Raw genomic sequence first — 57,671 nt, forward strand, 5'->3', positions numbered from 1 at the left:
CCATGTGGTACGACACCTGGATCGTTGACGGGCTCGTCAACTTGAGCGCCTACACCGTCCGTGCGCTCTCCTTCCCGGTGCGGTTCTTCCAGACCGGCTTCCTCCAGTCGTACGCGCTCGTCTTTATCGCCGGAGTCTTCGCCATGTTCGGATACTTCTGGTGGGTTCGCTAGCGGAGCTATTGAGATATGCAAGGACACCTACTTTCGGTCATCCTGTTCACGCCGCTGGCCGGACTCTTCCTTCTGCTGTTCATCCCCAAGTCGCAGAAGACATTCATCCGGCTTTGGGCCAACATCACCGCGGCCATCGGCTTTCTGGTCTCGCTGCCGCTGATTATTGGCTTCGACCGTTCCAATGGGGGTTATCAGTTCGTCGAACGTGCGGAGTGGATTCCGTCACTGGGCGTCCAGTATCTGATCGGCGTCGATGGCATCAGCGTGCTAATGGTGATGCTCACGACGATCATGGGCTTCCTGGCCATCTTCTCCTCATGGGATGCCATCAAGGATCGGGAGAAGGAATACTACTCCATGTTCCTGCTCCAGCAGACGGGCATGCTGGGTGTCTTCATCTCCATGGACTTCCTGCTGTTTTACGTTTTCTGGGAGATGGTCCTCGTCCCGATGTACTTCATCATCGGCGTGTGGGGCGGCCCCAGAAAGCTGTACGCAGCCATCAAGTTCTTCCTCTACACGCTGACCGGCGGCGTCCTGATGCTGCTGGGCATCCTGCTGCTCTACTTCAACTACTTTGCTCAGTTTGGCCGCTACACGTTTGAGATCGCGGAACTGATGAAGATCAACCTGCCGCTGGCCACCCAGCAGTGGGTCTTCTGGGCCTTCTTCGTGGGCTTTGCCATCAAGGTGCCGATGTTCCCGTTCCACACCTGGCTGCCGGACGCCCACACCGAGGCGCCGACCGCCGGATCGGTGATCCTGGCCGCGGTCCTCCTCAAGATGGGCACATACGGTTTTATCCGGTTTTCGCTCCCGCTACTGCCCAAAGCGAGCTCCGATCACACAATCGTCACGATTGTGGCGGTGCTGTCGATCATCGGTATCCTCTACGGAGCCCTGGTCAGCCTGATGCAGCAGGACTGGAAGAAACTAGTGGCCTACTCATCGGTCAGCCACCTGGGTTTCTGCACCCTCGGCATCTTCGCCCTGAACCAGAGCGGCATCACCGGATCGATCATTCAACAGATCAACCATGGGATTTCGACCGGCATGTTGTTCCTCGTGGTGGGGGTGATTTACGAGCGCCGTCACACACGTGAGATCAAGGAGTACGGCGGTCTGGCGCACATCATGCCCAATTACGCCATCGTCTTCGCGATCGCCATGCTGAGCAGTGCCGGCCTGCCACTCTTGAATGGCTTCGTTGGTGAGTTCACCATCCTGCAGGGAGCATTCGACGCCAACCAGGTCTGGGCCGCTTTTGCGGTGCTGGGCGTGATCTTCGGCGCCGCATATCTGTTGTGGCTCTACCAGCGCACCATGCTGGGTGAGGTCACCAACGAGAAGAACAAAGGGTTGCCGGACCTGAAGTGGCGTGAATGGGCGGTTTTCATTCCACTAATCATCTGGGCCATTTCGATCGGCGTCTATCCTAAGCCGTACTTCGACATCCTGGAAAAGCCGGTAGCGCAGATTGTGCACCGCGTACATGACACGGCCAACGCCGCGGTTGCGCCTACCACCCACACTCCGGAGGTTGCCTCCCGATGAGCGTGTATTACACGTCGCTCGACAACTTTGTGCTGCTGCCGGTCCTGCTGCTGGCGCTGTTTGGTTGTGCCACCCTGCTGTTCGACTTCTGGGTCTTCCCGGAAGCGCATCAGCGCAAATACCTGCTGATCTTCGTCGGTCTCGGCGAAGCGTTTGCAGGACGCGCTTTTTGGATGCAGGGCAAGAGCCTGGCCAGTTACGGCGGCGAGATCTCGGCCTTTCACGGCGCTGTCGTCATCGACCATTTCTCCCTGTTCTTCCACTGGATCTTCCTCATCACCACCCTGATCGTAGGGCTGATCTCCTACCGCTACCTGGAAGTACGGGATGAGCATCACGGCGAATACTACGGCATCCTGATGCTGGCGCAGTGCGGCATGTTCTTCCTGGCCAGCGGCAATGAACTGGTCACCATCTTTGTCGGCCTGGAAACGATGGCCGTCTCGTTCTATGTGCTGGTTGGCTTCCTGCGCGCCGAACAGCGCTCCAACGAAGCGGCGCTGAAGTACCTGCTGCTGGGTGGGCTCTCCTCGGGCTTCCTGGCCTACGGCTTCTCGATTCTCTACGGAATCGCCGGATCCACTCAACTCAACGATATTGCCAAGGCTGTTGCCACCCGCGGGCATTCCGACACCATCCTGTTCCTGGCCATCGCCACTACGACCGTCGGGCTGTTGTTCAAGATCGGCGGCGCTCCGTTCCATATGTGGGTGCCGGACGTTTATGAAGGTGCGCCGACGACAATTACCGCGTTCCTGGCCGTTGGTTCCAAAGCCGCCTCGTTCGCCCTGTTGATGCGGTTGTTCGCGAGTACGCTCGGCTCGGCCCGCGCCACCTGGGAGCCTCTGCTCATCGCCGCGGCCGTGCTTTCGATGACCATCGGCAACCTGGCGGCGATCACCCAGACTAATACGAAGCGCCTGCTGGCCTACAGTTCAGTAAATCATGCCGGTTACATCCTGCTGGGCGTGATCGCTGGCAACAACACCGGCTACAAAGGCGTCCTGATTTACCTGCTGGTCTATACCTTCATGAACCTGGGCGCGTTCCTGGTGCTCACCTCGCTCACCCGCAGGGGCCTGGCCGGGGAAGACATCAACGACCTCCGCGGCCTCATGAAGAAGTCGCCCGGGCACGCTCTGTGGATGCTGATTTTCCTGCTGTCGCTGGCCGGCATTCCACCCACGGCCGGATTCTTCGGTAAGTACTTTATCTTCCTTTCGCTGATCGAGACCGGCCACTATGTGCTGGCGGTCCTCGGCTGTCTGTATGCTGCTGTCGCCATCTACTACTACATGCGGATGGTGAAGGCGATGTTCATCGAGACGGAGGAAGAGGAGACGCCCGCGTTGAGCACCAGCTTCGGCATGCAGGTCGCCCTGGTGGTGACCGGTGTGATGACCCTGGTGATCGGCGTCTATCCGGAACCGTTCGTCCGCCTGGCGCAGCAGAGTTTCCAACGATGAGAGGCCCTATTCGATGAGCACCGTTTTCACACAACCCTGGTTCATCCCGCTGGTTACAGGGATCATCATCATTGCGTTGGCTCCGTTGGCCGTGGCGTTCACTGTTCTGTTGGAGCGCAAGGTGCTGGCCGACATGCAGGCGCGGCTGGGTCCGATGCGCGTGGGTCCGAATGGCGTTCTCCAAACCCTGGCCGATGCCGTCAAACTGCTGCTGAAGGAAGACATCGTCCCCAAGGACGCCAACCAATGGATCTTCCGATTCGCGCCGGCCATCAGTTTTTTCACCGGCGCCACCTGCCTCACGGTGGTCCCCTTCTCGGACACGATCAAAGTGGCTGACGTGAATGTCGGGCTGCTGGTGATTTCCGCCATGTCCGCCGTTGGCATCCTCGGCCTGATTCTGGGCGGGTGGTCGTCAAACTCGCACTATTCGCTGCTCGGCGGACTCCGTTCGGCCGCACAGTTGGTGAGCTATGAAGTGGCCCTCGGCCTCGCGCTGATGAGCGGAGTCATGTGCGCGGGTACGCTCTCGCTGACGGGCATCGTTCGGGCACAGCAGGCGCAGGGCATCTGGTTCGCCTTTGATAATTTCGGCCTGATGCTGGTGCCGATGGTGATCTATTTCATTAGTTCGGTGGCCGAAACGAACCGCGCGCCATTCGACCTGCCGGAAGCCGAATCAGAACTCGTGGCCGGCTATCACACCGAGTACAGCGGCTTCCGCTGGGGCATCTACATGCTCTCGGAATACATCAACATGTTCGCCGTGGGCAGCGTCCTGGTGACCCTGTTCTGGGGCGGCTGGCTGCGGCCCTTCCCCAGCGTGTCCTGGCTGGCCGTTCCAATGAACTATGGCACGCCGCTGTTGGTCTTTGGCGGCACCGGGCTCGGCTGCCTATATCTCTCCCGCCGCCAGCCGATTCCGGGCTATACCATTGGTATGGCAGGGCTTGGTATCGCCTTTCTGGGTGTGGCGGCGCTCTTCATGGTTCCTGCCGTGAATGGTCCCTCAGCTCCGGTCTTCTGGTGGGCTCTGAAGCTGTTCATCGTGCTCTACCTGTTCATCTGGATGCGTGGCACTTTCCCTCGCTATCGCTACGACCAGCTGATGAATATCGGCTGGAAGATCATGATTCCAACGGCGATAGGCTCAATCTTCGTGAACGCCGTCGTGGGCATGGCCCGGCAGACTTTGGGCAAGTGACCTGAGTCACAGCCTTTCCTGTGGCGAAAGTCCACAATGAGGCCATGAGTGCAGCGCCAGCAGTTGCCCAACCGCCCGCCGCTTCCGGCCGGAAGCCGAAAAAGCCGTTTGTCCGGCGTATCGGAGCCGACCGCTCGCAGATGCTGCGGCGTGCCGTCCAGTTCTCTTTCCTGGGCTTGAATCTCTGGATCGGCTTCCAGTTCTACCTGTTCGTCCGGCAGTTCGAGGGCGCGGGGTTGTCCGGGTACACCCGTCCGCCGGGGGTCGAGGGATGGCTGCCCATCGCGGGCATGATGAATACCCGCTACTTCGTCCTCACCGGGCAGGTACCGCTCGTACATCCCGCGGCGATGGTGCTCTTCGTGGCATTTCTGGCGGCGTCGATATTCTTCCGCAAGGCATTCTGCGGCTGGTTGTGCCCGGTGGGCACGCTGTCTGAGTACCTCTGGAAGCTGGGCCGCGATACCTTCAAACGCAACTTCTACCTGCCCCGATGGCTCGACATCGGCCTGCGCAGCCTCAAGTACATCCTCTTCGGCCTGTTCTTCTATGCCGTCTTCTCCATGCCGCCGATCGCCCTGAAGGAGTTCCTGGAGTCACCGTACGGCTTGGTCGCCGACGTCAAAATGCTGAACTTCTTCCGGAACATGGGAATGGCGGCGGCGATCACGGTAGGAGTCCTGATGCTGGCCTCCGTCTTCGTCCAAAACTTCTGGTGCCGCTACCTGTGTCCCTATGGCGCACTGATGGGGCTGGTATCGATGCTGAGCCCGATGAAGATCCAGCGCAAAGCCGAATCATGCATCGACTGCGGCAAGTGCGCCAAGGCCTGCCCCTCCCGTCTCCCCGTAGATAAACTGATCCAGATCCAGTCGGCGGAATGCCTGGGCTGCCTGGAGTGTGTGGCGGTCTGTCCGGTTGAGGACACCCTCCACATGGCGCTGATGGTGCCCTCCAGGAAACCCGTGCCGGCGTGGGTGATGGCGGCCGGCGTGGCTATGCTGTTCTTCGGATTGGTGGGGGCGGCCAAGCTCACAGGCCACTGGCACACCCCGCTCTCCAACGAAACGTATCAGGAACTGATCCCGAACGTGAACGACTACTCGCACCCAGGCCGGTAGTTCCGCTAGATCCAGCCGGATTCCAGGGGAGCGCGCTTCTGCTTCATCGACAAGAGCGGTTCGTTCAGGAAGCTGATCATGGGGGCCATCGCTTTGAATCGTGAGCAGATCTCGCCCAGCAATTCCGGGCTGGTGGCTAGTTCCGCGGGCAGTTCACGCCAGTAGAAGAACTGCTTCCGCTTCAGCCATTCGATGGCGGGATGGTCGGCAGGGAACCCTTTGGGCGGCCGGCTGAGCGCATCGCCCTTCATCGCCTCCATATCGGCCAGTTTCTTATCCGCCAGCAGCTTCTGGAAGCGTTTGAAGTTGTCCATTATGTGGACGCGAATCAGTCGCAGATTCTCGGCTTCCGGCATGTACACCCCACCGGCGAACCCGACATACTTGTGCGAGATCTCGAAGTAGAACCCGCCGGCGATGTGTTTGCCCAGGTCGTTGCGGTAGAACGATGCGGCGAGGTGGGTCTTATACGGCGTCTTGTCTGAGCTGAATCTGGTGTCGCGGTAGATGCGGTAGATCGCTTTACCCGGTGCTGTTGCCGCCTCCGGAGCAAACTTCGTCATCTCCGCGCCCACGGCCGTCACCAGCGCCTCCAGCGGCGTTTTCACCTTTTCCAGATAGGTGGCCCTGTTCGCTTCAAACCAGTCGCGATTGTTGTTCTTCTCCAGATCCCTCAGGAACTTGATGGATTCCTTGGGCATTCCGGCAAAGCTGGCACGCATTCGGCTGCCTCCCCTACAATTGGGACAATGCTGTCTGTGCAAGAGGCGCACGAGCGCCTCGAATTGGTCCCGTCTCTCCAGATTAGCCGCAACGAACCACTGGCGCGTCACACTCGCTTTGCCTTGGGCGGTCCGGCTACGCTGTTTGTCGATAGCGAGGATGAAGCGGCGTTCCTGCAAGCCCTCCGCATCGCGAAGGAGAGCGGACTGCCGCACCTGGTCATCGGCCTCGGTACGAATCTTGTTGTGGCCGATGTAGGGTACGACGGGATCGTGCTGCGCTATCGCGGCGGCGCGATCGAATCGGATGGCACTCTCGTGCGGGTCCAGGCCGGAGCGGCCCTACAGGAGCTGGTCGACTACACCACCGCGCACGGATTGCAGGGAATCGAGTCGATGACCGGTATACCCGGCAATGTGGGGGCGGCGATCTATGGGAACGCCGGAGCCTACGGCGCGTCGATCTCCGATGTCGTCGAACGTGTCCGCTATTTCGATGGAAAGGCCGTTCGCGAGACCGGCAAGTCTGGCTGCGAGTTCCGCTACCGCGGCAGCATCTTCAAACGCAACCGTCTGCAGGGCGAGCCTTGGCTGATCCTGTCGGCGGAACTGCGCCTGCGCCCCGGTGACGCCGTCGAACTGCAAAAGACATCGTCGGAGATCCTGGCAGTCCGCAACCGCAAGTTCCCACCCGAGATGAAGTGCGCCGGCAGCATCTTCAAGAACCTGATTCTGGCGGACCTGCCTGCCGCCGCCCGCGCTGAAGTTCCGGCCGAGGTCGTCAAGGGCGGCAAGGTGCCATCGGCCTGGTTCCTGGACCAGGTGGGTGCGCGTGGCCTGTCCGACGGAGGGATTCGCGTCGCCGAATACCACGCCAACACGGTTTTCAACGCTGGAGACGGCACAGCGGCCGAAGTCCGCCGCCTGGTGGCCGAACTCAAGCGGCGCGTCCGCGAACGGTATGGCATCGACCTCGAGGAAGAGGTGCAGTACATTGGTTTCGACTCAACGTCGCAGCCATGAAGCTCTACCTCGCCTCACTCATCGCCCTTGCCGCCCTGGCGCAGTCGCCCCGAAAGCAGGCCAGTCCGCTGGACAACCTGCCGAAGAACATCGAAGTGCTGACGCATTTCGGGGAGCGGGCCGACTTCTCGCCCTCCAATTCATCCGTGGCTTTCATGGCCAAGAGTTTCGGCGATGCGTTCACCATTGACCTGAAGACACGCCAGGTCCGATGCCTTACCTGCAATATCCCTGGAGCCGCGTTCCTGCGCGTGATGCATCTCTCCTCAGGCGATTACATCCTGATTGGCGCCGAGCACTTCACCGACATCCACACCAGTCGCGGCCGCGACAACGAGCTCTGGTTCCTGTCGAAGACACCGGGTTCGAAACCCGTGCGGCTGGGACAGAAGATGAGCGAGGGCGCGGCGTTATCCAAGCAGTCCATGCTGATTTCGTTTTCCGAAACCAGCGGACAGAACCCCGCCCTGCCGCGCGGCGCATCGAACCTCATGGTGGCTGAAGTGGATCTGACCGGGCCGCAACCCCAGTTGAAGAACAAGCACGTCGTCCATTCCAGTCCCGACAACTCCTGCACCCTGGAGGCCCAGGACTTCTTCGACAACGATCGCAAAATGACCTTCACCTGCTACGAGCCCAAGGGCCTTGGATCTGTCTGGACGATCGATCTCGCCACCAAGCAGGTGGTGAACCATACCCGGTCGATCGGCAGCTACAACGAGGTGGAAGGCATTTTCCCCGGCGGCACGCACACTTGTGTGGAATCCGACCGGCAAGGCGTTCTGATGGGCTCCACCAAGTTGTTCCGCGACGTGGATATCTGGAAGCTGAAACTCGACGGCACGGGTAGCAGCTTTGAGAGGTTGACGTACTTCAACGACTACGAGGGCTGGAAGTCGTCCAATCCAGTGGTCTCCACCGATGGACGGATGATGGCTTTCCAGGTGGCCAAAAGCTCCGATGAAGCGGGTGTCGGCTATGGCATCCTGCTGATGCACTTCAAAAAGTAATTAACGGTCCAGATTCTGCTTGACCACCTTTCCCATTTTCTCTAGTATGTAGAAAATGTCGAAGGGCGACTACCTGGGCGAATTCGAGCAATTGGTTCTCCTGGCCCTGCTGCGCCTGGGCGACGAGGCTTACGGCATGCGGGTGAGGCAGGAGATTGATGAGCGGACCGGCCGTCAGGTGGCGATCGGGGCCGTCTATGCCACCCTCGACCGCATGGCTGAGAAAGGCCTGGTGACTTCGACCCTGGGCGAACCGACGGCCGAGCGCGGCGGACGCGCCAAGCGCACCTTCCGTGCCACAGCGGAAGGCATGCAGGCGCTGGAACGCTCGCAGCAGGCACTTCGGAGCATGCTCGACGGCCTGAACCTGGCAGGAGGCCAGTCCTGATGGCTGCACCGCCCCGGGCCGCCCAGGCGTTGCTGTGGCTCTGTCTGCCTGAACAGGAATGGCAGACGATTCCCGGCGACCTGGAGGAAGAGTACTTGACCACCGTCCTGCCGCGGCTGGGCGAACGCGGAGCCCGTTGGTGGTACCTCCGGCAGGCGGTCCACTCGGCTGGGCCTCTGCTGGCCATGCGTTGCCGCCAGGGCGCACTCTCCCGTTTACTCGTGTTCCCGCTTCTCGTCTGTGTCCTGCCTATTGCCGGATTTGAATCAGCCTGGTCGCTGCTACTCACCCAGATCCCGCTGAAGGCGGACTCGCTGCGCGGGGCGGACTATGCTCTGATCAGCCTCGCACTAGGCCTGCTCGGCGGTTTCTGCGGTGGTTTCACAATGAGGGCGCAACGCGAGGCCGCCTCTCGTGACTGCGCGCAACTCGCACTGCTCTCTCTGCTGTTCACACCCTGTGTCGTGCTGCCGTTTGCCGACCGCAGCCCGATCTGGTTCCCCGTCTGCCACGTCGTGTTGGTGCCGGCCGGCATCCTGCTGGGCGGCGCACTTGCCGGATGGAGATCGAAACTGCAGAGGAGCGAATAAATGAAATGGGTTCTCTATATCGGGGGCGGACTGCTGGGCGTCCTCCTCCTGGCTGTCGTCATTTTGATGGGCCTCGGCCTGCGTTCGGATGCGGGGCGCATGCAGGCCAGTGTAGTGGTGCGGCGGTCTCCGGTTGATGTCTGGCCATGGCTCACCGAGTCCGGGAAGCTCAAGGCCTGGGTCGGCTGGTTGATTGAGGTGCGCGAGGAATCGCCTGGCGCGCACGGCATAGGCAGCCGCAGCGTTTGGGTGATGGAAGATCGCAATAACAACAATCAGAAGTTGGAGATCGTCAACGAAGTGTGCGAGTGGGTGCCGGCTCGCCGTCTGGCCACCCATGCGGGCTTTCAGAACATGTTTTCTACCGACGCAGCGTATGTCCTGACCGATCTTGGCGACGGCGGCACGCGCATCGAGAGCGACACTCGCGTCCACTATGGCCATCCTTTGGCCAAGGTGTTCGAGCCCCTCATCACCTGGCAGGCCGGCAAGAAGACGGTAGAGGACCTGGGCCGGTGGAAATCCCTCGCCGAACGATAGGACTGACCAGATCATCCTGTAGAACGCTGTTTTGTTTTTGGCACGGCGGCCCGCACCGCGCTATCGTTCTACAAGGCCCATGCAACTCCCCGCGCAGTTTGGCAAATATCAGCTAGACCAGTTTCTCGGCGGCGGCATGTCGCACGTCTTCAAGGCTCGCGACACTGTGCTGAACCGCGTGGTCTGCGTGAAGATCCTTACCCCCGAAGGTGCGGCGGACGTGGAAACCCGCGCCCGCTTCCTGGCCGAGGCCAAGATGTCGGCCTCGCTGATGCACGATAATGTCATCCGCATCTTCGATTACGGCGAGGAACAGGGCAAGCCCTACATCGTGATGGAGTTCCTCACCGGAGCCGACCTGCGCACCGCCATCAAGGACGGTTCCTCCGGCGATGTGCGGACTCAAATCGGGATCGCGCTCCAGGGCGCCAAAGCGCTGGAGTATGTCCACCAGCAGAAACTGATCCACCGCGACATCAAGCCCGACAACCTCCACATCGACCCGCAGGGGCGCGTCCGGTTGATGGACTTCGGCATCGCCAAGTCGCAGGATCTGCACCTCACCAAAACCGGCTTCCAGGTGGGGACGCCCTACTATATGTCGCCAGAGCAGATCATGGGCGACCCTGCCACCGAGCGCGTCGATATCTATGCGTATGGCGTGCTGATGTACGAGCTGTTCACCGGCGTCCGCCCCGTCAGCGGAGATACCATCGAACGGCTGTTCTATCAGATCCTGAACGAGCCGCTGAAACTCGACACCCTGCGCGAAAAGGGCGTACCGGAGCCGGTGGTGGCCCTCGTCGGCCGGATGACGGCCAAGAATCCCATCGAGCGGCCGGCGACTTTTACAGAGGTGATCGCAGTCCTGGATCAGGTGCTGCATCCGCGTTCTGTCCCGCAGCCCCACCCGGTGCCGCCGCCTCCTCCTCCGCCGGTCCCGGTTCCTACACCGCAGCCGCTGCCGCCGGTGCCCGTGCCCCAGCCTGAGCCTGCCGGCATTTCGGGCAAGAAGGTCACCGTGGTCGTTCTCCTCGTGGCCGCCCTGATCAGCGTCGGTTTCATCGGAGTGGTGCTCTTCAAGAAGGATCTGATCTTCAAGGCCGTTGACCGCAACCGCCGCATGGGCCCGCCGCCCGGCATGGCGCTGGTGGAGGGCGGAGCGTTCCTGGCCGGCAACGACAAACAGTCGCACGAACTCCCCACCTTTTTCGTTGACCGCACCGAGGTCACACGTGGCGATTTCGTGAAGTTCTGCCGCACCAAAAACATCCCGCTGCCGAAGGACCTGGACGACACCCGCCCCAACTATCCGGTGACCTATGTCAGCGTCCTGCAGGCCAAGGATTACTGTTCCTGGGTCGAAAAACGCCTACCCACTCCGCTCGAATGGGAGAAGGCCGCACGGGGTAAGGATGGCCGCATCTATCCCTGGGGCAACGAGCCGGATTCCTCCAAGGCCATAGTCGACAACAAGCCGCTGGCTCCTGCCGACTCGATGGCCAACGGAGCCAGCCCGTTCGGAGCTCTCAACATGGCCGGTAATGTCTGGGAATGGGTGGATGAACAGCGCACCCCCAGCGCCGGCGCAGTACAGGCCTTTTCCACCATCCTGAATCCGCCGCCAACCGGCAACGAGCCTTGGTACGCCGCCAAAGGCGGTGCCTTCGACCGTCCGGTGCAGGACGCCGTCTCGGCCGAATTCATCACCCTGCCGGCTCGCTTTACGGCGCCCAACGTTGGTTTCCGCTGTGTGGTGAGCCAGCCGAAAGAGTAAGCCGTTTCCAGCGGTCAGCAATCAGGTGCAACCCGATCGCTGACCGCTTGGTTACTCAACTCCAGAACGTGAGATACGGCTTGCCCGCGATCTCCCGCTGCAGGTACAAAGCAGCCTCACGGGCGTGATAGTCGCCCCACATCGACGACTCCCCGCGCGGCACACCGTCCCCCCCGGGCATGCGGTCCCAGCCGTTCGGGCGGTGATAGACCGAGTGGAGGATCAGCCCCTGGTGCTCAGGATCCGTGCTCAGGTACGGCGTGTCGAAGAGGCTGTCGCAGACCGTCAGGCCCGCCTGCCAGTAGCTACCGTTGCCCAGGTAGCGGCCCAGGCGCAACAGGCCCTGCGCGCCAATCGCCGCGGCTGAACTGTCCACCGGCTCGTGCGGATTGAACGGATCCGAAGCTCGTTCTGTCCACCCCTCCATCTTCGAAAGCCCCGGTGCCCCCGTATCCCAGTAAGGAATGCCATCCACAGGCGTGTAGGCGATGTAGAAGTCGCACGTGGCCTCTGCCGCCTTGCGCATCATCGCCTCGATCGCGGTCCGCCCGCCGAACGGCGCCAGTTCTTCATCGGCCAGGGTCTGCAAGAACTCCAATTCTTCCGCGAAGCCGCACATGGCCCACGCCAGGCCGCGGGTCCACGTGCTGAATGCCGCGTAGCCCTGTTGTGAATTCGGGCAGCGGTAGTTGCCGTCGTTCACGTTGAAGACGCTCTCGTGCGCAGTGCGGCCGCGCAGATCGTAGTGATCGCGTCCTTCTCCGTAGTAGACCGAATACTGCGCCGTGGCGCGCGCATGGTCCACCAGTCGCCCCAGCAGCGAGATCTTGCGATCGTTCTCACCCATCAGGACATGGCCCAGTCGGTGGCCCACCGCCAGGGCGCGCAGCGACCGGATGGTGTCAACAAACAGCGAATGCGGTCCGTTGAATGAGTAGATATACCCGCCGCCATTGGCTGTTCTCGACCAGCGGGCCGCCTGCACTGCGCCAGAGCACTTCAGCGCCAGTTCGTAGAAACTCTTCTCCCACGGATCGGCAGGAATTCGGCCTTCGTTCATCAGGCGCAGCAGGTTGCCGTAGGTGCTCACGTTGTTGAAGCCGTGGTCGTGCACGCCCACATGCGACACATGCGGAGCCATCAAGGCCACCGTGGCTTTGCGGCCTGCTTCCAGGGCTACGCTCTCGCCGGTAGCATCGAACTGCAGGATGGCGGCCCCAAACTGAAAGCCCTGGGTCCACTCGGTCCAGCCACGGCTGGTGTAGCGGCCCTCCACCGTGAATACCGGTGAGCCTTGAGCGGGGCTCCACCCGGCTTCCAGGGAGTGAATCTTCTGCGCGGAAAGTTCAAACAGATGCTGGATCTTCTTCTCCAGCGAATGAGCGGTAAGGGTGCTGTTGATCTTCATAACGGAATAACTTTGCCGCTGACGGCGGCTTCGTGCGCGCCCAGGGTGATCTCGCAGAGGCGGTAGATCTCCGGCAAGGGCAGGGCAGTGGGTTTGCCCAGGTAAACGTGTTCCAGAAACTCGCCGAACACCGCACCGGCCGGCGGCAGTTGCGTCAGCTTCTCCGGCTTCCGGGTGCTCGACATCACCGTCACGCCGGTGGCCGCCATGTACTCGGCGATACCCTTGGTGCCCGCCAGGCGGACACGGTCGTCACCATGGGAACCGGCCATGGCCGGGCGGCAATAATCCATATGCAGGGTCGCGGTCCCGCCGTTGTCCAGCCGGAAGCTGGAGGCCGTGGAGTTCTCCATCTCGCCCTGCCGCAGGTCGCCTGCAATGCCCATGAACGAGCTCACGGCCTTCATCTCGCGACCGCTGGTCCAGCGCATCAGGTCGAACATGTGGATGCCGATCCACAGGATTGTACTGCCGTAGGTGGCCCGTTTCTTCATCCACTCCGGCCGTTCGCCCAACTGATACGACTTCTGCGACGAGATCTGGATCACCTCGCCGATCTCACCGGATTCGACAATCTGCTTCAGGGCCAGGAACTCCGGGTCCAGTCGCATTGGCAGCAGCATGCCGAGCTTGATCCCGCTGTCCGCCACCGCCTTCTTTACCCGCTCCAGGTCGGGCCGTGTCAGCGCCAGCGGCTTCTCCGCCATCACATGCAGTTTGCGATGCGCGCATTCCACAATGGCGGCGGCGCGCTCTCCATTGTTGTTGTTGATGGCGACCACGTCCGGCTTCACTTCGTCGAGCATCTTGCGCGCGTCCGTGAACACCTGCGCCTTGCCGCCAGCGGTCTTGCGGGCCGCGGCCTGGTTCCAGTCCTGGACACCCACCAGTTCAACGTCCGGATATTGCGCCAGCGGCTTGGTGATGTCGCCGGGATGCCCGTCCAGGCCCCACATGGCCAGGCGGATCTTGCGGCCAAGACTGACGGGCGCGGCGGAGGAGAGTGCGTTGGCGGCGGCGCCGGCCAGCATCAGGCGGCGGCTCAGGCGGGGGGACACACTGCGGACTGACATGCAGATATTCTGTCAGGTTCCGGCCGGAGATTATTGAGCTTGGAGGGCTTTGTCGATGGCGGCAATGTTCTGCCGCGCAAACTTGGCTTCGTCCAGTTCCGCATTGAGATCCAGCATGCGCACAAAGCTCTTGCGAGCCGCGGCCAGCATCTCCAGCGAACCGGTCTTCTGCGCTTCGTAACTGTAGTTCAGGGCCAGCAGATAGTAGTTGAACGCGTCACCCGGGTCGTACGTAATGGCCTTCTGGCAGTAACCGATCGCCGCTTCATACTGCTTGGTGTTCTTCGAGTTCTCGCACAGCCCGAAGTACGCCATGCTGCGCAGGTCTTTCCAGATGTCCCTCTGTGCCGCCCGCTTCTTCTTACCCATGCCGAACACGAAGCCCGCCACGTAGTAGTTCAGTTTCCCGCCAATCTTGGAGTCATAGTCACTCAACCGCAGGTAGGACTCATACTCCGCGGTCGACTCCGCCTGCTTCCTGATCATGCGCAAACTCTCCGCCAGCCAGAAATGCGCCTCGGCGTTCGACGGAGTGAGTTGGATCGCCCTCCGCGCCGATTCGATCGACTCCGGGTACATGTCCTTCATGCGATACGCCTGGGCCTGCAGGTAGAACGCGAGCTGATTCTTCTTGTCGCGCAGCGTTACAACGTTGAATTGCCGGATCGCCTCGTCCACGCTCCCCATGCCCAGCAGCATGCCGCCATAGCTGGCGCGCGCTTCCAGGTAGTCCGGATCGATTTCGATGGCCTTTTTGTAGTAGGACGCCGCCGTCTCCTGCTGGAAAAGTGCGTCATACGTGCGGCCCAGGTAGAGCGCCGCCTGGCTGTAGGTGGCGTCGGCGGCCAGCGCCTGTTCAAACAGCGCCGCCGCCTTCTTATACTCTTCCTGGCTGCCCTTGTTGTAGTGGTTCAGGCCGTCATCGAACTTGTCGACGGCCGCCTTCGGCCTGCGCCGCGGGATGACGATTTTGATCGACACGGTCGACTCCGTGCCGGGATAAATGATCTCCTCGCGCGGCCCGTCGGGCTCGTAGCCCATCTTGACGCCCTTCACCGTGATGCTTCCTGGAGGCAGGCCCGGCAGCCGCAGGGACTTGCCTTTGTCCACCACGCCCACGCTGCGCCCATTGACGAAGATCTCTACGCCGTCCATGTTCGCTTCCAGCACCAGCGTGCCGTCTTTCGGTGGCGGCGGCGCACCCGGAGTTACGCCCGAGGGTAGATACGACAACAGCATGTCGCTGTCGAAGCTGCCGCGGTCCGATGTCGGATTCTGCTGGCCGCCGCTGGCCTCGCGCACGTTGCGGCGGACGTATTCAGCCAGTTCGTCAGCCGTCACGATGCCGTCCTGCGATTCATCCGCCAGCCCTTCCAGGCCTTTCACTACGTAGTAGGTGAAAATGCCGTGCCCGCCACCCCACTCCTTGCTCTCATAGCTGCGCTCCCGGTCGCGGCTTGCGGTCAGCGAGAACACGTTTTTGTTGAGGTCCAGCAACTTACCGTTGATCACGGCGGCATCGCCCGCGGGCGTGATGGCGCCGCTGTGGCACGAGTCCGTCAGCATCACTTTCCACTTGCCCTTGATCTTGTTACCGAACACCTCGCCCAGCCGGTCCATCGGGTAACCTGTGGCCGCAATGTTGTCCTGCGTGATGTCGTACGGCGCCAGGTACGCGCGATTCTGGAAAACGAACCCATGGCCCGCGAAATAGATCAGCACCCGGTCGTCATCCTTCGTCACGCTGGGTAGCCACTCTTCCAGTTCCTTGCGCAGGTTGGCCAGCGTTGCCTTGGGACCGATCAGCCGGTGGACGTTTTCCGCCCGGAAGTTGCCGCCTTCCGGGCTGATCAGGATCGAGTACACAGACTCCGCGTCTCTTTCCGGGAACGATAGTTGCGCGTTCTCCGGCAGGTTCTTGTAGCCCGCGATGCCCACCACCAACGCATAGCTGCGCGGGATCTGCGGCGGAGCGCCTGCTGGTTTGGCAGGCGGCTTGTTGGCTTCGTTCTCGAACTTCAGGTCGCGCTGCTTTTGGCCTTGTTTGGCGGGCGGTTGCTGTTGAGCGCCGGCGGCAAGCGCAAGTCCCAGGAGGAAAATGAGGCTTCTCATTTGTGCGACAACCGGAATTCGTAGATCACCGGCCCCTTCAGGTTTCCGGGCGTCGAAACCACGGCGCCCCCTTTTTCCTTGATAAACACCAGCTCGCGCGATTTCAAGCCCTGTACGTCCTTCAGATTATCCGGCAGCGCTTCGACACTCGTCACCTTGCGCGGACCGGCCGTGGAATCGATGCACTCGCCCCGCGCCTTGAAGATCGAGTCGTCGCACCTCGGCGTCAGCGTATTCAGCTTCGTGCCCGGCGGCGGGGGTGGCGGCAGCGGAACGTACGACGAGGCAGGCGGCCGCGATTCGCTGCTCGTAATCTCCACCGGCGTCACCATCCAGTACACGATATCGTGACCAGACGGACCGGTCACTTTGAACGCACCCGCGGCGGCGGGCACGATATAGTCGCGGTCCGGCTCCAGGCGGTTCTGGCTGCCCGTGTCTTCCCGTGGGAACAGTAGGCTGTAGCTGCCCGTCGTGCCCTGGTTCATTACATACAGCCAGCCGGCGAAGTTGGTGCGCACTCGGAAGCGCACCTGCGCGTCCTTATCGAAGACGGTGGACGGATCCACAATCTTCCAGGCCCCTTCCCGGCGCAGTTCAACCTTGATTTCCATGCGGTTTGGGGCCTGCTGCCCATACAAAGCCGCGCCTAGCAAACACACGAGTCCCAGTCGCACTGCGGACCTCCCCTCTCTCCCCCAATATCCGGTCTACCGGTGCTTCAGGCTGATATCCGCCACCAGACGTGAATCCGAGGTCAGGGACGCGTTCACCACATAAGTGGCGGTCTCTTTCCGGTTTCCCGCCGTGGGCGCAGGCTTGCTTTCGTCTACCTTCTCGAACACCAGGTCGCGCGCCATTACACCATCCCGCAATTGAGACACCATCGAATTGCCGATCGCCGCGCTCGCCATCATCGACTTCGGAGTCGACGATGCGGGTGCAGGCTCCGCACTCTTCTGGTTGTCCAACTCGTAGATGAGCTGGTCCATCTCCTTCAGCGGCTGGCGGGAGAGCACTACGAACAGTTTTTCGGTGCCCGCCTGTTCGTCAAAGAAGACACGCGTCCTGCCCGGAACGTCGTACTGACGGTTGGGCACCACGCGATTAGAGCCGGCGTCGATCTCAGGGGCCGGGAACATCACCCGCCACGCACCGCTCGTGCCCTGCATCACGACATAGAGATAACCTGCGTCGTTCACCTGAACGCGCAACCGGATCTTGTCCCCGGAGTGGAATGTGTACTCGGGATCGACCTCAACATAATCGTCGTCACTCGTGTACTTCAGAATGCTGTATCGCAAGCCCAAGGGGACCGAGCTCGTCGACGCCATTACCAAAGACCCTCCTCCGGGCAGCTTCATTTCCATCTCCACCGGCCGCTTTTGCTCCGGCATCTGCTCCACTGCCTTCTTTGGTTCAGGCGTCGATTTGGCTACAGTCGGTTCCTTCTGCGCAGGTTTCTCGATGGCTGCCTTCACAGGTGGCGGCGTTGTTTTTCTGGGCGCCGTCGCCGGCTTTGCCACCGCTGGAGCACTGTAGAATAGCTCCCTCGCTGTCAATCCCTTGGGCGCTTGTGCCCATGCCGTGGACATCAGAACGGTCAGAAGCGTTGCGCCAATACCGAGAATTCTTGACTCTGTCATGTCGCTCTCCAGATTCTTCAATGGGCCCTCTGCAAACTTGAGGCCATTGTACTCCCCCCCGCAAGCTGGTTCAGAATCTCCCATTCGATCGGCATCAAATCGATTCAGCATGGACGTAGTTTTAGCTATACTACGGGCTAACAGTTTTCGGCAGGCTGAACGGGTGATGGGATGTTGAAACAGAATTCGATACTTCGAATCTACTTGTCGTTGGTACTCTCCGCACTCCTGTGCGGCCAGGGAATCACCGCTCCAAAACAACTCAATATCGTGATCGTGGAAGGCGACGGAGTGATCAACAACGTCCGCCAGCGCGTCGCACGCGAGCCTATCGTTCAGGTGGAGGATGAAAACCACAAACCTGTCGCGGGCGCTGTGGTGACCTTCCTGTTGCCCGGCAATGGCCCGGGCGCCACTTTCGCCAACGGACTAAATACTCTAACCGCCGTCACCGGGCCCGATGGCCGGGCTACCGCGCGTGGCTTGCAGGCCAACAACCACAAGGGCCAGTACCAGATTCGCGTCACCGCCTCCGCCAGCGGCCTCGCTGCCTCCGCAGTGATCGGCATGACCAATGCGGCCGTCGCCGGCGCCGCCCTCAGCAGCACCGCAATCTGGTCCATCATTCTGATCGCCGGAGCCGCAGCCGCGGCCGGCATCGCACTGGGAGTGAACTCGGGTGGTGGCGGCACGAACCAGGCTGGTTCCCCCGTTACTGTCACACCGGGTACCCCCTCCGTTACACCTCCGCGCTAATTCAGAGAGGAAGCTGAATTCACATGGCACGGTCTCTTCTATCCCGAAAAGCTCTCACCCCCCGCCTGCCTGCACTCCTGATACTGGCCGCCGCCGGTCTCAGCGCGCAGTCCATGCTGCCTAGCAGCCTCTCTAATGGCACCATCGGAGAGAATTTGAACGGTTCCGGTTACGTGATGCAGGTGACTCCGGAAACCTGCACTACGCGCAACTGGTCTGTCTCCGCCGGAGCTTTGCCGCCCGGCGTGACCTTGACGCAGCCCCAACAGGGTAGCCTCTCCGCGCTTCTCTCCGGCAAACCCAGCCAGACCGGAACATTTTCGTTCACTCTCATGGCTGTCCCCGGCCTGCCTTGCAGCGCCCCCCCGCCGGTGCCGCCGGTCATAAAGTCCTATACGCTCACTATCGATTCATTGACCTTGCTGCCCGATACTTTGGGCGACGGTGCAGTGGGCAGTTTCTTTGAAGGTGCCAGCCTCTTCCCCGGCGCGGCCCAGACCTGCTTCACCTACAGTGTCACGAATGGGGTCCTCCCGCCTGGCCTCACTCTCTCTTCCCAGGGGTACTCCGGTTTCGTCACCGGCACGCCAACGCAAGAGCGGGTCTTTACCTTCACCATCACCGCCGTCGAGGGCAGTTGCCCGCAGGCGTTCAACCCCAAGCGCTCGGCGTCCCGTACCTACTCGATGCATATCCTGGGCATCTCTACGTCCAGTCTCCCCCAAGGTACAGCCGGCCGGCCCTACCCCTCCACTCAGTTGGCCGTCGCGGGCAATCTCGGCTCCGTCCAATTCAGCGGCACCAACCTTGCACCCACCCTGCAGGTCAGTCAGCCTGGGGTGATTTCCGGCACCACCACGACGGCCGGGACCTACAACGCCACCTTCAACGTGTTTGATTTGTATTCGAGTTTTGGAGCCAGCCGGGTGCTCCCCATCGTGGTGAATCCCTTCCCGACATTCCCCGCCAGCACCTTGCCGGGCGGCACCGTCGGTTCGCCTTACAGCGCCAGCGTCGCGGCGTCGGGCGGCACGAATCCCTTCACCTACGCTCTCGAGTCCGGCAATCTGCCGCCCGGGGTCAACATAGGCACCAGCGGCGCCTTCACCGGTACGCCCACCACCGCCGGCACCTTCAACTTCATGCTTCGCGCCACGGACGCCAATGGTGCGGTAGTGACCCAGTCTTTTGCCATTGTCGTTGCGCCGGCCCCCGTACTGACGATCAATCCGCCCACACTGCCCGCCGGCTATCTGGGCACCGCCTACTCTGCCAGCCTCTCCGTCTCGGGCTTCTCCGCCGCATTCGCTTTCAGCGTGAGTGCAGGCTCCTTGCCGCCGGGCATCACCCTCGGGACAAATGGCGTTTTTCAAGGCACGCCGACCCAGGCCGGGCTCTTCTCCTTCACGGCCCGCGCGCAGGCGGCCGGCACCAGCCAAAGCGCAACTCGCGATTACCAGATCCAGGTGGTGAGCCCGGTGGCATTCGTCACCGCAGCCACCTTGCCCGGTGCGCAGGTGGGCTTCCCCTACCACGTCGATTTTCAGGCCACCGGCGGAGTCCCGCCGTACAGCTTCTCAACACAGACCTTCAACATCCCTGGGCTGAAGTTCAATAGCGGGGCGAATGGCAACATCGACGGCACCCCGACCACGGCCGGAACCTACTCATTCGATGTCCTGCTGAATGACAACGCGAACGGGTTCACCTCGCGTACCTTCAGCCTCACCGTGGCTCCGGGGGCGAGCATCACCACCACCAGCCTGCCGGGTGGGTTCCTTTCGACTCCTTACCAGGCGACCCTGGCTTCCTCCGGTTTTGGCTCAGCGCCCATCTGGTCCATCGTCCAGGGCACCCTGCCGGGCGGCTTGGCGTTGAACCCCACCACTGGCGCCATCACCGGTACTCCGACCGCCGAAGGAACCTATTCCTTCCAGGTGAGCGCCGCCTCCGGAAATCAGATTGCCGGGCCGAAAGCGCTCAGCATCGTTGTCGGGATCCCCGGGCTCGATTTCACCCCCGATACTTTGCCCGCGGGTACCATCGGAGTTCCCTACAGCCAGGTGTTCTCGCCCAGCGGCGGTAGCGGCGCTTATGTCTTTAGCCTGACCACCGGACCCCTGCCCCCTGGCCTCAGCTTGGGCGCCGACGGATCGGTCACCGGTACACCCAACACTTCGGGGACCTACAAGTTCGTAGTGCGCCTCACCTCGGCCAACCTGGTCATCGAGCGGCTCATCACTCTTTATGTCGACACCACCGTCCTGGAACTCACTCCCTCGACCCTTCCGGACGCTTATGTCGGACAGGATTACAGCCAGGTGCTCACGCCTGCCGGGGGCACTGCCCCGTACACCTTCCAGGTGATCGGCGGCTCGCTCCCGTTCGGAGTTAGCCTCGATACGGCTTCCGGTACCATTGCCGGCAAACCCACCGCAGTCGGCTTGTATACGTTCGATATCCTGTTGACCGATCTGAACCACAAGCAGATCGTTCGCAACTACAGCATCACCGTTCGGAACACAATCACGCTGCCGGGCACGGTTCTGCCCGATGGAACCCAGAACGAAGCCTATCCCGGAGCTCAAATCACTACCTCGGGTGGGGTTGCTCCGTTCAGCTTCACACTGGACAAGGGCGTCCTGCCAACCGGGTTGACTCTTGCCACGGATGGCAGCATCGCCGGAACTCCGACGAACTCCGGCGACTTCAGCTTTGACGTGAAGGTCACTGACGGCAACGGGGTCAGTTCCACCGGAACTTACAGCATTCGCGTCTTCGCTGTACTTTCCGTCTCGCCCGCCACGCTGCCCGATGGCCTGCTGCTGCAGGACTACACGGCGCAATTGAGCGTTTCCGGCGGTGCCCCCGGCTACATCTTCGAGGTGGCCTCAGGTAGCCTCCCGGATGGGATCCTCTTCAATGCAGGCAACTTCCACGGCGCCCCGACCAAGGCCGGCAGCTTTGACTTCGGCATCAAGGTCACCGACTCGCGTCAGCGAACCACGACCAAACAGTACAACATCACGGTCGGCGGCGGCCCCACCATCAATATTCAGGGCACTCCGCCCGCCGGTGTGGTGGGCTTCCCCTACGTCGCGAACTTCTCCACCCAGGGTGGACACCAGCCGTTCCGCTGGTCCTTTACCGGGAATCTGCCCCCTGGGCTGTCGATGAACGCCAATACCGGCGCCATCACCGGTATCCCCGGTGCTCCAGGCATCTACTCCTTTGTCGTCCGGATTGACGATGCGGACAACCTCGCGTTTACGGCCGGTTTCAGCATCACGATCACGCTCGCACCCGTCGGGCCCATCACCTTCAATCCGGTTCCGCCCAGCGCCAGCCCCGGATCGCAAGTCACCGTCGGGCTGACCCTGACGAATCCTTACCCCGTTGCCCTGAACGGCGTGCTGACCCTCACGTTTGCACCCGATTCCGGCTTCGATGACCCGGCCGTGGTGTTTGCTTCCGGCAGCCGCACCCTCCCGTTCACCATCCCGGCAGGCGCCACCGGAGCCAACTTCCAGGTTCCGAACTCCGCCTTCCAGACCGGCACGGTGGCCGGCCTGATCACCATCACTGCTTCGTTGAATGTACAGGGTGCGGACGTAACACCCACTCCGGTGCCAACGCAGCAGGTTCGAGTGCCTCCAGCGCCGCCAGTGATCACTCGCGTCGATCTCAATAAGACCACCACTGGGTTTGAATTGATCGTCTTCGGGTTCTCCACGCCACGCCAGGTGACCGCTGCTAACGTGAAACTCACCGCGGCCGCCGGGAAGTCCCTCACCACGACAGACTTCCCCTTCACCGTCGGCCAGATCTTCACCACGTATTTCGCAGATTCGGCCTCGGCTCCATTCGGTAGCCAGTTCCGGCTGGTCCTGCCCTTTACCGTCAATGACTTGACGGCCATCGGCAGCGCCGCGGTCACGCTCACGAATAGCGTGGGGACCTCGGCGCCCGGCTCCGTCACGTTCTAGTTCGCGGAGATCTTGAAATCAGCGAAGTGGGCCAGGGTTCCTGGCCCCACCCACAGGGCGATCCCACCTGAGTCGTCACCCAGGAAGAGGTCGTTCACCACCAAGGTGGGCTGCTGCGCGCCGTGTACGAACAGTTTGGCCTGTTTGCCCTTGACCTCGATCCGCATCCTGGTCCATTCGCCCGGAACCAGATCGACATAGGACTCATACTTTTCGGGGAAGTTCTTGCGCAACTGGTGCCAGGGATGTTCCGGTTCGGAGACATACTGCGCCGAGTGGTTGCGCCTCACCTGGTCGTCCGTCCGCCCATTCGTCGGCCGCAGGTAGAACGCCTCGTACCGAAACTCCGGTGGATGTGTCCGGAAGGCCACGCCGACGAAGCCCCTGGCCTCTGTTCCGGCGCCGGCGCCCGGCTCTCCGCTCACCCAGACCTCGATGACGCCATCCTTGAAGGGTTCCCCCTTCAGCATGGCCAGCCGCTCGCCATCTTTTGCCCCCGGATCAGCAATCACCCGCAATGCCTTCCGGCCCTTGTAAGTGACTGATTCTGTTTTGACGCTGCGCAGTTCAAAAGGGCCGGTCAGTCCAGACTGCCCGTACACTGCCGCGGCCACCAGGGCCGCCGGAGCCAACCACCGCATGGAACTACCTCGATTCGAAGAAACTAAGCGAGTTATCCCCTTGGCTCAGGATTCTCACCCGCTCCAGTTTGCCGTAGGTCTCTTTCAGGTGGTGTGTAAATTTCGACGCATGTTGGACGACGACCAGCGGCCTGGGTGCTTCACCCAGGGCATCCAGGCATAAGCCATACTCCTGCTCCCTCGGGTACGGCGGATCCAGAAAGACGATCTCCGCCTCGAACTTCGTGATCATAGTGGCGGCATTGCCGGCATGCACTTCGCAGCGCTTCGAAATCTCCAGCAGCGAGATGTTCTCCTGCAATGCGCGCAAGGCCGGCCGGCTCTTCTCCAGGAAAATGGCCCGTCCGGCGCCCCGGCTCAGGGCCTCGATCCCGACACTGCCTCCGCCCGCGTACGCATCCAGGAACACACAGCCCTCGATGCGCGGAGAAAGAACATTGAAAAGCGCTTCCCTTAACCTGTCCGGAGTCGGACGAACGCTGTCCCCAGCCGGTGACTTCAACCGGCGGCTTCGGAACTCACCACCAATCACTCGCATGACAACTCTGCCTTTCCTCTATCCAATCAAAGCCAATCCGTAGCGGCGCTGCCAGTGTTCACGTACGAACTGCAGCGCTGCCTCCAGCAGTTCCGCCGACGGAGGCTGCTCGACAAAAGAGCGCGCCTCCTCACGGGCCAGTTCCAGGATCTCCTGGTCTCTCAATAGATTACCGATTCGGAATACCGGCAGCCCGCTCTGCTTCGTGCCCAGGAACTCGCCCGGCCCGCGCAGCCGCAAATCCATCTCCGCAATGTGGAAACCGTCGGTGGACTCCACCAGGGTGCGGATCCGCTCCCGCCCGGTGTCGCTCAGTTTGTCCGTCACCAGCACGCAGTAGCTCTGCTCGGCGCCGCGGCCCACCCGGCCCCGCAACTGGTGGATCTGTGCCAGTCCGAACCGCTCGGCATTCTCCACCACCATCACCGTGGCATTGGGGACATCCACCCCGACTTCAATCACCGTGGTCGAGACCAGCACCTGCACTTCGCCTCGCTTGAAACCGTCCATCACGGCGTCCTTCTCGGCGCTCGGTAACTTGCCGTGCAACAAACCCACTTTCAGTTGCGGGAACACCACAGTGGAGAGTTCCTGGTACGCCGCCTGGGCGGCCTTCACCGCCTGCGTTTCGCTCTCCTCAATGGCCGCGTAGACGACATAGGCCTGCCGGCCAGCCTGCACCTGGCGCAGGATGAAGCTGTACACCTGCTCCAGCTCTAACTTGGTCTTGTGGAAGGTCTTGATAGGCTGGCGGCCGGGCGGGAGTTCGTCGATCACACTGACGTCCAGGTCACCGTAAATCGTCAGGGCCAGCGTGCGCGGAATGGGCGTCGCGGTCATCACCAGGACGTCTGGATAGACACCCTTCTGTTGCAGCGACTTGCGCTGCAGGACGCCGAACCGGTGCTGCTCATCGATGATCGCCAGCCCCAGCTTGTCGAACTCTACGTCTTCTTCCAGTAAGGCGTGTGTGCCGATGGCGATGTGGGCGAAGCCGGCTGCGAGGGCGCGCTTCGCCGCTGCCTTTTCTTTCTTCGTCATGGAGCCCATCAGCGGCACCACGCGGTAACCCAAAGGAGCCAGCACCCGCTCCAGATTCACCTGATGCTGAGCTGCCAGGATCTCCGTAGGCGCCAGCAGCGCCGCCTGGTAGCCGTTTTCCACTGCGATGACGGCCGCCTGCGCCGCCACAATCGTCTTGCCGCTCCCCACGTCCCCCTGCAGCAACCGGGACATCGGGGTCTCTGTGGACATGTCCTTGGCGATCTCGCCCAAGACCCGCTTCTGAGCACCTGTCGGTTTGAAGGGTAGGATTTTCTTGATCTGCTCCCGCACCCGATCATTCAGTTCAAACCGGATGCCCGGTTCCGCCCTCGCCTGCCGCCGTTTCAACGAGATGCCGGTTTCCAGCCAGAAGAATTCTTCGAAGATCATGCGGATCTGGGCCGGCGAACGAAACCCATTCAGCAGCCGCAAATCGGTGTCGACCGAGGGGAAGTGCAGTCCTTTCAGCGCGGTAGTCAGGTCTGGCAGGGCCAGGCGGCGGCGGATGAAATCCGGCAGCGCATCGGGCATCTCCGGCAGGTTGTCGATGATCCGCTTCACCACGCCACGCAGCACACGCGCGCTCGTCTTGCCCGCGGCTTCATAGACAGGAACAATCCGTCCGGTATGGAGACCGGCCTCGTCCTCCTCATCGTCGTCGCGCAGGATCTCATAATCGGGGTGCAGCATCGTTAGCTCCCCCTTATACCCATCGAACTCAACTTTGCCGAACAGCGAGACCCTGATTCCGGGCAGGAACACGTTCTTTAAGTACTGCGCATGGAACCACTTGCCCGTCAGCCGCTGACTGCTGGAGTCCTGGAAGACGACTTCCACCAGTCCCAAATCGCGGCGGTGAAACTGCGGAGTGTGCAGGCTCTGCACTTCAGCCAACACCGTAGCCATCTCGCCCGGAGCCAACTGACCCAGCGGCTTGATGTTCGAACGGTCTTCATAGCGGAACGGAGCGTAGGTAAGCAGGTCCGCCGCCGTGGTCAAACCGCGGCCCTCCAGGTCGGCGGCACGGCGTGGTCCGACGCCTTTTACAAACTTAATCGGAGTGGAGAGATCCAGCGGCACGGCTTCGGGGGTGAAACCCTAGTTTACGAGGTTCAGGCGGCCGCCCGCTGCGTGGCTTCTGCTGGGGTTTGATTCGGCTGGGCTGGAGGCGGAATAGCGTCTGTAAGCCATTGCCGATGGAAGGGATAAGAAATATGAACCCGGTTTCATCCTCTCCGTTTCCGTTTCGTTCGATAGGATCTTTGCCCTGTCCCGCTGCAAGTGAGTAGCTAACTGTAATGGAATCCATATCTTTGATTGGGCCCGCTCCATCTTTCCGGTGCTTGGGATAACCTTTTCGATAGGCTTGTCGTCTTAACATGCGGGACAGGCCTGCCGAATCGGCCCAACGCATTCCACTTGGTCAGGATCAAGAGTTAGACCGTATGCAGCCGCAGATGAATCCATCTCCGCAACCTACTCCGCAAGGTAAACCGGGCATCGCTCCGGTTTCTCACGAGCCGAAACGGCCGAAATCGAAAAGCGGCATCGCGCTTCTCGTTCTAGCCCTGTTCGCAGGCGCCGGTTGGTTTGCCTGGAAACAGGCGACGGACCCGGCACGGTCAGGCTCGGGATTTACTGGTGTCCGCACGGCTGTCGTAGCGGCAGGAACCCTGGAGCGGTCGATCCGCGTGACGGGTGTGACCTCCGCCGATAAGTTCGCTTCCCTTGCGGCTCCTCAGTTGCGCGGCATGCGTGGCGGCGGCGCAGGTGGTGGTGGAGGCAACACGGGCGGAGGCACCACATCCTCTTCTTCCTCCTCGTCTTCGTCCAGTTCCAGCGCGTCCTCCGGTACCGGCTCTTCCACAACCGGCGGGGCTTCCAGTTCCACGGGTACCGCGTCGACCTTCCGGGCGACGACAAACCGCTTTGGCTCCGGTTCGACCACTTCCACCTCGGGCTCGACTTCAGGCACGGGCTCTACCGGCTCAGGCACCTCCTCCTCCTCCAGTTCGAGCTCATCGTCCTCCGGTTCCTCCTCTGGTGGTAATTCGGGCGGCGGGGGCGGTGGCGGTGGCGGGGGTGGTGGCGGCAACATGCTGAGCGGCGGCAACGACGACTTCATGCAGGTGCTGCAGAAGGTCGCCTCCGCGGGCAGCCATGTGAACAAAGGGCAGGTCGTCGCGGAATTCGACCAGCAGTTCCAATTGCTCCGGCTGGATGACTATAAGTCGACCGTTGAGCAGTCGGACAGAACGCTTCGGTCACTCGATTCCACGCTGGAAGTGCAGCGTAAGTCCTACGCCCAGAACATCGAACAGGCCAAAGGCGCAGTCGAGAAAGCGAAGCTGGATATCAAGACAACGCCGGTGCGGTCAGCCATCGAGGCCGAGCAACTCCAGTTGGCTCTGGAAGAGGCACAGGCGAAGCTGAAGCAACTGCAGTCCCAGATTCCTTATCAGGAAACGAGTCTCAAGAGCCAGCGCCGGATCTCCGAGATCGACGCCGAGCAGTCGCGCGTCGAACTGAAGCGGGCTGAGCGCAATGTCAGCCTGATGCAGATCACGGCCAGCATGGACGGCATGATCGCCATGGAGAACATGATGCGCGGCAGCGAGTTCTCCCAGATTCAACAGGGTGACCAACTCTTCCCGGGCCAATTGTTTGCGCGCATCGTTGATCCGAGTTCGTTCCTGGTTTCCGCCACCATCAACCAGGCCGACGTGGAGTATGTCCGCGTGGGTTCGAAGGCTACCTTGCGCTTCGATGCCTATCCCGACATGGTGCTTCCGGCTCATGTCACCTCCATCGCGGCGATCACCAAGCCGGGTGGGGCGCGTGCCTCCTACGTCAAAGAAATCCCGATCTATCTCAAGATCGACCGGTTGGACCCGCGCGTAATCCCTGACTTGAGCGTCAGTGCGGATGTCGTGATCGAGACGAACGAAAACCAGGTACTGGCGCCCATCGAGTCCATCTTCCGTGATGGCCCGACTGCAAAGCCGTACGTGTATGTGAAGTCCGGTGAGTCGTTCGAGAAGCGAACGGTCGAACTGGGCGATCGCAACAATATCAAAACGAGTGTAGTTTCCGGACTGAAGGCTGGCGAAGTTGTGGCGCTGGATGCGCCCCGGAAGGCGGATGCGGCAGCCACCGCGTCAGCTGCGCTGCATCCCGGCCAGGTTCCGGCGCCGGCGAACTCAAGCCGCCCCTGGGTATTGGCGCTCAGCGTGCCGATTCTCGGGCTGCGCGGACGGCTCATGCGGGCTTACCGCGGGCTGAATGCCCGTTGGCAGCGAGTTTGAGGCCCGGCCCGATATTTTGTCTTGGAGTGTTGAATGTCTTCTAAAGATATAAAGCCCAGTAAAAAACTTGGGCAAACCGGCAGCGGGAAGGGCCGCATCGTCCTGTGGGTCGTCATTCTATTGGCGCTCGCCGGGGGCAGTTTTGCAGCCTACCGCTATTCCACCGCCAAGCCGGTTGAGGTACCTACGGTCAGTGTCCGCAAGGGCGAGTTCACCATCACCATCAGTGCGCGCGGCGAAATCCGTTCCACCCGGTCCGTTACCCTCACGGCGCCTCAGGTGCCTAACCCCACCATTACGACGCTCGCCGAGTCGGGCAAGATGGTCAAGGCCGGGCAGGTCATCGTGGAATTCGACACCGCCCAGTATGAAAACTACTACCTGAACTTCGTGACGAATGCCCGTACGGTGGACAGCGAAATCGTTCAGACCAAAGCCACCCACAAGATCACGGATGAAGAAGATGCCATGAGCCTGATGACGTCGGAATACGACGTCCAGCGCGCCGGCCTCGAAGCCTCGAAGGCCGAGATCCTGTCCGAGATCGAAGGTGCGAAGAATCGTATCAACGTTGGGTTGTCCGAGGGTGCACTAGGTCAGGTAAAGACCTCTGTGAAGGCGCACGACGTCAGCCAGCAGGCCGACCTGGAACGGTTGGACACCCGTAAGAACAAGACGCTGCGCGATATGGCCCGCGTGAAGGACTATCTCGGCAAGATGACAATCCGCGCTCCTCAGGACGGTATCCTGAACATCCTGCCCAACTTCCGCGCCCAGGGCAACTGGGGCCAGACGCCGCCGTCCTTCAAGGAAGGCGACCGCGCCTGGACTGGCGCCGCCATCGCCGAGATTCCTGACCTCTCTGAGATGCGCCTGGAAATGAAGGTGGAAGAAGTGGATCGCGGCAAGATCCAGATCGGGCAGACGGTGAGGGTTAAGATTGACGCGATTCAGGACAAGGAATTCGAAGCCACCCTCGATTGGATCAGCCCTATCGCTTCCCTCAACTTCCGCGGCTTTGGTTCGGCCAACGAAAAGACGTTCCCGGCCCGTGCCACGTTGAAGTCTGTCGATCCGCGGCTGCGGCCCGGCATGAGCGCGACGGGTGTTGTATTGATTGAAAGCCGTCCGGAAAGCCTGCTGATTCCCAACAAGGCGAGTTTCCTGCAAGCCGGAAAACCTCACGTTTGGATCCAGAAAGGTACCGGATTCCAATCGCGTGAAATCGAAGTCGGAAAGCGCAACGACAACGACATCATCGTCCTAAAGGGCCTGCAGCCCGGGGACCGTGTCGCGCTGGAAGACCCGGCCGAAGTGGCCAAACGTGCAAAGAAGTTATAGCGGGCAGATCGTCGCACCCAGAAAGACACGGCAGTAACGAGATCGCAATCCATGAAGAAAGTCGTTTTCCGTCTAATCCTCATCGCAGTGGTCCTCGGGGCCGGCTATGGCGTGTATCGCTTTTTCCAGGGCATGTCTGCACGGCAGCAATCCCTGCCCACCACCAAAGTCCGGCGCGGCGATGTCGTTGTTCGCAGCTTCACGAGGGGAGAACTGCGGGCGGTGCGTACGGCAACTCTCGCTGCTCCGAATCTGTTTGGAACTGTGCAGGTTACGAAACTGGCACCGCTGGGAGCGCTGGCCCGGGAAAAGAACCTGATCGTCGAATTCGACGACTCGGAAGTCCTGTCCCGGCTGGAATCCCGTCAGCTCGAATTAGAGCAGGTGGACGAGCAGATCAAGAAGGCGCAAGCCGACCTGGCGATCCGCAATAACCAGGATCAGGTGGATCTCCTGCGGGCCCGCTACGCGGTCCGCCGCGCCGAACTGGAAGTGAAGCGCAACGAGATCCTGGCCGCCATCGACCAGAAGAAGAACCTTCTCAATCTGGACGAAGCGCGGCGCCGGCTGAAGCAGTTGGAAAGTGACATCAAGTCGAAGCAGGAGCAGGCACTCGCCGAGATCAATGTGTTGCGCGAGAAGCGCAACCGCAGCCTGCTGGACATCAACCGCGAAAAAATGCGCCTATCGCAGGTGAAGTTGCTTTCACCCATCGGCGGGCTGGTGGCCGTCCGGCAGAACCGCAGCGGTTTCTCCGGCATGTTCGGTACGCAGGTCCCCGACGTTCGTGAAGGCGACCAGGTGCCGCCCGGCACCCCGGTGGCGGACGTGCTCGATCTCTCGGAACTGGAAGTGATTGCCCGCGTGGGCGAGCTCGACCGAGCGAATCTGCGCGAGGGGCAGGAAGTCGTCATCCGGCTGGATGCGCTGGCCGAAAAGGTATTTGACGGAAAGATCAAGAGCATGAGCGGTACGGCCAGTGCCAACGTGTTCAGCTCGGATCCCGGCAAGAAGTTCGACGTAGTCTTCTCCATCGACATGAAGCAGTTGCTGACTACGCTGGGTGCGAAGCCCGAGGCCATCGCCCGCATCCTGGCGCTGGCTGAGGAGAATCGCAAGAAGCCGCTCAGTGTCACCACCGGGTCGATGTTCGGCGGGATGCCCGGCATGGCCGGCCTCACCGGCATGGCGGGGGGTATGCCGGCAGGTGGTATGCAGGCTGGTGGCATGCAGGCTGGCGCGGCGGGCGGCGGAATGCAATCCGGCGGAATGCAAGGCATGCAAGGTGGAGCGGCTGGAGCGCCAACCGGTGCGGACCAGGCCGGCGGCCAAGCCGGCGGACAGCGCCGGGCCGGCGGTTTCGGCATGGGCGCCAACTCCAACATGACCCCCGAGCAGCAGAAGAAGATGCAGGAGATCCTCAAGAAGGCCCTGAACGGCAAAACCATGATTGACCTCTCGCCGGAAGACCGCCAGGCTGTCTTCGCCAAGGTGAGGGAAGAAGCCAAGAAAGCCGGCATCGACATGCCGCAGCGCGGCGGGAGTCGCGGCGGCGCCGAGGCGGCCGGTGGAACCGGTGCCCCCGGAGCCCCGGGTGGAGCGGCTCCTGCTGGTGGGACAGGCACTCGTGCCGCGGCTGGCGGCGCACCCTCCTTCGGACCGCAGGCCCCAGGCGCGGCGGGCGGACGAGGCGGCATGATGGGCATGGGCATGGGTTCGGGCGGCGCCGGTGGCTTCTCGGCCAAGGATCTGGAAAACGCTACCTTGCCTCCTCCACCTGAAGAGGGCGACACCATGGAAGTCCTGCTGCGGCCTGGGCTTCTGGCCGATGTCGAGATCATGGTGGAGAAGGTGCCGAATGCCATCTACGTGCCGAATCAGAGCATTTTCGAGAAAGAAGGCAAGCCGGTGGTCTATGTGCGCACCGGTGACACCTGGGTTGCTCGCAACATTAAGATCGATAAACGGTCGGAATCGGTCACTGTGGTCACCTCGGGCGTGAACCCGGGCGACACCATTTCGCTGGCGGATCCGACAGCGAAGCCCGGGGAAAAGAAGAAGGCGGATGATAAGAAATCCTCCGGCGGAGCCGCGGGCGCACTCCCGGTTGGCGGTTCAAAGGGTGGGCAGTAAGTTATGACGTCGTTCCTGCAGGCAGTCCTGCCTGAAATCTACATGGGGCTCTCGAGCCTCCTGGTTCATAAGCTCCGGACCATGCTCACCATGCTGGGCATGATCTTCGGCGTGGGCGCCGTGGTGGCCATGCTGGCCATCACCGCCGGTGTCGAAAAGGAGATGCTCTCTTACATCGATCTGCTTGGCGTAAACAACATCATCATCGAAGCCAAGGAGGCCGTGGACCGTAACGAGTTACAGCAGCGCCGGGCCGTCAGCCCGGGCATGACCTTCCGGGACTACCGGGCGATCATGGAGAACACGCAGGGCCTGGAAAAGGCCACTCCGCGCAAACGCTTCAAGCCATTGAAGGTTCTGCCGAAGACCGCAGCCGAGCCGCCGATGCTGATCGGCGTGGAACCGGACTACCGCGATATCCAGAGCCTGAAGCTGGTGGAAGGCCGCTTCTTCAACGAGGATGAGAACGCCACCGCCGCGCCGGTCTGTGTCCTGGGTGAGACGACGAAGGTCAACCTGCTGGGTTACGAGCCCGCGGTCGGGAAGTACGTCAAGATCAATGACACCTGGCTGCAGGTGGTGGGCGTGATGGCCTCCCAGTCGGGCGGCGATACGGATGTGGAAGGCGTGGAGATCCTCTCCAGAAATAATCTGGTGGTCAGCCCCCTGCGCACGGTAATGTTCCGCTTCGAAGACGGTAATAGCTATCTGAAGGATGAGATTGACGGCATCTACCTGCGCGTCAAGCCGGGTACGAACTCCATCGAGACGGCCGCGGTGATCAACGCCATTCTGGCTGCCGTCCACAAGGACGCGGGCGACTATACGGTTACGGTGCCCGCCGGCCTGCTGGAGCAGAAGAAGCGGACCAGTGACATTTTTAAAATCGTCATGATTTGTATCGCCGGGATCAGTCTATTGGTAGGCGGAATTGGCATCATGAACATCATGCTGGCGACGGTGTTGGAACGAACCCGCGAAATCGGGATCCGGCGCGCCATCGGTGCACGCCAGGCCGACATCGTGCGTCAGTTCCTCACAGAAGCGGTCATGATCTCGATCATTGGCGGGTTCCTCGGAATTGTGTTCGGAGTGACGTTGGCGCAGATCATCGCGGCCGCGGCCGGTTGGTCCACTGTGGTTACGTTCACTTCCATCGCCGTGGCATTCGGCGTCTCAGTCGGCATCGGGCTGCTTTTCGGCATTTACCCGGCCGTTCAAGCTGCCAAACTCGATCCGATTGAGGCCATCCGTTATGAGTAGTCTTCATAGATATCATCAGGTCCAACCCATGCGTTTTCTTGTTGTTCTTCTTTGCTCCACACTCATTGCGCCCGCGCAACAACCGCCCGCCGGCCAGGCGCCGTCGCCCGCGCCCGCGGCAGCTACTCAGACGAGTTCCGCCCCTCCGCCAGTGAGTTCCGGGGCCGTGGCACGTATGAATGCAGCCATTTCCGAACCGAGCGCGCCCTGGATAGGAACCGGCAACTGGTGGCGGAAGACCTTCGCAGCGAATGACACCACAGTCATCGTGGATGGCCCAGTGCGGTTGAAGGATTTCGTAGTCGACGGCAAGCTGACGCTGTCGTTGAAGAATTACCTCGACCTGGTGGTCGCCAACAATACCGACATTGCCGTGCAGCGACTGACGCTGGAGACTCCCAAGAACGCCATCCAGCGCGCGTTCGGCGTCTTCGACCCGGTCATCAATAGTTCGTTCTCGGCCACGCGCGCCAAGACGCCCTCCACCAGTACTTTGCAGGGCGCCAACATTCTCAACCAATTGGATCAGCCGTTCCAGGCTTCTTACCAGCAGTTGTTCGCGCCTGGCACCCAGGTCAACACCACGATCAACATGTCGAAGTCGTCAACGAACAGCTCGTTCAACCAGTACAACCCGGCGTTGACGACCTCCTGGAGTTCCAGCTTCACCCAGCCTCTGTTGCGCAACCGAGGCATCTACATCAACCGGTTGCCCATCACCATCGCCCGGGCACAACGCAAGACGCAGGAACTTTCGCTGGAGAGCACGCTGCAAACGCTGCTGGTTAACGCCGAAAACGCCTATTGGGACGTGATCAGCGCCCGCGAACGTCTGAAAGTTCAGGAGCAGGCCCTGTTCCTGGCCGACCAGGCGTTGAAGCGCTCGCAGAAGGAAGTGGAACTGGGCGCCACCTCACCGTTGGAAATCTTCCAGCCGCAGCAGAACTACGCTACCGCCGAAATCAACCTGACCCAGGTGAAGTTTCAGCTCCAAATCGCTGAAGATGCCCTGCGCCGCCAGATCAGCGTCGACCTCGATCCCGATGTCCGGAAGTTGCCCATCGTGCTGACCGAACAGTCCATGGCCGCGGCCGACGAGGCGCCGCTGGATTCAGATGCGCTGGTGGGCGTGGCCCTGCAGAAGAGGCCGGACCTGATCTCGTTGCGCCAGACCCTGGACGTCAACGATCTGCAGATCCAGAGCGCGCTCAATCTGCTGAAGCCCAACTTGAGCCTGGGCGGCCGCTACAGCACGACGGGCCGAGGCGGTACAGCCTTCGCCACCGACCCGGTGACCGGAGGTCGAATCCCCATCCCCGGCGGCATTACGGACGCTTTTGGCCAGTATTTCGACTACAACACGTTCGCTTTCAGCCTGACGCTCAACCTCCCGCTGCGCGACCGCGCCGCCTCGGCCAACCTGGCGGATACGGTCGTCAGCAAGAAACTCACGGCCCTCCGCCAACGTTCCCTCGAACAATCCGTACGGCAGGATGTACTTACGGCCGTCAATCAGTTGGAGAGCAGCAGGGCCTCAGTCAAGCTGGCGCAGGTCGCGCTCGACTTCGCCCAGAAGCGCGCCGATGCCGACCAGAAGCGCTATGACCTTGGTGTGATCACGATCTTCTTCCTGCTGGCGTCCCAGAACGACCTGACGCAGGCTCAGTCGACCCTGGTCAACAGCACGGTGAACTACCGCCGCAATGTTCTCAACCTGCAGCAGCGGGTCGGGAACCTGCTGGAAGTCAAAGGTATCGTGATGCAGTAGCGGAAACCCCTATCATGGAAGACAGGGCGGGCTGCGGCCTGCCCTTTTCCTATTTATGGGCCGAATTCGCATTCTCTCCGACAACGTCGCAAACAAGATCGCCGCGGGCGAGGTGGTGGAACGGCCTGCCTCGGTCATTAAGGAGCTGCTGGAGAACTCCCTGGACGCCGGCTCGACCGACATCCGCGTGGAAGTCGAAAGCGGCGGGCGGCGTCTGCTGCGCATCGTCGATAACGGCTGCGGCATGCTGCGCGATGACGCCATGCTGGCGTTCGAACGGCACGCCACCTCCAAACTCTCGAATGTGGACGAATTGGAAGCGATTGCCACCCTCGGCTTCCGAGGGGAAGCTCTGCCGTCGATCGCGTCGGTTTCGCGGCTGGTGCTCGAAACCAGGTCCCCGGACGAAGCCACCGGCACGCGGGTCGAAATCGCCGGCGGCAAACTGCTGAGCTGTGAAGAGAGCGCGCTGCCGTCGGGCACGGCCATCACGGTCCGAGATCTCTTCTACAATGTCCCGGCTCGCAAGAAATTCCTGCGCAGCGACCAGACGGAACTCGCTCATATCGCGTCCCTGGTCACGCACTATTCGCTGGCCCACCGTGAGAAGTCGTTCGAACTCACCCACGCCGGCAAGGAACTGCTCAGGGTGACTCCGGTGCTCAGCGACCGTGAGCGTGTGTTTCAGGTGTTCGGAGCCGACACGCTGGAGGACCTGGTCGAGCTGCCGAAGCGCGATGCAGAGGCGGGACGGTTCCGCCTGTCCGGGTTCATCTCCCGGCCGCAGGTCCAGAAGACCAATCGAAACTCGATCTTCCTGTTCGTCAACCGCCGTCTGATCCGCGACCGGCTGCTGATGCATTCCATCAGCGCGGCTTACTACAACCTGATGCCGCCGGCCTGCTACCCGTTTGCGCTGCTCTTTGTGGACTGCGATCCCGCGGAGGTGGATGTGAACGTCCATCCCTCGAAGACGGAGGTGCGCTTCCGCAACAGCAGCTATGTCCATGACTATGTTCGGGATTCTCTGCGGAAGACGTTGATTGAGCAGCGGCCCGTGCCCAGCGCTCCGCCGCCGGGCATTCCAGTCCTCGAAGGTACGCCCGGGCAATCGGCGACGAGGCTGCCTTACTCCGAGTTCACACAGACCATCGAGAACTTCCGGTACGACGAAGCCCGGCCGGTGCTGCCTCCGCCCGAAGAGGGCCAACCGTCCCAATCAATGCAGATGCCGGAGTACACATTGCGGCCTGTCGCGCCACCGCCGCCGCGTTTCGATTTCAGCAGCGGCGAGCCCATCACCATGGATCCGCAACCGGCTGGGCCGGAGCCGTTGCGGCTCAAGATCCCTGATACGCACGGTGGATTTCCGGCGGGCTACGACCTGGATGCGCCGCAAGGGATGGTCTCGCTCGACGATCTGCGGGTGATGGGGCAACTGCACGATAGTTTCATCATTGCGGCCGGACGGGATGGGCTGTGGATCATCGACCAGCACGTAGCCCACGAGAGAATACTGTTTGAAAAAGTACTGGCGCAACAGGCGGCGGGCCGGGTGGAGCAGCAACGGCTGTTGCTGCCGATTGTCCTGCAACTGACACCGTCGCAACAGGTAGAGTACGAGCGGATTGCGGACGATCTGGCGCGGGCTGGTTTCGAGACGGAACCGTTCGGCCAGCGCACCATTGCGGTGAAGGCCGCGCCCTCGGATCTGTCCACCGGCGACCTGGAGCGCGCGATCTTTGAGATCCTCGAGATCGCCGAAACGGAACTGCGGCGGGTGAGCGTCGACGATTTCCGGCGCGGGATTGCGGCGTCAGTGGCGTGCCGGGCGGCGATCAAGATCAACATGCGGCTGGACCAGATCCGCATGGACTACCTGCTGCGGGAGCTGGCCAGGACGCAGTATCCGATGAGCTGCCCGCACGGCCGGCCGGTCGCGCTGCGCTACTCGATGCGCGAGATCCTACGCAGTTTCCACCGCATCTAGAATGGGGTATGGAGAGTATCCCCGCAACTGCCGCACTCATCCTGATTGACCTGCAGCGCGCCATCGACCACCCCTCCTGGGGTATCCGCAACAATCCCGATGCTGAGCAGGCGGGCGCGTCGCTTCTGGCTGCCTGGAGAGCCAGCGGGCGTGCGGTCTACCACGTCCGTCATGACTCCGTTGAGCCCAATTCCACCTACCGGCCGGGTCAGTCCGGCCACGAATTCAAACCGGAGTTTGTGCCGCAATCCGATGAGCCCGTGACCGGTAAGCATACGGGCAGTGCCTTCGAAGGTACGGAGTTGGGTGAGAGGATGGCCACCGGCTGCCACGAGGTACTGGTGGTATTTGGAGTGATCACGAACAATTCCGTGGAGAGTACGGTGCGGCATGCGGCCTGCCTGGGGTACCAGGTGCTGCTGGTGGCCGACGCTTGTTTCACGTTCGCCAAAGTTGACTGGAACGGGGTTCTGCGGAGCGCCGACGAAGTGCATGCGATGTCTCTGGCGAACCTTCATGGCGAGTACTGTACGGTCACGACATCCACGGAGATTCTGGAGGCGATGTCATGAGCGCGGATTTGCAGGCTAAGGCCAAGATTCTATTGGATCTGCATCACGGCGGCAAGATTCTCGTGCTGCCCAACGCGTGGGATGCAGGTAGCGCCCGCGTCTTCGAGTCGGCCGGATTCCCGGCCATTGCCACCACCAGCGCGGGCGTGGCTTTCACTTATGGCAAGCCGGACGGGCAGCGGATCAGCGGGCCCGAGATGCTGTCGGTTGTGCAGAGGATTGCGGCGGCGGTGAAGGTGCCGGTTACGGCGGATGTCGAGGCCGGTTATGGCGACATCGCCGGGACCGTGCGCGGCGTTCTGGATGCCGGAGCGGTGGGCATGAACCTGGAAGATATGGAAAGCGACGGCGCCACCGACTTGATTCCGTTGTCCGAGCAGGTTGAACGGGTGAAGGCCGTTCGGGCGGCCTCGTCCTCGGCTGGTGTTCATCTGGTATTGAATGCCAGGACGGATGTCTTTCTGGCGGGGATCGGCGATCCTTCGACCCGTTTGGCTCGGACGATTGAGCGGATGCGGGCCTATGCGGAAGCCGGCGCCGATTCGCTGTTTGTGCCAGGAGTGAAGGATGAAGACGTGATTCGGGCCCTGGTTCAATCGCTATCCATGCCGATCAACATCCTGGCGAGCGCGGGTGTGCCGTCGACGGGCCGATTGCAGGAGTTGGGCGTCGCACGAATCAGTACAGGATCCGGACCGTCACGCGCGGCTTTGAGTGTGGCTCAGGCGGTTGCGGATCAACTGCTGGCCACGGGTGAGTACAGCGTGTTCACCGAGTGCTCGTTGAGCTACGCGGCAGCTAACAAGTTGTTTGCGGAGTAAGAGTTACTCCCACTCAATGGTGCCCGGCGGCTTGTGCGTCAGGTCGTACAGCACCGTACATATACCAGGCAGCGCGAGCAGAGCGCTCGTCATCTCGTCCAGCAACGCCTGAGGCATGGCGACGGACTGGGCGGTCATGCCGTCGACCGAATCGATGGGCCGCAGGACGATGGAATCCGGACGATCACCGGCGCCCAGCGGGACGATGATCACGGGGAACTGCCAGACCTTGTGTTCGAAGCCGGAAGAGAGGCAGAGGGAACGGACGATGGAGTCGGCGGCGCGCAGGCGATCCAGTCGCTCGGTGGTGATGTAGGCGGCGGAGGTCTTCAGCTCGGCCACCGGCGTATGCGTGCCGGTGACGGCGGCGACGCGGTTGATGCCCGCCAGCCGGTTGATCATTTCGGTCGCCTTGAGGTGTACTCCGGGCGAGGCCGGCGATTCTTCCAATAAAAGTACGGGCCGATAGGTTCGGGAATCGCCCTGGACTCCGACGGAGTGCAGCGGGGCGAGCCAGCCGGCGTCGAGTGGTTCCACCGGGCGGACTTCGTCCTCGCAGAGGCAGCGGATTGCCAGGCCTGGACCTGGAAATGGATGACGCGAAAGGAGTTCCTCGGGCAGGTTCAATTCTCGCCCGACCTCGCGGACTTCGTCCTTATAGAGCAGGTGGAGCGGCTCCACGATGCGGCCCTCGGCCAGCAGTTTCTGGATGCCGGAGACGCGGTTGTGATGGGTTTTGATCAGGTCGGCCTTGGCCGTGCCGCCGCTCTCAATGGTGTCGGGATAGATGGTGCCCTGGCCCAGGATCCAATTGCCTTCGAGGAACTGGCCGGAGGCGAGGATCTGTTCCTGCACTTCGACGAATTTCTCGCCGATGATGTGACGCTTCTTCTCCGGTTCCCGCACGCCCGCTAACGCGCCCACGAAGCGCTCCTCGGCGTACTCGACCGCGAAAATGCCTTTGCCCAGCGACTCAAAGACACCCTGGACGAACGGGGTTTCGCTGTCGCGCATCAGGCCGGTGTCGACGTACAGGGCTCGCACCCGTTCCGGGCCAAGTGCCCGAAGACAAAGGGTAAAGGCAACGGTGGAATCGACGCCGCCAGATACGAAAAAGAACACATTCCGGTCGCCAACGCGCTGCCGGATCTCTTCCTCAATGCGGCTGGTCTGTTCGCGCGGGCTCCAGTCGGTTTCGCAGCCACAGACGCCGAAGAGGAAGTTCGAGAGGATTTGCCGGCCGCGCTCGGTGTGGACGACTTCCGGATGGAATTGGACGCCGTAGATGCGGCGGGCCGCGCTGCCCATCGACGCGATGGCGCACGTTTCGGTGGCGCCGTAGACGTCAAAACCGGCTGGTGCCGCGGTGACGGTATCGCGGTGGCTCATCCAAACCTGTTGGCGGCCGGTGGCGCCTTGAAACAGCGCTGCGCTGGACTCCAGATCGAGGTGGGCCATCCCGTATTCGCCCTTTTTGCCTGGACTTACGGTGCCGCCCAGGTGCCAGGCGATCAGTTGCTGGCCGTAGCAAATGCCGAGGACCGCACAAGGCAGGTCGAAGATCGCGGGATCTACTTGCGGGGAGCCGGATTCATAGACGCTGGCGGGTCCGCCGGAGATGACAATGCCCAAAACCCCTGCCAGTTCAGAGGCAGGGGTTTCACTTGGGCGAATCTCGGAATAGACGCCGAGCTCACGGATTTTGCGTGTGATGAGGTGGCAATACTGACCACCCGTATCAAGTACGATGATTTGCGGCCGTGTACCTTGGTCAGGAGACTGGTTCAATCGCGACGGGCCCTCTTATCCAATTGAACCATCTGCTTCTTGGAGTTGTCGAGCAGCAAGGCCTTGGCCTTGGGCAACGAATCCATTGCTTTCAACACTGCCGGATCGGTTTCGATGGCATAGCGCAGGGATTCGTCGAGGGAGACAGCCGTGATGAGCGCTTCCCGCTTGAGCTGCGTCTTGATCCAGTCATTGTTCTCTGCCCACTCGGCTTCCGTGAACTGAGCGTTGTTCTTCATCGCGTAGTCGTGGAACTCGTTCAGCATGGCGTTGTCCGGAGTCCAATCTTTCGCCAGCGTGGTGCTGTGCGATGAGAAGTACTTCGGGATGAAATCGCGGAAGGCGCTGCGGCGGGCCAGTTCGATCTGGAATTTGTTGTACTTAACGACGAACTTCTCGTCCGGGGTGATGCCATTGCCGCCGTAGACGGCGCGGCCGGCGTCGGTCATCTTGACGTCGGTGGAATCCTTCTGAGCACCATCCTTGCGATTGAAGTAGTACTCGTAGAAGGAGCCGCTGGTGTAGTCGCGCTGGATGAGGCGGCCGGACGGGGTGTAGTACTTCGCGGTGGTGAGGGCGAGACCGGTGTTCTCTGAGAGCGGGAAGACCGTTTGGACGAGGCCCTTGCCGAAGGTGTTGTCGCCGAAGATCCAGGCGCGGTCATGATCCTGCAGGGCGCCGGCCACGATTTCAGCGGCCGAAGCGGAGTAGCGGTTGACCATCACGACGATGGGATAGTCACGGGCTGCGCTGCCGTTGCTGGCGGTGTAGGGGCGCTCTGGTGAGGAACGGCCGCGGTGGCTGACGACGGTCTGGCCTTTACGGAGGAAGTGACCGGCGACGGCGACGCCTTCATTCAGGAGGCCGCCGGGATTGTCGCGCAAGTCGAAGACGAGACCCTTCACGTTGGCTTCGCCCAGCTTGTGCATCGCGTCTTCCAATTCCTTGGAAGTGTTCTCGTTGAAGCTCTCGACGTCGATGTAGGCGATGCCGGGCTTGAGCCAGAAGGCGTTCTGGACGCTGAATCTTGGGATTTCCCCGCGGATCAGATTGAAAGTAATGGGCTTGTCGACACCTTCGCGGGCAATCAGGACCTGGACCTTGGTGCCTTTGGGGCCTTTCAGCAGGTCGGCCACTTCGGAGGTGTTCATGCCGTCGGTGCGCTTGTCGTTGACTTCAATAATCACGTCGCCGGGGCGGATGCCGGCCTTGTAGGCAGGGGAACCGGTGAACGGAGCCACGACGACAATGCGGCTATCCTTCGGCTGAATGGTCATGCCGACGCCGTAGTAGGAGCCGCGCTGGTCTTCGCGGAGCTGCTGGAAGTCGCGGGGATCGAAGAAGCTGGAGTGGGGATCCAGGGTGCGGAGCATGCCGGGCACGGCACCTTTATATATGGCCTTGTCCGGATTCACTTTGTCCGCGGCATTCTCTTCGACCAGGCGGTAGATGGAGGTGAAGGTCTTGAGACCCGCGCTGAGTTCGTCGTCGGCCGAGGCTGGGGCGGCTGAGGATTCGGCGAGCGCCGAGGCGCCGGGGCCGAAGTTTCCGGCGACAATCGCGCACGACGCGATCACCAATAGAGAAAAGACAAAAGCGCGGATTTGGCGCATGTAGTGGCCTCCCCAGACCTGACCCAAGTATAACGCAGGGCCTCTGAGCCGTTAGACGGCGCAGAGGCCCCGGAGGTTTGAGAAATGTAAAAGTAAGGTCTAAATTCCTGCACCGGAGTCGCTAGACAGCCTTGGACTTGCGCGCGACGGCCGGAGTTTCGCTCTTTGGCGGCTTGCGGGGCGTGACCGTCAGCCGACGAACCTGGTCCGTTACACAGACCAGGAACATCGGCTGTTTGGCGGCTTTGAGCAGATCGATGATCCGCTCCTGGCTCTCCTCGAGATAGATCGACTTACCGTCGGTGAGCAGGTGCAGGTCGCTGCCGGCGTTGAGGATATCGGAAAGGCGTTTACCCATTTCGCGTTGCAGGAAGCGCAGGACGCGACGGATCTTCTGGAGGCTGAAGCCTTTGCGGCGGAGTTCGGCGATGACGCTGACCTCGACGACTTCCTCGGTCAGATAGATACGTTTGTGGCCCTCATGACGGGGTGATACCACCCGCTGCTCATCCCACCACTGCAATTGCCGGAGGCTGACTCCGGACAAACGCGACACGTCAGCGCTGGAAAACGTCCGCTCCCCGGGGGCGGGTGCACCCTGTCGCGATTTTGTTTTGAACATCTCACTCCCTTTCTGTTTGGGGCCAAAACTCATACACGAGTCTATAGGAGGGGGTAGGGAAGTCAATTCGCAAGATCTGGCCCGATTTCGAATCGCGCCACTAGGGAATGGGGGGCAGTTTCAGCGGGCGCCGCCACCGACGAACGTGACGATTTCGAGGGAGGCTCCGGCCTGGATGGCGGTGGATTCCCAGTCCGGCTTGCGAACGATTTCGCGATTGAGTTCGACGGCGACGCGGCCGGAGTCGAGGCCCAGGTGGGCCAGGAGTTGGCGGATATTCAGACCGTCAGGTACGATTCGGTCTTCGCCGTTGACTTTGATAGGGATATCGAGACCACCAAGTTGGTTTGACACGCTCTTCTGAGGGTCATTATAGTTAAAAGTTAACGCCCCGGGGACTCGACTACCGCACTCATGCCCACAACTGTCTTAGAAGCATACTTCCCGGTCCTGGTCCAGGTGATCTTGGCTGCCGCCGTGGCCGCGGGATTGCTTGGCGCGGGCGTTTTACTGGGTAAACGCGTCAAGAATAAAGTCAAAGACACACCCTACGAATGCGGCATCACACCGACGGGCTCCGCGAAGGAGCGCTTCAGTGTCAAGTTCTACCTGGTGGCGATGCTCTTCATCCTTTTCGATATTGAGGCGATCTTCCTGTACCCCTGGGCTGTGGTCTATCGTGACCTGAAGCTGTTCGGGTTCTTCGAGATGCTCCTCTTCATCGGACTTGTGCTGGCCGGCTTCTTCTACATCTGGAAGAAGGGCGTATTGAACTGGGCCGCCGAGGAGAGCCAGCAGGATAGCCAGCGCTAGAGGGGGCGCCAGAATGTTGCCGGACAATTTGAAGGATATGGCCGTGCCTGCCGCGATTGAGGCGTGGGACTCAGCGGTGGTGACAGGCGGAAGCCACGAGTTTGGCGAGACTCTGCTGTTTGTGCAGCCTGAGCGCATTGTCGCGGTCTGCCAATACCTGAAGACTCAGTTGAAATTCGAGCGCCTGTCGGGCGTCACCTGCATCGACCGGTTCCCTGCCGAGCCGCGTTACGAGGTGCTGTACCTGCTTCATTCTATTGCGCGGAATGAGCGGTTGAAGCTGAAGGTCGCCTTGGGCAGCGACGCTCCGCAGGTGGAAAGTGTGACCGCCGTCTGGGTCGGCGCGGACTGGTATGAGCGCGAAGTGTTCGATTTGTTCGGGGTGAAGTTCCACAACCACCCGAACCTGAAGCGGCTGATGATGCCCGAAGACTGGGAAGGACATCCGTTGAGGAAAGATTTCCCTGTTCACGGTCACAAGTACAGCTACCAGAACGACTAAGCGGATCCGCAGTGTGCGTCCGGTTCTGAAGAGGGGAACCATGAACGAAATCGATGAAACGACAGTGCCGGCTGGCTTCGACACGCAGGTGACGGAGAAGCTGCCGGGCGGTGGCCGCAGGATGGTCCTCAACATGGGCCCCCAGCACCCGTCCACCCATGGTGTTCTGCGCATTCTGCTGGAACTGGACGGCGAGATCATCCAGAAGGCGGAGCCGGACATCGGCTTCCTTCATACGGGTATCGAAAAACAGGCCGAAACCCTCACCTGGCAGCAAGTGGTCACGCTGACGGATCGCATGGACTACCTGTCGAACATGGCGAACAATCTCGCCTATGTTCTGCCGGTGGAGAAGTTGCTGGGCATCGAGATTCCCCCGAAGGCGCAGTGGCTGCGGGTACTGCTGACGGAACTGTCGCGCATCAACAGCCATGCGGTCTGGCTGGGCACACACGCGCTCGATCTGGGCGCGATGACGGTCTTCTTCTACTGTTTCCGCGAGCGAGAGGACATTCTCCGGCTGTTCGAGATGTTCAGCGGGCAGCGGCTGATGACGAGTTATATCCGCATCGGCGGTGTGGCCCTGGAGCCGCCGAGGGGCTGGGAGAAGGCGGTCGGACGTTTCCTGGATGGACTATCCGAGAAGATCGATGAGTACGAGAACCTGCTCAACACCAACCCGATCTTCCTGCAGCGAACCCAGAAGGTGGGGTACCTGAGCCTGGAGAAACTGCTCGACATCGGTGTGACGGGGCCTATGATCCGGGCGGCGGGTTTGAACTGGGACATCCGCAAGTCGGAGCCCTATTCGAGCTACGAGAAGTTCGACTTTGACGTACCGGTCTACCAAGACAGCGACGTATACTCCCGCTACCGGGTTCGTTTGGAAGAGATGCGGCAGAGCGCGCGGATCTGCAAGCAGGCGATGGACGGGATGCCGGACGGCGCCTGGAAGGCCGACGCGCCCAAAGTTGTTCTGCCTGACCGCGAAAAGATGAAGACGCAGATGGAGGCGCTCATCTACCACTTCAAGATTGTGACGGAAGGGTTCAGGGTGCCCGCCGGGGAAGCCTATGTTCCGGTGGAATCGCCCCGCGGCGAGATCGGATTCTATGCGGTGAGCGATGGGACTTCGAAGCCTTACCGTGTGTTCATGCGGACCCCGAGCTTTGGCAACCTGCAGTGCCTGTCCGCGCTGTTTGAAGGCAAGTTGATCTCCGACTCCATCGCGTCGCTCGGCAGCATGGACTTCGTCCTCGGCGACGTGGACCGCTAAGGAACAGAGAGACTGTCATGACCTTTTCACCCGAACTCGAAGCCAAGTTCGCGAAGATGATCCAGAACTACCCGGCGGGCCGCCAGAAGGGCGCGCTGATCCCGATGCTGTTGTTCGCCCAGGATGAAGTGGGTTCGATGACCCCGGAGCTGATCGACGAAGTCTCCAAGCGGCTGAAGGTGAAGCGGGTGGAGATCGAAGAAGTCATCGGCTACTACACGATGTTGACCCGCGAACCGCGCGGCAAACACCATGTGCAGATCTGCACGAACGTAAGCTGCATGCTGACGGGTGGCGAAGAGCTTTACGAGCACGCCTGCAAGAAGCTGGGGATCGGCAACAAGCAGAAGACGGCGGACGGGCAGTTTTCGCTGGAAGAAGTGGAATGCCTGGGGGCCTGTTCGTGGGCTCCGGCGATGATGATCGACTACGATTTCCATTTCAACGTGACGCCGGAGAAGTTGGACCGGCTGGTCGAGAGCCTGAAGAAGACGCAGTAGGGGATCCATTCTGGGGAAAACGAAATGCTTCTGAACGAACCGCATCCACTGGAAGTGAAGGTCCTGACACGGCGCTACAGGTATCCGCAGCAGGATCCGATCTGGCTTGAGCAGTACGTGGCGGACGAGGGTTACGACGCCATTCGCAAAGCGCTGACGATGCAGCCGGAAGAGATCATCGAGGAAGTGAAGAAGTCCTCGCTGCGAGGCCGTGGCGGAGCGGGCTTCCCCACGGGCCTCAAGTGGAGTTTTGTCGACCGCAAATCGCCGAAGCCGAAGTACATCGTCGTCAACGGCGACGAGGGCGAGCCGGGCACCTGCAAAGACCGCATCATCATGGGCCACGAGCCGCACCGGTTGATTGAGGGCTGCCTCATCGCCGGCCGCGCCATCGGTTCCAACCGCGGTTGGGTGTACATCCGGGGCGAATATCGCGAGTACATCGACATCATGGATCGCGCTATTCAGGAAGCCTACGACAAGGGCTACCTGGGCGATAACGTGATGGGCAGCGGTTGGGCGTTCCACCTTTCCACGCACACCGGAGCAGGCTCCTATGAGTGCGGCGAAGAATCCGCACTGCTGGAGTCGTTGGAAGGCAAGCGCGGCAATCCGCGGCTGAAGCCTCCGTTCCCTGCGACCTCGGGCGCGTTCCAGGCTCCGACGATCGTCAACAACGTCGAGACCTACAGCGCCGTGCCGGAGATCATCCTCAAAGGCGGGGAGTGGTTTGCGGGCCTGGGTACGCCGCGCAACGGCGGCACGCGCCTGGTGTGCCTGTCGGGCCACCTGAACAAGCCCGGTGTGTATGAAGTACCGCTGGGCATGAACATGATGACGCTCATCAACGAGGTGGGCGGCGGCGTGTGGAAGGGCCGCAAGCTGAAGGCGGTGATTCCGGGCGGCAGTTCCAGCCCGATTCTGCGGGCCGATGAGTGCGACATTCCGGCTGATTACGATTCGTTGGCGAAGGCCGGGTCGATGCTGGGTTCCGGCGCCACGGTGGTGCTGGACGAGACGGCCGACATCGTGAGAATCCTGGCGCGGTTGATGGCGTTCTATGCGCACGAGAGCTGCGGCTGGTGCATCCCCTGCCGCGAGGGTACGAGCTGGTTAAAGAAGATCATGGCGCGCCTGGATGAAGGCGTGGGCACGAAGCGGGACATCGACATGGTGGATCAGCTCGCGCAAGGTATGATGGGCCGGACTTTCTGCGCCCTGGGCGATGCGGCGGCCATGCCTGCCATGAGTTACGTGCGGAAGTTCCGCGAAGAGTTCGAGGCAAAGATTCAGTCGGCGCAGGTCTTTATGCCAGCGCCTCAGACGCAACCCCTGGTTGTGTTGTAGGGAGAAGACATGGCCGATCCCATTACGCTGACAATCGACGGTAGACAGGTGAAGGTGCCGGCCGGCACTTTGGTCATCGAAGCTGCCAAGACGGTCGGTATTGAAGTGCCCGCGTTCTGCTACTACGAAGGCTTCTCGCTGCAGGCCGCCTGCCGCATGTGCCTGGTGGAAGTGGAGAAGATGCCCAAGCTGCAGCCCGGCTGTACCCTGCCGGCGGCGGAAGGCATGGTGGTCTACACCGAGTCGCCGAAGGTTGTCGAAGCGCGCAAGGGTACGCTCGAGTTTCTGCTGTCGAACCACCCGTTGGATTGTCCGGTGTGCGACAAGGGCGGCGAGTGTGAACTGCAGGACATGACGTTCCGCTACGGGGCGGGGGAGAGCCGCTTCGTCGAGATCAAACATCACGTGGATGAGAAGCAGTGGAGCCCGGCGGTCTACTACGATGCGGCGCGCTGCATTCTCTGTTACCGCTGTATTCGCGTTTGCGATGAGGGCATTGGGGTCGGCGCGCTGGGGCTGACCTATCGCGGCGTGGCCGCGGAGATCACGCCGAGCCACGGCGATCACCTGGAGTGTGATGAGTGCGGCTGGTGCATTGATGTCTGCCCCGTGGGCGCACTGACCTCCGGGACCTACCGGTACAAGTCGCGTCCGTGGGAGATGAACTACGCGGGCACGATCTGCACGCACTGTTCTGATGGCTGCAAGACTACGTTGAGTGTGCGCAATGGGGAAGTGATCCGTGCCAACAACCGCGACCGCAGCGGTGTGAACGGTGAGTTCCTGTGTGTGAAGGGCCGTTTCGGATTCGACTTTGTCCACAGCGAAGAGCGACTGCAGTCGCCGCTGTTGCGCAAGGATGGCAAGCTGGAGCCGGTGAGTTGGAGTGAGGCGCTGGCCGCGGTGGCCGCCCGCTTCGGCGAGGTGAAGGCGCGCAACGGGAAGTTCGGTGTCATTGGTTCCACCCATACGACCAACGAAGAGAACTACTTCCTGCAGAAGTTCGCACGGGAAGGGCTGGGGACAGCTAACATCGACCATCACCGGTCGGGTGACGTGCCGGCGCTGCTGGATGCCCTGAGTGGCAAGTCCGGCAAGCTGGCGTCCTCGGCAGATCTGTACAACGCGAAATCCGCGCTGGTGATCGGCAGCGACCTGGCGCAGCAGCATCCTTTCCTCGCCTTCCAGTTGCGTGCGAATTTCCGGCACCACCAAGCCGCGGTCTATACGGTGACCAGCGGCGTAGTGCGGGAAGAGCAGTATGCGGCGAAGAGCCTGCACTGCGAGGCCGGGCAGGAACTGGGCACGGCGCAGTCACTGGCAGAGGATCTGAAGAAGCACGGCGACCTGGTCATCCTGTTTAGTGACGCGATCCGCGGGCAGGCGGTCCGGCAGCTTGTGGAGTTTGGCGAGTCGCTGGGGATTCCAGTGAAGTATGTGTGTCTGGTGGACTATGCGAATTCCCGCGGAGCCATGGACATGGGCCTGCTGCCCGACCTGGGGCCGGGCTATCATGCTGCTGCGACGGCAGGGTTGTCGCGCGACGAGATGCTGGCCGCGGCCGATCTCGACGTGCTATGGGTGGTGGGTTCGAATCCATTCAAGACCACGGCGCCGGCCGGCACGAGCACGTTCACTGTTGTGCAGGACCTGTTCCTGACCGAGACCGCGCAGCGTGCCGATGTGGTGCTGCCCGCAGCCAGTGCGTATGAGAAGAATGGCACGGTCACCAACGGATGCGGCGAAGTGCAGCGGCTGAAGCAGGGTCCCAAGGTGATGGGTACGAAGACCGATCTGGAGATCTTCGGGTTGTTGGCCAAGGAGCTTGGCCTGAATCTGGGTATCTGGACGGCGGACAAGGTTTTCGAAGAGATCCGGCGGACGGTGGCGGGTTATAACGTGCCGTTGCCGGTGATTGCGACCGGCGGCGCGGCGCAGACCGCGGCGGTGAATGGCGGCGTGCCCTCGCAGGGTAAGCCGGAATACATTCGCTCAGCGGGCGATACGCTTTTCACATCGGGCACCTTGGGGCGCTACTCCAAGATGCTCAATCGAGTCATGGAAGCACCGGGACAGTTGTACAAACCGTAAGGCAATGAACTTCTTCCTCCTCAGCCTGATCAAGACCGGCCTGGTGGCGTTCGTTCTGCTCACCACGCTGGCTTACCTGCAATGGATCGAGCGCAAAGTGCTCGCCCATATCCAACTCCGCCCCGGTCCCTATCGCGTTGGACCGCATGGCTTGCTGCAACCGCTGGCCGACGTCGTGAAGCTGGCTACGAAGGAAGGCGTCATTCCTGGTGGCGCCAACGTCTTCTTCTTCCTGTTTGCGCCGTTCTTAGCCGTTACCTTGGCGCTCACGTCCATCTCGGTCATCCCCTTCGGGCCGGAGATCGAAGTTTTCGGCGTGAAGACGAACATGGAACTGACGGGCGTGAATATCGGTGTCCTGTTCATCCTGGCTCTCTCCTCACTGGGTGTGTACGGCATTGCGATCGGTGGCTGGGCTTCGAACTCGAAGTACTCGCTGATGGGCGGCCTGCGCAGTTCGGCGCAGATGATCAGCTATGAATTGCCGATGTCGCTGGCGATCGCAGCGCCGCTGTTGATCGTGAATACCTTGAACTTCCGCGACATGGTGAACGCGCAGTCGGGCTACTGGCTGGGCGTGATTCCGAAGTGGAATGTCTTCGCCGGCCCCTTCCCGCAGTTCTTCAGTTTCCTGATTTTCCTGATCGCGGCGTTCGCTGAAACGAATCGAGTGCCGTTCGATCTTCCGGAAGCAGAGAGCGAATTGGTGTCGGGTTTCCACACAGAGTATAGTTCGCTGGGTTTCGCGGCCTTCTTCATGGCGGAATACGCGAACATGATCACGGTGTGCTCGGTGGCGACGCTGCTGTATCTTGGCGGCTGGCAGCCGCTGTGGCCGTCGTCGCTGGGCTCCGACTTCTTGGCGCCGCTGATCCACTTTGCAGCAGCCGGCATGCTGTTCTATCACGGTGGGCAGACGGTGAAGAGCCGCACATGGGACCGCTTCTCGTTTCCGGCCTTCGGCGTCATCTTCCTGCTGGTGGGGGCGCTATTCCTGGTGCCGGTGTTGAAGCCGATTCTGATCCCGCTGTTCTGGTTTGTGGGCAAGGTCGGCATCCTGCTGTTCATCTTTATCTGGATCCGCGGTACGCTGCCGCGCTTCCGCTATGACCAACTCATGCGGTTTGCCTGGACGTTCCTGTTCCCGGTAGCCATCGCCAACCTGTTGATCACGGGTCTGCTGGTGGCCTTGCAGAGCTAATGAGGTAGCACGCGAAATGGACGCTTTGTTGTTTCTCCTGTTCGCCGCGATCGCGGTGGGCTGCGCCATCAATCTGGTGTTGCAGACGCATCCGATTTCGAGCGCTTTGTCATTGGTTGGCGTGATGGGTTCGCTGGCTGTGTTGTACCTGCTGCTGGGTGGGGAGTTCATCGCCGCCGTGCAGTTGATTGTCTACGCCGGCGCCATCATGGTGTTGTTCATCTTCGTGATCATGTTGCTGAATGCGGGCGCCGAGAAGAAGCCGACGCGGAACATCCTGCGGGCTGCCGTCGCGCTGCCGCTGCTGTTTACGCTGTTGGCCATCGGGGCGTTCCTGGTCGCTTCGCAAACGCCTTCCACCGACGTGGTGAAGTTCGGAACCTTCATCGTCGGCGGCCGCGAGATTGGAAGCGCGCTGTTCACCACATACCTTCTGCCCTTCGAGGCCACTTCCATCCTGATCCTCATCGCCATCCTCGGGGCGATTGTGCTGGCCCGGAAGGAGATTTAACGAAACCCCATGCCTGAGCTGCCCATCGCACTACCCGCCCATGTACCGCTCTCCTGGTACCTGATCCTCAGCGTGATTCTGTTCGTGGTCGGCGCCGCCGGCTTTCTGCTGCGGCGCAACATCATCACCGTCTTCATGTGCATCGAGCTGATGCTCAACGCGGTGAACCTGACGTTCATTGCCTTCAGCCACCAGTTGAAGCAGGTGGACGGCCACATCTTCAGTTTCTTCGTGATGGTTGTAGCCGCGGCCGAAGCCGCCGTCGGGCTCGCCATCATCCTCACGGTGTTCAAGAATCGTTCGACGCTGGAAGTCGACGAAGTCTCCTCGATGAAGCTCTGATCCGATGCATCAACTCTGGCTCATTCCCGCATTGCCGTTTGCCGGATTCCTGGTGAATGGTCTGTTCGGCCGCAAGCTGCCCAAAGCGGCCGTCAACGCAGCGGCAATCGGCAGCGTTCTACTCGCCTTCCTCTGGGTCGTGAAGACAGTGCTTGCGCTGGGCGCCATGGAAACGCCCCATGTCGAGCACTACTTCACCTGGATCCAAAGCGGATACGTGAACATCGGTTTCGACTTCTCAGTCGATCGCCTCAGCGCCGTCATGCTGCTGATTGTCACCGGCATCGGCACTCTCATCCACATCTATGCGGCAGGCTACATGGAGCACGAGGGCGGGTACTACCGCTTCTTCGCCTACCTGAACCTGTTCATGTTTTTCATGCTCGTGCTGGTGCTGGCCGCCAACTACCTGCTGCTGTTTGTCGGGTGGGAAGGGGTGGGCTTGTGCAGCTACCTGCTGATCGGATTCTACTTCGTCAAGAAGAGTGCGGGCGATGCCGGCAAGAAGGCGTTCATCGTCAACCGTATCGGCGACTTTGGCTTCTCGCTGGCCATGTTCCTGATCCTGCTCCACTTCAAGTCGCTGGACTTTCTGACGGTTTTTGCCAAGGCCGGCGCCACGGATGCGGGCGGCGTCACCACGTCGACGTTCACTCTCATCTGTCTCCTTCTGTTGGTCGGTGCGGCCGGCAAAAGCGCCCAGCTCCCGTTGTATGTGTGGCTGCCGGACGCCATGGAAGGCCCAACCCCGGTCAGCGCCCTGATCCACGCCGCCACGATGGTGACCGCAGGCGTGTATATGATTGCGCGGTCTGCCGTTCTGTTTAACCACTCTCCGGCTGCCCTCGATGTGGTCGCCTACATTGGACTGGCGACGGCTGTGATGGCCGCCACCATTGGCCTCACGCAATACGACATCAAGAAGGTGTTCGCTTACTCCACGGTTTCACAGTTGGGCTACATGTTCCTGGCCCTGGGCAGCGGGGCCTATTCGGCCGGTATCTTCCATGTCATGACACACGCGTTCTTCAAGGCGCTGCTCTTCCTTGGCGCCGGATCGGTGATTCACGCGGTGCACGGTGAGCAGGATCTGAGGATGATGGGCGGGTTAAGGTCGAAGATCCCGGTGACCTGCGCGCTGCTGTTCTGCGCCTCCGTCGCCATCGCCGGTGTGCCTCCGTTCTCGGGCTTCCACAGTAAGGACGCGATCCTGCTGGCCGCTCATGCCAAAGCACCCTGGATGTACTGGGTTGGCGTTGTGACCGCGGGCATGACGGCATTCTATGTGTTCCGCGCCTGGTTCATGGCCTTCTTCGGTAGCTACCGCGGACACGCTCATCCGCATGAGTCTCCGCTGATCATGACGTTGCCGCTCGGTGTTCTCGCCCTGCTCAGCCTGGGCGGCGGATATCTGGATGTGCCGCACTTCCTCGAGCCGATCTTCGGCGGGGAGCATGCGGCGCATGATGAGAGCCTAGTCTTCATTTCGGTGGCGGCGGGTGTCATCGGCATCGTGCTGGCCTACATCTTCTATGTGGCGAAGCCCGGCCTGGCCGACGGTATCGCCCGCACGTTCTCATGGCCGTACAAGGTGCTTTACAACAAGTACTACGTGGATGAAGCCTATGACGCCATGATCGTTCATCCCATCCGGGACGGCTCGACCAGCATCCTCTGGAAGGGTATCGACGCCGGGGTGATTGACGCCGCAGTGAATGGAGTCGGGTCGCTGGCGCAGGGGATCGGCGGCGTCTTGCGGCATCTGCAATCCGGCTACATACGAAGGTACGCCGCATGGGTCGTGCTGGGCAGCATTGTCATCGTCGCTGTCGTCAGCTTCTGGGGAGGCGTTCGGTGAACCTTTTGAACATACTCCTGATTGTGCCGGCGGCTGGCTTTCTGCTGACGCTGTTGTTGCCGAAGGACAATCCGCGCCTGATCCGGAATTTCACGCTGTTTGTTTCGTTGATCGCGTTTCTGTTGTCGCTGGGGCTGATCGGGCCGGTGCTGGCCAACCCTCAGCAACTCTCATTTGAGACCAATACGCAGTGGATCGAGTATCCCTCCATCCGCTACCACGTGGGATTGGACGGGCTCAGTCTGTGGCTGGTAATCCTCTCCACGTTCCTCACGCCTCTGGTCATCCTGGTGAGTTGGAAGTACATTCAGAAGCGCGTCAAGGAATACTACGCCTTCCTGCTCTTCCTGCTTTTCGGCGTGCTTGGCGTCTTCGTTGCCCTCGACCTGTTCCTGTTCTTCGTGTTTTGGGAAGTCTCGCTGGTACCGATGTACTTCCTGGTCGGCATCTGGGGCCACGAGAGGCGCATCTACGCAGCCGTCAAATTCTTCCTTTACACGATGGCCGGTTCGGCTCTGATGTTCATTGCGATTGTGTACCTCTACAACAAGAGCGGTACGTTCGATATACCGTTGCTGATGGACATGATGGCCAAGGGCCGGCTGACGCTGACGAGTACAGAAGGCTGCTGGTTGTTCCTGGCGTTCTTCCTGGCGTTCGCCATTAAGGTCCCACTGTTTCCGCTGCACACCTGGTTGCCGGATGCTCACGGCGAGGCGCCCACGGCCGGTTCCGTCATGCTGGCCTCCGTCCTGCTGAAATTGGGCACGTATGGCATCGTCCGCATCTGCCTGCCGCTGTTCCCTCAGGCCGCGCATCAGAACGCGCAATGGATCATCGGCCTGGCCATTGGCGGCATCATCTACGGCGCACTGGTCGCCATGGTCCAGCCGAACATGAAGCGGCTGGTTGCGTACTCTTCGGTCAGCCACCTGGGTTTCGTAATCCTCGGGGTCTTCACCTTCACGCAGGTGGGCCTCGACGGTGCGGTTTACCAGATGCTGAATCACGGTATTTCCACCGGCGCCCTCTTCATTCTGGTGGGCATGCTCTACGAGCGCCGCCATTCGCTGGAGATCACCGATTACGGCGGAGTGGGCACGGTGGCCCCCTGGCTTTCCACGATGTTCGTGATTACCACGCTGGCCAGTGTCGGCCTGCCGCTGCTGAACAACTTTGTTGGCGAATTCTTAGTGCTCCAGGGCGCTGCCGAACGCAACTTCCTGTATGCCGTGTTTGCCGCTGTCGGCGTCATCCTTTCCGCGGTCTACATGCTCTGGATGGTGCAGCGAACCTTCTATGGCGAAACGCCCGACGAGGTGAAGCACCACTTCAGCGACCTCTCGCTGCGCGAATGGGGTGTGATCCTCCCTCTCATCGCCATGATGATCTGGATGGGCATCGGCTCAAGCAGTTTCCTGCCGGCCATCAGCGCCAGCGATTCGAAGATTCTCTCCGTAGTTCAGTCGAAAGCCCCTGTCGCAGGGAAGGAGCTTGCCAATGCCCGCTAGTTTCGTGCCGCCCTCCCCGCAGGAGTTGTTCCGGTTTGCGCCTGAAATGCTGATGACCGTGGTAGCCACACTCATCATGGTGATGGAACCCCTGAGCGCACCGGAGGGCAAGCGCAAGTTTGCCGTGATGACCTTTCTGACGTTGATTGCCGGAATCGTTCTCACCGTGGCCGGCACCAACGATCCGGGTACCGCATTCTCCAAAATGCTGGTGCTGGACGGATTCGCGGCGTTCTTCCGGATTCTCGTCATGGTCGTGGGGCTGCTCATCGTGCTGATCTCCACGAACTATCTGAAGCTCGAGCAGCATGAGTCCGGCGAATACTATGCATTGATGCTGTTCTCGATCATCGGGCAGTGCCTGATGGTTTCCGCGAACGAACTGATTATGCTCTTCATCGGACTGGAGTGCTCGTCCATTGCCAGTTACGTCCTGGCTGGATATCTCCGCGATGACAAGCGGAACAACGAATCGGCATTGAAGTACTTTCTGCTGGGTTCGTTCGCGACGGCCTTCCTGCTCTACGGTGTCGCCTGGATCTATGGCCTCACAGGCACGACGAACCTGAGCGCAATTCGCGCCACCCTGCTGAATCCCACGAATCACCCGAACCTGGTGATGCTCGGCGCGGCCACTGCACTTCTCTTTGTCGGCCTGGCCTTCAAAGTATCCGCGGCGCCGTTCCAGATGTGGGCGCCGGACGTGTACCAGGGCGCGCCCGCCCCGGTCTCCGCATTCATGTCCGTTGGACCGAAAGCGGCCGCCTTCGCGATGTTCCTGCGGATTCTGATGACCGCCTTCGAGCCATTGAAGGATCGCTGGGAGCCCATCCTGTGGGTGTCCGCACTTGCGACAATGATCATCGGCAACTTCGCCGCGTTGCGCCAGACGAACATCAAGCGCCTGCTGGCGTACAGTTCCATCGCGCATGCCGGCTATGTCATGGTGGCCCTCACCACGCACAGTGAGATTGGCACCGCGGCCGCAATGTTCTACCTGGCGTCCTACGCCTTCATGAACATCGGCGCCTTCGCTGTTGTCACCTATGTGGCCCGCCGCGGAGAGAAGCACGTTGCCACGCAGGACCTCTCCGGACTCAGCCAGACGCAGCCCCTGGTGGCGGCCATGCTGACCATCTTCCTGCTCTCGCTGACCGGTATTCCGCTGACAGCCGGCTTCTTCGGTAAGTTCTACATCTTCAAAGCCGCGCTCGATGCCAACCTGGTCTGGCTGGCGGTGTTGGGCATGCTGAACAGCGCAGTAGCCGCCTATTACTACCTGCGAATCATCGTAGTAATGTACATGCAGCCACCGGCCGAAAGTACGGAGGAATTGCTTGCGCCTAGTGCAGGCATTCGAGTCGCTATCTTCTGCACGGCGATCGTGACGCTGTTCCTCGGAATCTTCCCCTCGTTCGTCCTCGACTTTGCGGGCCGCTCCGCGGCATTGATCCGATAGCGTCACAATCTGCGTCAACTCAATACCGAAATAGAGAGGGCTGGCCCGTGCCGGCCCTTTCCTTTTGGCTCAGCTATCCGTGTAACTGTCTTACAGATCTTAAAATACGAAAAAGATCCGGCTGCCCCTCCTATGCGAAGATGCAAGCATCTGGAGGTACCTTCGACTTGGGAATGGGCTCAGACTCGAAGCCAAGGACGTACCGGCCGATCGAATCCTGCGGGATCATCGGCAATTTGCAGTCGGTTGCATTGGTCTCTACGGAGGGTGAGATCGATTGGTGCTGCTTGCCGAACTTTGATTCGCCAAGCATTTTCGGAGCGATTTTAGATCGGGGTAAGGGCGGCTATTTTCGAATCGCGCCCGTGACGGAGGGCGTCAACCGGCAGATGTACCTGCCTGAGACGAACGTCCTGATGACGCGATTCCTGCGGCCTGACGGCGTGGCGGAAGTGCTCGACTTCATGCCTGTGCGGGAGGACAGTGTCTGGCCCGGTGCACAGTCGCCCAGCGAGATCATCCGCATTGTCCGGGGGGTTCGCGGAGTCACGCGCATCAGGCTCGATTGCTCCCCTGCTTTCGGCTATGCGCTGGCCCCGCACGAGACGGAGATCCGCCCCTGGGGTTGCCTCTTCCGCAGTGAACAAGGCAGCCTGGCGCTGAGCAGTCCCGTGCCGATTGCCGATGAAGGCGGCCATGCCGTTGCAGAGTTCACCATCCACCCCAAGGAGAGTTTCACCTTTTCCCTGCGCTTCCTGGAGCATGGGGAGCCGACTCCGGGCGGTCATGATCCGATCGATGGCGAGATTCTCATGGATCAAGCTGTGAAGTACTGGCGCGGCTGGCTGAGCCGCTGTACGTACAAAGGCCGGTGGCGTGAACGCATCATCCGTTCCGCGCTCGTCCTCAAGTTGCTGACCTATCGCCCCACCGGAGCGATTGTGGCGGCGCCGACCTGCAGCCTGCCGGAGGAGGTGGGCGGGACTCGCAACTGGGACTATCGCTACACCTGGATCCGTGATGCGGCTTTCACCGTCTATGCCTTTCTGCGGATGGGTTTCACCGATGAGGCCAAAGCCTTCATGGGGTGGCTGGAGAGCCGTATCCACGAGCAGGAGCGCGTCAACGGGCCGCTGAATGTGATGTATGCCATCGACGGCCGTCACGACCTGACGGAATTCACGCTCGATCACTTCGAGGGTTATCGAGGGTCCCGTCCGGTGCGTGTCGGCAATGGCGCCTATAACCAGTTGCAGCTCGATATCTATGGCGAAGTCGTGGATTCCATCTACCTCTACGACAAGCACGTCACGCCCATCTCGTATAGCTTCTGGAAGCAGGTCCGTTCCATGCTGGAGTGGGTGGCCGCCAACTGGCAACAGCCCGATGAAGGGCTGTGGGAGGTGCGTAGCCATCGTCAGCACTTCATCTATTCCAAACTGCAATGCTGGGTGGCGCTCGATCGTGGATTGCGCCTGGCCGCGCGGCGCAGCCTGCCGCTGAACCGCGCCTATCTCGAGCAGGAGCGCGACCGTGTATTTGAGTGGATCATGACGCATGGCTGGGATGCCGACCAGCAGTCCTTCGTCCAGGCCGCCGGCACGAAAGCTCTCGACGCTGCAAATCTGCTGATGCCGCTCGTCTACTTCATAGCGCCGACAGATCCTCGCATGCTGAGCACGATCGACCGCACCATTGAAGCGCTGGTTTCGGACAGTCTTGTCTATCGCTATCAATTGCACGGTGAGGTGTTCACCGACGACGGAATCTCCGGCGGAGAGGGCACCTTCAGCATGTGCACCTTCTGGCTGGTGGAGGCGCTGACCCGTGCCGGGCGTCTGGAGGAAGCCCGCTTGATCTTCGAAAAGATGCTCACCTACTGCAATCACCTTGGCTTGTATTCAGAAGAAATCGGACCCACGGGGGAGTCGCTAGGCAACATCCCACAGGCTTTCACCCATCTGGGTCTCGTCAGTGCAGCCTTAAATCTCAACGCCCGGCTCGATGGACAGGAGTATGGGAGTTGAGCGGGCCGGATGGACGCCGTTTTGGAGCCATCCTGAAAGCCGATGGCGTCCTATTCCAGGTTTGGAGTGCAGCGGACGGGGTCGAACTTGTCTTGGACAGTCCCGAACCTTGCACACACCAGCTCCAATCACGCCCCGACGGGCTGCGGCAAGTATTCGTGCCAGGACTGGGCGCCGGCGCGCGGTATGGTTTCCGCATTAATGGGCAGGGTCCAATCCCGGATCCGGCATCCCGCTTCCAG

Annotated in this window: 48 protein-coding genes (2 of these 48 only partly in view); 35 read left to right on the forward strand and 13 right to left on the reverse strand. The window is 61.1% G+C overall.

The features are described 5' to 3' along the window. The 5 genes in view from nuoL (ACR9Y2_RS10375) to ACR9Y2_RS10395 are tightly spaced (at most 44 nt apart) and all read left to right on the forward strand, a layout consistent with a single transcriptional unit that may run on beyond the window. Positions 1 to 173, forward strand: partial view of an NADH-quinone oxidoreductase subunit L gene (gene nuoL / locus ACR9Y2_RS10375; RefSeq protein WP_435041099.1) — the final stretch only. Its footprint begins 1,858 nt before the window's first position; only the last 173 of its 2,031 coding nucleotides appear in the window; its start codon lies beyond the left edge, outside the window; the stop codon is at positions 171 to 173. A gap of 15 nt (positions 174 to 188) precedes the next feature. Next, positions 189 to 1,730, forward strand: a complete 1,542-nt coding sequence (locus ACR9Y2_RS10380) for an NADH-quinone oxidoreductase subunit M (RefSeq protein WP_435041101.1) — start codon at positions 189 to 191, stop codon at positions 1,728 to 1,730. Further along, complete coding sequence (locus ACR9Y2_RS10385) at positions 1,727 to 3,196, forward strand: NADH-quinone oxidoreductase subunit N (RefSeq protein WP_435041103.1); 1,470 nt, start codon at positions 1,727 to 1,729, stop codon at positions 3,194 to 3,196. The genes ACR9Y2_RS10380 and ACR9Y2_RS10385 overlap by 4 nt, the downstream gene beginning before the upstream one ends. Before the next feature lie 13 nt (positions 3,197 to 3,209). After that, positions 3,210 to 4,400 (forward strand): complex I subunit 1/NuoH family protein, encoded by a 1,191-nt coding sequence (locus tag ACR9Y2_RS10390; protein WP_435041105.1) that lies wholly within the window; start codon positions 3,210 to 3,212, stop codon positions 4,398 to 4,400. Between the two features lie 44 nt (positions 4,401 to 4,444). Then, on the forward strand, positions 4,445 to 5,521 hold the full coding sequence (locus ACR9Y2_RS10395; protein WP_435041107.1) for a 4Fe-4S binding protein: 1,077 nt from the start codon (positions 4,445 to 4,447) through the stop codon (positions 5,519 to 5,521). A gap of 5 nt (positions 5,522 to 5,526) precedes the next feature. Here the strand turns inward: ACR9Y2_RS10395 and ACR9Y2_RS10400 are convergent, their stop codons facing one another. Next, a complete protein-coding gene (locus ACR9Y2_RS10400) occupies positions 5,527 to 6,243 on the reverse strand; it encodes a DUF2461 domain-containing protein (protein WP_435041109.1) in 717 nt (238 codons plus the stop codon). Between the two features lie 27 nt (positions 6,244 to 6,270). Between ACR9Y2_RS10400 and murB the strand changes: the two genes are divergently transcribed. The 6 genes from murB to ACR9Y2_RS10430 all read left to right on the forward strand — a co-directional run bounded on the left by murB (position 6,271) and on the right by ACR9Y2_RS10430 (position 11,571). After that, entirely contained in the window at positions 6,271 to 7,266 is a 996-nt protein-coding gene (gene murB, locus ACR9Y2_RS10405; protein WP_435041111.1) for a UDP-N-acetylmuramate dehydrogenase, read from the forward strand. After that, positions 7,263 to 8,276, forward strand: coding sequence for a TolB family protein (locus ACR9Y2_RS10410; RefSeq protein WP_435041112.1), 1,014 nt, complete (start codon positions 7,263 to 7,265; stop codon positions 8,274 to 8,276). The genes murB and ACR9Y2_RS10410 overlap by 4 nt, the downstream gene beginning before the upstream one ends. Positions 8,277 to 8,331: 55 nt before the next feature. Next, entirely contained in the window at positions 8,332 to 8,664 is a 333-nt protein-coding gene (locus ACR9Y2_RS10415; RefSeq protein WP_435041114.1) for a PadR family transcriptional regulator, read from the forward strand. After that, positions 8,664 to 9,254 (forward strand): hypothetical protein, encoded by a 591-nt coding sequence (locus ACR9Y2_RS10420; protein WP_435041116.1) that lies wholly within the window; start codon positions 8,664 to 8,666, stop codon positions 9,252 to 9,254. Before ACR9Y2_RS10415 ends, ACR9Y2_RS10420 begins: the two co-directional genes overlap by 1 nt. Continuing rightward, a complete protein-coding gene (locus ACR9Y2_RS10425; RefSeq protein ID WP_435041118.1) occupies positions 9,255 to 9,794 on the forward strand; it encodes an SRPBCC family protein in 540 nt (179 codons plus the stop codon). Between the two features lie 79 nt (positions 9,795 to 9,873). Beyond that, positions 9,874 to 11,571, forward strand: coding sequence for a protein kinase domain-containing protein (locus ACR9Y2_RS10430; RefSeq protein ID WP_435041120.1), 1,698 nt, complete (start codon positions 9,874 to 9,876; stop codon positions 11,569 to 11,571). A gap of 55 nt (positions 11,572 to 11,626) precedes the next feature. Here the strand turns inward: ACR9Y2_RS10430 and ACR9Y2_RS10435 are convergent, their stop codons facing one another. The 5 genes from ACR9Y2_RS10435 to ACR9Y2_RS10455 form a co-directional block, all read right to left on the reverse strand. Then, on the reverse strand, positions 11,627 to 12,979 hold the full coding sequence (locus ACR9Y2_RS10435; RefSeq protein WP_435041122.1) for a glycosyl hydrolase: 1,353 nt from the start codon (positions 12,977 to 12,979) through the stop codon (positions 11,627 to 11,629). Further along, complete coding sequence (locus ACR9Y2_RS10440; protein ID WP_435041124.1) at positions 12,976 to 14,052, reverse strand: Gfo/Idh/MocA family protein; 1,077 nt, start codon at positions 14,050 to 14,052, stop codon at positions 12,976 to 12,978. Before ACR9Y2_RS10440 ends, ACR9Y2_RS10435 begins: the two co-directional genes overlap by 4 nt. 30 nt (positions 14,053 to 14,082) lie before the next feature. Then, the gene (locus tag ACR9Y2_RS10445) at positions 14,083 to 16,164 is read right to left on the reverse strand and encodes a tetratricopeptide repeat protein (RefSeq protein ID WP_435041126.1); all 2,082 of its coding nucleotides are present in this window, start codon (positions 16,162 to 16,164) and stop codon (positions 14,083 to 14,085) included. Continuing rightward, positions 16,161 to 16,778, reverse strand: a complete 618-nt coding sequence (locus ACR9Y2_RS10450; RefSeq protein ID WP_435041128.1) for a DUF4384 domain-containing protein — start codon at positions 16,776 to 16,778, stop codon at positions 16,161 to 16,163. The genes ACR9Y2_RS10445 and ACR9Y2_RS10450 overlap by 4 nt, the downstream gene beginning before the upstream one ends. A gap of 96 nt (positions 16,779 to 16,874) precedes the next feature. Then, positions 16,875 to 17,810 carry a DUF4384 domain-containing protein gene (locus ACR9Y2_RS10455; RefSeq protein WP_435041130.1) on the reverse strand — a complete coding sequence of 312 codons (936 nt, stop codon included), beginning with the start codon at positions 17,808 to 17,810 and terminating at the stop codon, positions 16,875 to 16,877. Between the two features lie 171 nt (positions 17,811 to 17,981). Between ACR9Y2_RS10455 and ACR9Y2_RS10460 the strand changes: the two genes are divergently transcribed. Beyond that, a complete protein-coding gene (locus tag ACR9Y2_RS10460; protein ID WP_435041132.1) occupies positions 17,982 to 18,566 on the forward strand; it encodes a hypothetical protein in 585 nt (194 codons plus the stop codon). A 23-nt stretch (positions 18,567 to 18,589) separates the two neighbouring features. Continuing rightward, complete coding sequence (locus ACR9Y2_RS10465) at positions 18,590 to 22,552, forward strand: beta strand repeat-containing protein (protein WP_435041134.1); 3,963 nt, start codon at positions 18,590 to 18,592, stop codon at positions 22,550 to 22,552. Here ACR9Y2_RS10465 and ACR9Y2_RS10470 read toward each other — a convergent pair. Genes ACR9Y2_RS10470 through recG form a run of 3 tightly spaced genes read right to left on the reverse strand, consistent with a single transcriptional unit; the run spans position 22,549 to position 25,855 of the window. Beyond that, on the reverse strand, positions 22,549 to 23,193 hold the full coding sequence (locus ACR9Y2_RS10470; RefSeq protein ID WP_435041136.1) for a hypothetical protein: 645 nt from the start codon (positions 23,191 to 23,193) through the stop codon (positions 22,549 to 22,551). The two genes, ACR9Y2_RS10465 and ACR9Y2_RS10470, sit on opposite strands and share 4 nt — an antisense overlap. Positions 23,194 to 23,197: 4 nt before the next feature. Further along, complete coding sequence (rsmD, locus tag ACR9Y2_RS10475; RefSeq protein WP_435041138.1) at positions 23,198 to 23,731, reverse strand: 16S rRNA (guanine(966)-N(2))-methyltransferase RsmD; 534 nt, start codon at positions 23,729 to 23,731, stop codon at positions 23,198 to 23,200. 18 nt (positions 23,732 to 23,749) lie between these two features. Next, complete coding sequence (gene recG / locus ACR9Y2_RS10480) at positions 23,750 to 25,855, reverse strand: ATP-dependent DNA helicase RecG (RefSeq protein ID WP_435041140.1); 2,106 nt, start codon at positions 25,853 to 25,855, stop codon at positions 23,750 to 23,752. Positions 25,856 to 26,220: 365 nt separating this feature from the next. Here recG and ACR9Y2_RS10485 point away from each other — a divergent pair, with 365 nt between their 5' ends. From ACR9Y2_RS10485 to ACR9Y2_RS10520, 8 genes are all read left to right on the forward strand, one after another. Continuing rightward, positions 26,221 to 28,080, forward strand: a complete 1,860-nt coding sequence (locus ACR9Y2_RS10485; RefSeq protein WP_435041142.1) for an efflux RND transporter periplasmic adaptor subunit — start codon at positions 26,221 to 26,223, stop codon at positions 28,078 to 28,080. A 33-nt stretch (positions 28,081 to 28,113) separates the two neighbouring features. Beyond that, complete coding sequence (locus ACR9Y2_RS10490; protein WP_435041144.1) at positions 28,114 to 29,421, forward strand: efflux RND transporter periplasmic adaptor subunit; 1,308 nt, start codon at positions 28,114 to 28,116, stop codon at positions 29,419 to 29,421. 51 nt (positions 29,422 to 29,472) lie between these two features. After that, positions 29,473 to 31,554 carry an HlyD family efflux transporter periplasmic adaptor subunit gene (locus tag ACR9Y2_RS10495; RefSeq protein ID WP_435041146.1) on the forward strand — a complete coding sequence of 694 codons (2,082 nt, stop codon included), beginning with the start codon at positions 29,473 to 29,475 and terminating at the stop codon, positions 31,552 to 31,554. A gap of 3 nt (positions 31,555 to 31,557) precedes the next feature. Further along, complete coding sequence (locus ACR9Y2_RS10500; protein ID WP_435041148.1) at positions 31,558 to 32,817, forward strand: ABC transporter permease; 1,260 nt, start codon at positions 31,558 to 31,560, stop codon at positions 32,815 to 32,817. A gap of 175 nt (positions 32,818 to 32,992) precedes the next feature. Then, complete coding sequence (locus tag ACR9Y2_RS10505) at positions 32,993 to 34,585, forward strand: TolC family protein (protein WP_435041150.1); 1,593 nt, start codon at positions 32,993 to 32,995, stop codon at positions 34,583 to 34,585. A gap of 55 nt (positions 34,586 to 34,640) precedes the next feature. Continuing rightward, complete coding sequence (gene mutL, locus ACR9Y2_RS10510; RefSeq protein WP_435041152.1) at positions 34,641 to 36,575, forward strand: DNA mismatch repair endonuclease MutL; 1,935 nt, start codon at positions 34,641 to 34,643, stop codon at positions 36,573 to 36,575. An 8-nt stretch (positions 36,576 to 36,583) separates the two neighbouring features. Beyond that, complete coding sequence (locus ACR9Y2_RS10515; RefSeq protein ID WP_435041154.1) at positions 36,584 to 37,147, forward strand: cysteine hydrolase family protein; 564 nt, start codon at positions 36,584 to 36,586, stop codon at positions 37,145 to 37,147. Further along, on the forward strand, positions 37,144 to 37,968 hold the full coding sequence (locus tag ACR9Y2_RS10520; RefSeq protein WP_435041156.1) for an isocitrate lyase/PEP mutase family protein: 825 nt from the start codon (positions 37,144 to 37,146) through the stop codon (positions 37,966 to 37,968). Before ACR9Y2_RS10515 ends, ACR9Y2_RS10520 begins: the two co-directional genes overlap by 4 nt. Positions 37,969 to 37,971: 3 nt before the next feature. Here the strand turns inward: ACR9Y2_RS10520 and guaA are convergent, their stop codons facing one another. The 4 genes from guaA to thiS all read right to left on the reverse strand — a co-directional run bounded on the left by guaA (position 37,972) and on the right by thiS (position 42,345). Next, entirely contained in the window at positions 37,972 to 39,756 is a 1,785-nt protein-coding gene (gene guaA / locus ACR9Y2_RS10525; RefSeq protein ID WP_435041158.1) for a glutamine-hydrolyzing GMP synthase, read from the reverse strand. After that, positions 39,753 to 41,369 (reverse strand): S41 family peptidase, encoded by a 1,617-nt coding sequence (locus tag ACR9Y2_RS10530; RefSeq protein ID WP_435041160.1) that lies wholly within the window; start codon positions 41,367 to 41,369, stop codon positions 39,753 to 39,755. Before ACR9Y2_RS10530 ends, guaA begins: the two co-directional genes overlap by 4 nt. Positions 41,370 to 41,490: 121 nt before the next feature. After that, the gene (locus tag ACR9Y2_RS10535) at positions 41,491 to 41,991 is read right to left on the reverse strand and encodes a MerR family transcriptional regulator (RefSeq protein ID WP_194446936.1); all 501 of its coding nucleotides are present in this window, start codon (positions 41,989 to 41,991) and stop codon (positions 41,491 to 41,493) included. 120 nt (positions 41,992 to 42,111) lie between these two features. After that, a complete protein-coding gene (gene thiS, locus ACR9Y2_RS10540) occupies positions 42,112 to 42,345 on the reverse strand; it encodes a sulfur carrier protein ThiS (RefSeq protein ID WP_435041162.1) in 234 nt (77 codons plus the stop codon). 60 nt (positions 42,346 to 42,405) lie between these two features. Here thiS and ACR9Y2_RS10545 point away from each other — a divergent pair, with 60 nt between their 5' ends. The 14 genes from ACR9Y2_RS10545 to treZ form a co-directional block, all read left to right on the forward strand. Beyond that, positions 42,406 to 42,804, forward strand: a complete 399-nt coding sequence (locus tag ACR9Y2_RS10545) for an NADH-quinone oxidoreductase subunit A (protein ID WP_435041164.1) — start codon at positions 42,406 to 42,408, stop codon at positions 42,802 to 42,804. A 13-nt stretch (positions 42,805 to 42,817) separates the two neighbouring features. Then, positions 42,818 to 43,306 carry an NADH-quinone oxidoreductase subunit C gene (locus ACR9Y2_RS10550; RefSeq protein WP_435041166.1) on the forward strand — a complete coding sequence of 163 codons (489 nt, stop codon included), beginning with the start codon at positions 42,818 to 42,820 and terminating at the stop codon, positions 43,304 to 43,306. 40 nt (positions 43,307 to 43,346) lie between these two features. After that, positions 43,347 to 44,582, forward strand: a complete 1,236-nt coding sequence (gene nuoD / locus ACR9Y2_RS10555) for an NADH dehydrogenase (quinone) subunit D (protein ID WP_435041168.1) — start codon at positions 43,347 to 43,349, stop codon at positions 44,580 to 44,582. Positions 44,583 to 44,599: 17 nt separating this feature from the next. After that, the gene (nuoE, locus tag ACR9Y2_RS10560; RefSeq protein ID WP_435041170.1) at positions 44,600 to 45,082 is read left to right on the forward strand and encodes an NADH-quinone oxidoreductase subunit NuoE; all 483 of its coding nucleotides are present in this window, start codon (positions 44,600 to 44,602) and stop codon (positions 45,080 to 45,082) included. 24 nt (positions 45,083 to 45,106) lie between these two features. Then, a complete protein-coding gene (gene nuoF, locus ACR9Y2_RS10565; RefSeq protein ID WP_435041172.1) occupies positions 45,107 to 46,429 on the forward strand; it encodes an NADH-quinone oxidoreductase subunit NuoF in 1,323 nt (440 codons plus the stop codon). A gap of 9 nt (positions 46,430 to 46,438) precedes the next feature. Beyond that, the gene (gene nuoG / locus ACR9Y2_RS10570) at positions 46,439 to 48,520 is read left to right on the forward strand and encodes an NADH-quinone oxidoreductase subunit NuoG (protein WP_435041174.1); all 2,082 of its coding nucleotides are present in this window, start codon (positions 46,439 to 46,441) and stop codon (positions 48,518 to 48,520) included. Between the two features lie 4 nt (positions 48,521 to 48,524). Continuing rightward, positions 48,525 to 49,721 carry a complex I subunit 1/NuoH family protein gene (locus tag ACR9Y2_RS10575; protein ID WP_435041176.1) on the forward strand — a complete coding sequence of 399 codons (1,197 nt, stop codon included), beginning with the start codon at positions 48,525 to 48,527 and terminating at the stop codon, positions 49,719 to 49,721. A 16-nt stretch (positions 49,722 to 49,737) separates the two neighbouring features. Beyond that, on the forward strand, positions 49,738 to 50,232 hold the full coding sequence (locus tag ACR9Y2_RS10580) for an NADH-quinone oxidoreductase subunit J family protein (protein ID WP_435041178.1): 495 nt from the start codon (positions 49,738 to 49,740) through the stop codon (positions 50,230 to 50,232). 9 nt (positions 50,233 to 50,241) lie between these two features. Further along, entirely contained in the window at positions 50,242 to 50,574 is a 333-nt protein-coding gene (gene nuoK, locus ACR9Y2_RS10585) for an NADH-quinone oxidoreductase subunit NuoK (protein WP_194446927.1), read from the forward strand. A gap of 4 nt (positions 50,575 to 50,578) precedes the next feature. Beyond that, entirely contained in the window at positions 50,579 to 52,432 is a 1,854-nt protein-coding gene (nuoL, locus tag ACR9Y2_RS10590) for an NADH-quinone oxidoreductase subunit L (protein ID WP_435041180.1), read from the forward strand. Further along, a complete protein-coding gene (locus tag ACR9Y2_RS10595; RefSeq protein WP_435041182.1) occupies positions 52,429 to 53,943 on the forward strand; it encodes a complex I subunit 4 family protein in 1,515 nt (504 codons plus the stop codon). Before nuoL (ACR9Y2_RS10590) ends, ACR9Y2_RS10595 begins: the two co-directional genes overlap by 4 nt. Further along, positions 53,933 to 55,402 carry an NADH-quinone oxidoreductase subunit N gene (locus ACR9Y2_RS10600; RefSeq protein ID WP_435041184.1) on the forward strand — a complete coding sequence of 490 codons (1,470 nt, stop codon included), beginning with the start codon at positions 53,933 to 53,935 and terminating at the stop codon, positions 55,400 to 55,402. The genes ACR9Y2_RS10595 and ACR9Y2_RS10600 overlap by 11 nt, the downstream gene beginning before the upstream one ends. A 173-nt stretch (positions 55,403 to 55,575) precedes the next feature. Further along, positions 55,576 to 57,429, forward strand: a complete 1,854-nt coding sequence (locus ACR9Y2_RS10605; RefSeq protein WP_435041186.1) for a glycoside hydrolase family 15 protein — start codon at positions 55,576 to 55,578, stop codon at positions 57,427 to 57,429. Continuing rightward, positions 57,426 to 57,671: the 5' end (the start) of a malto-oligosyltrehalose trehalohydrolase gene (treZ, locus tag ACR9Y2_RS10610; RefSeq protein ID WP_435041188.1), read on the forward strand. The gene runs 1,590 nt beyond the window's last position; the window shows 246 of its 1,836 coding nt (coding positions 1–246); it begins with the start codon at positions 57,426 to 57,428; the stop codon falls past the right edge of the window. The genes ACR9Y2_RS10605 and treZ overlap by 4 nt, the downstream gene beginning before the upstream one ends.

This window comes from Paludibaculum fermentans, from assembly GCF_051172195.1.
In the GTDB taxonomy this organism is placed as follows: domain Bacteria; phylum Acidobacteriota; class Terriglobia; order Bryobacterales; family Bryobacteraceae; genus Paludibaculum; species Paludibaculum fermentans_A.

Bases quoted from the DNA above. Each gene is read 5' to 3' on its own strand.
- ACR9Y2_RS10380 (WP_435041101.1), top strand. From the start codon at position 189: ATGCAAGGACACCTACTTTCGGTCATCCTGTTCACGCCGCTGGCCGGA.
- ACR9Y2_RS10385 (WP_435041103.1), top strand. From the start codon at position 1,727: ATGAGCGTGTATTACACGTCGCTCGACAACTTTGTGCTGCTGCCGGTC.
- ACR9Y2_RS10390 (WP_435041105.1), top strand. From the start codon at position 3,210: ATGAGCACCGTTTTCACACAACCCTGGTTCATCCCGCTGGTTACAGGG.
- ACR9Y2_RS10395 (WP_435041107.1), top strand. From the start codon at position 4,445: ATGAGTGCAGCGCCAGCAGTTGCCCAACCGCCCGCCGCTTCCGGCCGG.
- ACR9Y2_RS10400 (WP_435041109.1), bottom strand. From the start codon at position 6,243: ATGCGTGCCAGCTTTGCCGGAATGCCCAAGGAATCCATCAAGTTCCTG.
- murB (WP_435041111.1), top strand. From the start codon at position 6,271: ATGCTGTCTGTGCAAGAGGCGCACGAGCGCCTCGAATTGGTCCCGTCT.
- ACR9Y2_RS10410 (WP_435041112.1), top strand. From the start codon at position 7,263: ATGAAGCTCTACCTCGCCTCACTCATCGCCCTTGCCGCCCTGGCGCAG.
- ACR9Y2_RS10415 (WP_435041114.1), top strand. From the start codon at position 8,332: ATGTCGAAGGGCGACTACCTGGGCGAATTCGAGCAATTGGTTCTCCTG.
- ACR9Y2_RS10420 (WP_435041116.1), top strand. From the start codon at position 8,664: ATGGCTGCACCGCCCCGGGCCGCCCAGGCGTTGCTGTGGCTCTGTCTG.
- ACR9Y2_RS10425 (WP_435041118.1), top strand. From the start codon at position 9,255: ATGAAATGGGTTCTCTATATCGGGGGCGGACTGCTGGGCGTCCTCCTC.
- ACR9Y2_RS10430 (WP_435041120.1), top strand. From the start codon at position 9,874: ATGCAACTCCCCGCGCAGTTTGGCAAATATCAGCTAGACCAGTTTCTC.
- ACR9Y2_RS10435 (WP_435041122.1), bottom strand. From the start codon at position 12,979: ATGAAGATCAACAGCACCCTTACCGCTCATTCGCTGGAGAAGAAGATC.
- ACR9Y2_RS10440 (WP_435041124.1), bottom strand. From the start codon at position 14,052: ATGTCAGTCCGCAGTGTGTCCCCCCGCCTGAGCCGCCGCCTGATGCTG.
- ACR9Y2_RS10445 (WP_435041126.1), bottom strand. From the start codon at position 16,164: ATGAGAAGCCTCATTTTCCTCCTGGGACTTGCGCTTGCCGCCGGCGCT.
- ACR9Y2_RS10450 (WP_435041128.1), bottom strand. From the start codon at position 16,778: ATGGAAATCAAGGTTGAACTGCGCCGGGAAGGGGCCTGGAAGATTGTG.
- ACR9Y2_RS10455 (WP_435041130.1), bottom strand. From the start codon at position 17,810: ATGACAGAGTCAAGAATTCTCGGTATTGGCGCAACGCTTCTGACCGTT.
- ACR9Y2_RS10460 (WP_435041132.1), top strand. From the start codon at position 17,982: ATGTTGAAACAGAATTCGATACTTCGAATCTACTTGTCGTTGGTACTC.
- ACR9Y2_RS10465 (WP_435041134.1), top strand. From the start codon at position 18,590: ATGGCACGGTCTCTTCTATCCCGAAAAGCTCTCACCCCCCGCCTGCCT.
- ACR9Y2_RS10470 (WP_435041136.1), bottom strand. From the start codon at position 23,193: ATGCGGTGGTTGGCTCCGGCGGCCCTGGTGGCCGCGGCAGTGTACGGG.
- rsmD (WP_435041138.1), bottom strand. From the start codon at position 23,731: ATGCGAGTGATTGGTGGTGAGTTCCGAAGCCGCCGGTTGAAGTCACCG.
- ACR9Y2_RS10485 (WP_435041142.1), top strand. From the start codon at position 26,221: ATGCAGCCGCAGATGAATCCATCTCCGCAACCTACTCCGCAAGGTAAA.
- ACR9Y2_RS10490 (WP_435041144.1), top strand. From the start codon at position 28,114: ATGTCTTCTAAAGATATAAAGCCCAGTAAAAAACTTGGGCAAACCGGC.
- ACR9Y2_RS10495 (WP_435041146.1), top strand. From the start codon at position 29,473: ATGAAGAAAGTCGTTTTCCGTCTAATCCTCATCGCAGTGGTCCTCGGG.
- ACR9Y2_RS10500 (WP_435041148.1), top strand. From the start codon at position 31,558: ATGACGTCGTTCCTGCAGGCAGTCCTGCCTGAAATCTACATGGGGCTC.
- ACR9Y2_RS10505 (WP_435041150.1), top strand. From the start codon at position 32,993: ATGAATGCAGCCATTTCCGAACCGAGCGCGCCCTGGATAGGAACCGGC.
- mutL (WP_435041152.1), top strand. From the start codon at position 34,641: ATGGGCCGAATTCGCATTCTCTCCGACAACGTCGCAAACAAGATCGCC.
- ACR9Y2_RS10515 (WP_435041154.1), top strand. From the start codon at position 36,584: ATGGAGAGTATCCCCGCAACTGCCGCACTCATCCTGATTGACCTGCAG.
- ACR9Y2_RS10520 (WP_435041156.1), top strand. From the start codon at position 37,144: ATGAGCGCGGATTTGCAGGCTAAGGCCAAGATTCTATTGGATCTGCAT.
- ACR9Y2_RS10530 (WP_435041160.1), bottom strand. From the start codon at position 41,369: ATGCGCCAAATCCGCGCTTTTGTCTTTTCTCTATTGGTGATCGCGTCG.
- ACR9Y2_RS10535 (WP_194446936.1), bottom strand. From the start codon at position 41,991: ATGTTCAAAACAAAATCGCGACAGGGTGCACCCGCCCCCGGGGAGCGG.
- ACR9Y2_RS10545 (WP_435041164.1), top strand. From the start codon at position 42,406: ATGCCCACAACTGTCTTAGAAGCATACTTCCCGGTCCTGGTCCAGGTG.
- ACR9Y2_RS10550 (WP_435041166.1), top strand. From the start codon at position 42,818: ATGTTGCCGGACAATTTGAAGGATATGGCCGTGCCTGCCGCGATTGAG.
- nuoD (WP_435041168.1), top strand. From the start codon at position 43,347: ATGAACGAAATCGATGAAACGACAGTGCCGGCTGGCTTCGACACGCAG.
- nuoE (WP_435041170.1), top strand. From the start codon at position 44,600: ATGACCTTTTCACCCGAACTCGAAGCCAAGTTCGCGAAGATGATCCAG.
- nuoF (WP_435041172.1), top strand. From the start codon at position 45,107: ATGCTTCTGAACGAACCGCATCCACTGGAAGTGAAGGTCCTGACACGG.
- nuoG (WP_435041174.1), top strand. From the start codon at position 46,439: ATGGCCGATCCCATTACGCTGACAATCGACGGTAGACAGGTGAAGGTG.
- ACR9Y2_RS10575 (WP_435041176.1), top strand. From the start codon at position 48,525: ATGAACTTCTTCCTCCTCAGCCTGATCAAGACCGGCCTGGTGGCGTTC.
- ACR9Y2_RS10580 (WP_435041178.1), top strand. From the start codon at position 49,738: ATGGACGCTTTGTTGTTTCTCCTGTTCGCCGCGATCGCGGTGGGCTGC.
- nuoK (WP_194446927.1), top strand. From the start codon at position 50,242: ATGCCTGAGCTGCCCATCGCACTACCCGCCCATGTACCGCTCTCCTGG.
- nuoL (WP_435041180.1), top strand. From the start codon at position 50,579: ATGCATCAACTCTGGCTCATTCCCGCATTGCCGTTTGCCGGATTCCTG.
- ACR9Y2_RS10600 (WP_435041184.1), top strand. From the start codon at position 53,933: ATGCCCGCTAGTTTCGTGCCGCCCTCCCCGCAGGAGTTGTTCCGGTTT.
- ACR9Y2_RS10605 (WP_435041186.1), top strand. From the start codon at position 55,576: ATGGGCTCAGACTCGAAGCCAAGGACGTACCGGCCGATCGAATCCTGC.